42 protein-coding genes are annotated in these 47,473 nt (G+C 53.0%); 14 read left to right on the forward strand and 28 right to left on the reverse strand.

Annotation, left to right across the window (positions count from 1 at the left end; all coding sequences use genetic code 11):
- Nucleotides 1–693 (forward strand): hypothetical protein (locus OXH16_13590; protein MCY3682427.1); only part of this gene is annotated, 693 nt, incomplete at its 5' end.
- Nucleotides 694–717: 24 nt separating this feature from the next.
- On the opposite strand, the gene OXH16_13595 is transcribed toward OXH16_13590, so the two are convergent.
- The 6 genes from OXH16_13595 to OXH16_13620 form a co-directional block, all read right to left on the reverse strand.
- The gene (locus tag OXH16_13595) at nt 718–2,124 is read right to left on the reverse strand and encodes a lysine 2,3-aminomutase (GenBank protein MCY3682428.1); all 1,407 of its coding nucleotides are present in this window, start codon (nt 2,122–2,124) and stop codon (nt 718–720) included.
- A gap of 62 nt (nt 2,125–2,186) precedes the next feature.
- Nucleotides 2,187–2,477 carry a hypothetical protein gene (locus OXH16_13600; protein MCY3682429.1) on the reverse strand — a complete coding sequence of 97 codons (291 nt, stop codon included), beginning with the start codon at nt 2,475–2,477 and terminating at the stop codon, nt 2,187–2,189.
- Nucleotides 2,478–2,627, reverse strand: a complete 150-nt coding sequence (locus tag OXH16_13605; GenBank protein MCY3682430.1) for a hypothetical protein — start codon at nt 2,625–2,627, stop codon at nt 2,478–2,480.
- Nucleotides 2,581–3,684 carry a DUF3500 domain-containing protein gene (locus OXH16_13610; protein MCY3682431.1) on the reverse strand — a complete coding sequence of 368 codons (1,104 nt, stop codon included), beginning with the start codon at nt 3,682–3,684 and terminating at the stop codon, nt 2,581–2,583. The genes OXH16_13605 and OXH16_13610 overlap by 47 nt, the downstream gene beginning before the upstream one ends.
- Before the next feature lie 24 nt (nt 3,685–3,708).
- A complete protein-coding gene (locus OXH16_13615) occupies nt 3,709–4,434 on the reverse strand; it encodes an RraA family protein (GenBank protein ID MCY3682432.1) in 726 nt (241 codons plus the stop codon).
- 102 nt (nt 4,435–4,536) lie between these two features.
- Entirely contained in the window at nt 4,537–5,502 is a 966-nt protein-coding gene (locus tag OXH16_13620; GenBank protein ID MCY3682433.1) for an aldo/keto reductase, read from the reverse strand.
- Nucleotides 5,503–5,758: 256 nt separating this feature from the next.
- Between OXH16_13620 and OXH16_13625 the strand changes: the two genes are divergently transcribed.
- The 8 genes from OXH16_13625 (at nt 5,759) to OXH16_13660 (ending at nt 15,825) form a co-directional block, all read left to right on the forward strand.
- Nucleotides 5,759–7,588, forward strand: coding sequence for an N-6 DNA methylase (locus OXH16_13625; protein ID MCY3682434.1), 1,830 nt, complete (start codon nt 5,759–5,761; stop codon nt 7,586–7,588).
- A 25-nt stretch (nt 7,589–7,613) separates the two neighbouring features.
- Complete coding sequence (locus OXH16_13630; GenBank protein MCY3682435.1) at nt 7,614–7,991, forward strand: clan AA aspartic protease; 378 nt, start codon at nt 7,614–7,616, stop codon at nt 7,989–7,991.
- Between the two features lie 158 nt (nt 7,992–8,149).
- The gene (locus OXH16_13635) at nt 8,150–9,310 is read left to right on the forward strand and encodes a restriction endonuclease subunit S (GenBank protein MCY3682436.1); all 1,161 of its coding nucleotides are present in this window, start codon (nt 8,150–8,152) and stop codon (nt 9,308–9,310) included.
- 24 nt (nt 9,311–9,334) lie between these two features.
- Nucleotides 9,335–10,330 carry a hypothetical protein gene (locus tag OXH16_13640; protein MCY3682437.1) on the forward strand — a complete coding sequence of 332 codons (996 nt, stop codon included), beginning with the start codon at nt 9,335–9,337 and terminating at the stop codon, nt 10,328–10,330.
- Between the two features lie 165 nt (nt 10,331–10,495).
- Nucleotides 10,496–10,837, forward strand: a complete 342-nt coding sequence (locus OXH16_13645; protein MCY3682438.1) for a hypothetical protein — start codon at nt 10,496–10,498, stop codon at nt 10,835–10,837.
- Nucleotides 10,838–11,723: 886 nt separating this feature from the next.
- The gene (locus OXH16_13650; GenBank protein ID MCY3682439.1) at nt 11,724–12,386 is read left to right on the forward strand and encodes a DUF3800 domain-containing protein; all 663 of its coding nucleotides are present in this window, start codon (nt 11,724–11,726) and stop codon (nt 12,384–12,386) included.
- 207 nt (nt 12,387–12,593) lie between these two features.
- Nucleotides 12,594–15,539 carry an HsdR family type I site-specific deoxyribonuclease gene (locus tag OXH16_13655; GenBank protein MCY3682440.1) on the forward strand — a complete coding sequence of 982 codons (2,946 nt, stop codon included), beginning with the start codon at nt 12,594–12,596 and terminating at the stop codon, nt 15,537–15,539.
- Nucleotides 15,532–15,825 carry a M48 family metallopeptidase gene (locus OXH16_13660; GenBank protein MCY3682441.1) on the forward strand — a complete coding sequence of 98 codons (294 nt, stop codon included), beginning with the start codon at nt 15,532–15,534 and terminating at the stop codon, nt 15,823–15,825. The genes OXH16_13655 and OXH16_13660 overlap by 8 nt, the downstream gene beginning before the upstream one ends.
- A 181-nt stretch (nt 15,826–16,006) precedes the next feature.
- Here OXH16_13660 and OXH16_13665 read toward each other — a convergent pair whose 3' ends face one another.
- From OXH16_13665 to OXH16_13730, 14 genes are all read right to left on the reverse strand, one after another.
- Nucleotides 16,007–16,753: a phytanoyl-CoA dioxygenase family protein gene (locus OXH16_13665; GenBank protein ID MCY3682442.1), complete on the reverse strand. Its 747-nt coding sequence runs from the start codon at nt 16,751–16,753 to the stop codon at nt 16,007–16,009.
- 9 nt (nt 16,754–16,762) lie between these two features.
- Nucleotides 16,763–17,731 carry a zinc-binding dehydrogenase gene (locus OXH16_13670; GenBank protein ID MCY3682443.1) on the reverse strand — a complete coding sequence of 323 codons (969 nt, stop codon included), beginning with the start codon at nt 17,729–17,731 and terminating at the stop codon, nt 16,763–16,765.
- Between the two features lie 27 nt (nt 17,732–17,758).
- Complete coding sequence (locus OXH16_13675; GenBank protein MCY3682444.1) at nt 17,759–19,519, reverse strand: hypothetical protein; 1,761 nt, start codon at nt 19,517–19,519, stop codon at nt 17,759–17,761.
- Between the two features lie 96 nt (nt 19,520–19,615).
- Entirely contained in the window at nt 19,616–21,592 is a 1,977-nt protein-coding gene (locus OXH16_13680) for a hypothetical protein (protein MCY3682445.1), read from the reverse strand.
- Between the two features lie 133 nt (nt 21,593–21,725).
- Complete coding sequence (locus OXH16_13685; protein ID MCY3682446.1) at nt 21,726–22,688, reverse strand: PorV/PorQ family protein; 963 nt, start codon at nt 22,686–22,688, stop codon at nt 21,726–21,728.
- 10 nt (nt 22,689–22,698) lie between these two features.
- Nucleotides 22,699–25,074, reverse strand: coding sequence for a hypothetical protein (locus OXH16_13690; GenBank protein ID MCY3682447.1), 2,376 nt, complete (start codon nt 25,072–25,074; stop codon nt 22,699–22,701).
- A gap of 18 nt (nt 25,075–25,092) precedes the next feature.
- The gene (locus tag OXH16_13695) at nt 25,093–28,119 is read right to left on the reverse strand and encodes a TonB-dependent receptor (GenBank protein MCY3682448.1); all 3,027 of its coding nucleotides are present in this window, start codon (nt 28,117–28,119) and stop codon (nt 25,093–25,095) included.
- Between the two features lie 20 nt (nt 28,120–28,139).
- Nucleotides 28,140–28,832 carry an outer membrane beta-barrel protein gene (locus tag OXH16_13700; GenBank protein MCY3682449.1) on the reverse strand — a complete coding sequence of 231 codons (693 nt, stop codon included), beginning with the start codon at nt 28,830–28,832 and terminating at the stop codon, nt 28,140–28,142.
- Between the two features lie 321 nt (nt 28,833–29,153).
- Nucleotides 29,154–29,924, reverse strand: a complete 771-nt coding sequence (locus tag OXH16_13705) for a sugar phosphate isomerase/epimerase (GenBank protein ID MCY3682450.1) — start codon at nt 29,922–29,924, stop codon at nt 29,154–29,156.
- A gap of 50 nt (nt 29,925–29,974) precedes the next feature.
- Entirely contained in the window at nt 29,975–31,087 is a 1,113-nt protein-coding gene (locus tag OXH16_13710; protein MCY3682451.1) for a pyridoxal phosphate-dependent aminotransferase, read from the reverse strand.
- A gap of 6 nt (nt 31,088–31,093) precedes the next feature.
- The gene (locus OXH16_13715; protein MCY3682452.1) at nt 31,094–31,912 is read right to left on the reverse strand and encodes a hypothetical protein; all 819 of its coding nucleotides are present in this window, start codon (nt 31,910–31,912) and stop codon (nt 31,094–31,096) included.
- Between the two features lie 33 nt (nt 31,913–31,945).
- Entirely contained in the window at nt 31,946–33,319 is a 1,374-nt protein-coding gene (locus OXH16_13720; protein MCY3682453.1) for an alpha-glucosidase/alpha-galactosidase, read from the reverse strand.
- A gap of 90 nt (nt 33,320–33,409) precedes the next feature.
- Nucleotides 33,410–34,198 carry a phytanoyl-CoA dioxygenase family protein gene (locus OXH16_13725; GenBank protein MCY3682454.1) on the reverse strand — a complete coding sequence of 263 codons (789 nt, stop codon included), beginning with the start codon at nt 34,196–34,198 and terminating at the stop codon, nt 33,410–33,412.
- Between the two features lie 16 nt (nt 34,199–34,214).
- Complete coding sequence (locus tag OXH16_13730; GenBank protein ID MCY3682455.1) at nt 34,215–35,522, reverse strand: sulfatase; 1,308 nt, start codon at nt 35,520–35,522, stop codon at nt 34,215–34,217.
- 117 nt (nt 35,523–35,639) lie between these two features.
- On the opposite strand from OXH16_13730, the gene OXH16_13735 reads away from it, so the two are divergent.
- The gene (locus OXH16_13735) at nt 35,640–36,542 is read left to right on the forward strand and encodes a phytanoyl-CoA dioxygenase family protein (protein ID MCY3682456.1); all 903 of its coding nucleotides are present in this window, start codon (nt 35,640–35,642) and stop codon (nt 36,540–36,542) included.
- Between the two features lie 5 nt (nt 36,543–36,547).
- Here the strand turns inward: OXH16_13735 and OXH16_13740 are convergent, their stop codons facing one another.
- The 4 genes from OXH16_13740 to OXH16_13755 are packed head-to-tail and all read right to left on the reverse strand — an operon-like array spanning nt 36,548 to nt 41,349.
- Nucleotides 36,548–37,963, reverse strand: coding sequence for a sulfatase (locus OXH16_13740; protein ID MCY3682457.1), 1,416 nt, complete (start codon nt 37,961–37,963; stop codon nt 36,548–36,550).
- A 16-nt stretch (nt 37,964–37,979) separates the two neighbouring features.
- Nucleotides 37,980–38,963: a Gfo/Idh/MocA family oxidoreductase gene (locus OXH16_13745; GenBank protein MCY3682458.1), complete on the reverse strand. Its 984-nt coding sequence runs from the start codon at nt 38,961–38,963 to the stop codon at nt 37,980–37,982.
- Nucleotides 38,964–38,973: 10 nt separating this feature from the next.
- Entirely contained in the window at nt 38,974–39,810 is an 837-nt protein-coding gene (locus OXH16_13750; GenBank protein MCY3682459.1) for a Gfo/Idh/MocA family oxidoreductase, read from the reverse strand.
- Nucleotides 39,811–39,843: 33 nt separating this feature from the next.
- Nucleotides 39,844–41,349, reverse strand: a complete 1,506-nt coding sequence (locus OXH16_13755; protein MCY3682460.1) for a sulfatase — start codon at nt 41,347–41,349, stop codon at nt 39,844–39,846.
- A 148-nt stretch (nt 41,350–41,497) separates the two neighbouring features.
- Here OXH16_13755 and OXH16_13760 point away from each other — a divergent pair, with 148 nt between their 5' ends.
- Genes OXH16_13760 through ilvE form a run of 4 tightly spaced genes read left to right on the forward strand, consistent with a single transcriptional unit; the run spans nt 41,498 to nt 45,379 of the window.
- Nucleotides 41,498–42,550, forward strand: coding sequence for a homocysteine S-methyltransferase family protein (locus OXH16_13760; GenBank protein ID MCY3682461.1), 1,053 nt, complete (start codon nt 41,498–41,500; stop codon nt 42,548–42,550).
- A 9-nt stretch (nt 42,551–42,559) separates the two neighbouring features.
- Nucleotides 42,560–43,732 carry an N-methyl-L-tryptophan oxidase gene (gene solA, locus OXH16_13765; protein ID MCY3682462.1) on the forward strand — a complete coding sequence of 391 codons (1,173 nt, stop codon included), beginning with the start codon at nt 42,560–42,562 and terminating at the stop codon, nt 43,730–43,732.
- A 1-nt stretch (nt 43,733) separates the two neighbouring features.
- Entirely contained in the window at nt 43,734–44,465 is a 732-nt protein-coding gene (locus OXH16_13770) for a sulfotransferase family protein (protein ID MCY3682463.1), read from the forward strand.
- 11 nt (nt 44,466–44,476) lie between these two features.
- Nucleotides 44,477–45,379, forward strand: a complete 903-nt coding sequence (gene ilvE / locus OXH16_13775) for a branched-chain-amino-acid transaminase (GenBank protein ID MCY3682464.1) — start codon at nt 44,477–44,479, stop codon at nt 45,377–45,379.
- A 108-nt stretch (nt 45,380–45,487) separates the two neighbouring features.
- Here the strand turns inward: ilvE and OXH16_13780 are convergent, their stop codons facing one another.
- The 4 genes from OXH16_13780 to OXH16_13795 all read right to left on the reverse strand — a co-directional run.
- Complete coding sequence (locus tag OXH16_13780) at nt 45,488–45,850, reverse strand: helix-turn-helix transcriptional regulator (protein ID MCY3682465.1); 363 nt, start codon at nt 45,848–45,850, stop codon at nt 45,488–45,490.
- An 89-nt stretch (nt 45,851–45,939) separates the two neighbouring features.
- Nucleotides 45,940–46,311 carry a type II toxin-antitoxin system VapC family toxin gene (locus OXH16_13785; protein MCY3682466.1) on the reverse strand — a complete coding sequence of 124 codons (372 nt, stop codon included), beginning with the start codon at nt 46,309–46,311 and terminating at the stop codon, nt 45,940–45,942.
- A gap of 8 nt (nt 46,312–46,319) precedes the next feature.
- Nucleotides 46,320–46,544, reverse strand: coding sequence for a DUF104 domain-containing protein (locus OXH16_13790; protein MCY3682467.1), 225 nt, complete (start codon nt 46,542–46,544; stop codon nt 46,320–46,322).
- Between the two features lie 135 nt (nt 46,545–46,679).
- The coding region (locus tag OXH16_13795; GenBank protein MCY3682468.1) for a phytanoyl-CoA dioxygenase family protein at nt 46,680–47,473 on the reverse strand (794 nt) is incomplete at its 5' end.

Below are 47,473 nucleotides of genomic sequence, written 5' to 3' on the forward strand. Positions count from 1 at the left end.
CCCCTGGCTCGATACGCCACACCCTCAATGATCTGGGCCGGCGCGGCCAACGCCTGGGACCAGGGGGTGGACGGATTCGGAATCGGAGACCATCTCTGGGCTCCCAACGGATGGCCCTGGACGGCTCACGAGTATGAAACTCTGCGACCGCTGGGGCATCCGAAGCTGCTGGAAACCGCCGACAAGGTCTATTTGGCCCATTCCAACCGCCGGCCCGATGCCTCTCTGAACTGGCTACCTGGCCGTTCCAAGCCGCTCCCTCAGAAAATCGAGGTCGATCGCCCGGTCCAGGTATCCTTCTACGTAGCCGACCGATTGCACCACTGGCACAAGCTGGGGCGAGTCAAGTCGGTGGTGCTGCGGGTGCGCCTGCGCAACCTCATCCCGGACTACGATCGGGTAGAGGTCGCTTTCAATCGGCAGGTGCTTCCCGAATCGATTCTCAAAAAAGTCGACATGACCTATCGATTGATAGGTCCCCAGTCCAGTTCGCATTCCCTCGGCGCCTACGGCTACGCCTTCGACTACCACCTGGGTCCCGAACACTTTCCCAGGAATGGGCGCAATCTGGTGGAGGTCAAGCTGTTGAAGAGAGATCCCGACGTGGAATTCGATTCCTCGGTTCTGCGGGTGGACTGCAAGATCGAATATCGGCTTCACCGCCACTTCGAACAACGGCCCATCGAGTACTGAGATTCCCCAGGACTGCAATCCTGCTCATTCCCAGTCAACGTCCCCGAAGATCTTCAGGCGCTGCTGGGAGGGGCGCCGCTTGCGCCAGGTCTGGGATTCTCCCGTGTTCTTGATTTGCCGCAGGACCTGCTCAAAGAAAAACCGCTTCTGGCCAAAGGCGGGACTCAGGTCGTCAAGCCAGGTGGCTTCGGGATCGTATCGGGCAAAGAAGGGCCGGCCGACCCAGTCCGGGTCCCTTCCCTGGAGGAACCTGAGCACAAAGACTCTTTGTCCGTAGACCTCGGCCACTCCGTCCACGACCACCTTTCCGGGAGTGGCCGACATTGAGGGTCCGCGGACGGTGCGCGCCAGTCCGGAGACCCGCTTGTAGGCGGTGCGAAAGATCTCGGCGGCATCGGCCAGGGGCACCTCGAAGTAGTTCTTGGGGCCGGTATCCCTCTCCACGAACATGTAGTAGGGCACGGCCCCGAGTCGCACCTGGGATCGCCACAGGTCGGCCCAGACTTCGGGGTTGTCATTGACGTGCCGGATGAGGGGAGCCTGGCAGCGAATGGCCGCTCCGGTCGCCAGGATCCGGCGAGCGGCCGCCCGGGCCGCGCGGGGCTGCAGTTCTCTGGGGTGGCTGTAGTGCGACATGACCGCCAGGTGCTTGCCCGCCCTGCGTACCTCCTCGAAGAGCCGGAGCAGGTCGTCGGCGTCAGGGTCCGTGAGGAAACGATAGGGCCAGTAGGCGGTGGCTTTGGTCCCCAGCCTGATGCTGACCACGTGTTGAAGCTCGGGAGAGAGTAGCGGCTCCAGGTAACGTCGCAGCACAGCCGTCTTCATGACCAGGGGATCCCCGCCGGTGAAGAGCACGCTGCTCACCTCGCGATGCTGCTTCAGGTAGTCCACCAGTTTCTCGGATTCCCTGGAAGCGAACTTCAGCTCGTCCATGCCCACGAACTGGGGCCAGCGAAAGCAGTAGGTGCAGTAGGCGTGGCAGGTCTGGCCCTGGCTGGGAAAGAAGAGCACGGTCTCCCGATACTTGTGCTGCATTCCCTGAAGGGGTTCCTGACCCAATCGGGGGACGTTGAACTCCATCTGTCCGGCGGGATGGGGATTGAGTCCAGCCTGTATCTGGCGGGCCGCCGCCTCGACCTCCTTGGCCGGGGCCTTGCGCCAGACCAGCTCCATCATTCTGGAGAGATCCTTGCGATCCAGCATGCCCGGCTGCGGGAATGTCAGTTGGTAGATGGGGTCGTCGGGAACGTCCTGCCAGCGGATCAGCTTTTCTATGACATAGCGGTTGACGCGGAACGGCAACACCGCCGACACGGCCTTGATGGCGAGGATCTCGTTGGGAGGCAGAGCCTTCAGTTGCGGAATCTTGTCAATATCTTTTCGGGTGTAGGCCTTGTACTTGCGCCCTTTTATTTTCGCTTCAGCTGTCATTTGCTCTCCTGGGGGCTAACTCGATCGGGGCCATTCCCTATGCCTTCATTCCGCCGCAGCCACTACTGACCCCTGGCCGGACAGCTTCTTTCGTCCAGTGTTCTCGGTTGTTGAAGGGGCCAAAGCATACCACCTCGGGCGAAAAGTTCAAGTGCCGGCCGCGTTGGGGCCCTACCGAGAAAAGCATCGAGATCACCGGTCGCACGCAGGCCCTCGGCAACCGCCTCTTCCCGCCTGGATTCCGTAATATCGCACACCCCCACCACATCGTACAAACCCGTCTCGCGCATCGTTCTCAGATGACCGCCTGCCACCCGCCCAAATCCAATAATACCCGCCTTGATCTTTTCCATTTATTCTTCCTCATTATCTCCGTATTCTTCACCGCGATAAGCCGCGCGCAATTCGGCGATATTGGTCGCCTTCTCAACGCGCGCATGAACTGTCTCGTTGGATTCATTCGGCCCCGATCCACGCGGAACCGTAGTCGTTATCAAGCTCACGATACATGCTGTGAGCATGATCTATGGTGCCTTCGCCGTTTTGAACCGCGTATTCGATTACCATGGACGGGCTGGTCACGCGGAAATACGCGGCGCCCAGGACACCCTGCCGCCCCCACCATCCAAAGTATGTGTCCTCGATCTCGGCCACCACGGTTTTCATTTTCTCAGCATAGTCGTCATTGTTCATGAAACCCAAACGGGCCTCGATCACATCCAGGAGTAACGTTCTCTGCATAGCTGTAAGTTCGCTTCCCTTAATACCTTCCGGCGCAACTGTTGCACCATACTTTCCTGGCCCCAGCAAGAGGTCGATGGGCTGCTCTGCACGAACGGCTTGTCCTTTCTGTTCGTCCGTAAGGCTATTCATGAACGCTTGCGCTGCCGCAGTTTCCCTCTGCGTAATGAAGATTTCGTCACCGTCAAGGCGCAAGTGCAGCGGTTGGCCACCAGTCAGCATCGGTGAAAAGGAAACGTTCGGTCCGAATACTGTGGCGTTTAATGCGAGATGGTGCCCGCCGAACTGGAACATCCAGGGCTCTGTACTTGACGGTTCACCGAGAAATGCAGCGTAAAAGTACTCACTGCCGTATTTCATGACGCCGAACAGGTCTCCTGAGATCAGTAAGTCTGCTGCGGCCAGTTGATAAGTGATATTTTTCACACCGTCTTCACTCAAGAGTTCACCAAGGAGCTTATCGAGATTCGCCCGCTGTATTGCAGAGAGAACACCGAGCTTTACACCACCACGCGGAACCATACCCTCAGGAAAGTTGGACCAATTTGAACGCTGTGCGTTATCGGTAAACCGATATGTCGCCGCTTGTCTCTGATTGTCGTCCAGTGAGTCAAGAAAGAGCCTTGCAGCCGCCACGATCGCCACGGTCTTCTCGTCGGCAACAGGCAGGTCGTGAGCGTGCTTGAGATTGATCTCTACTGGTACGGGAACCGCTCCAAAAAAGACCCGAGCTACAATATCGGGGTGAGAAAACAGATAGACGAAAACTGCGGCAACGACAATCACTGCACCGAGAAGGTAGATCAACACACGTCTCATGGATCCCGCCTTGATCTTTTCCTTTTATTCTTCCTCATCATCTCCGTATTCTTCACCGCGATAAGCCGCGCGCAACTCGGCGATATTGGTCGCCTTTTTAACGCGCGCTTGAAGCGCCTCTTCCCCTGCGATCAGTTCCTTCACATTCGCCAGCACCTCCGCCATCCGATCTGCGGGAAACTTAACCGCGCCATTTTCATCCATGTGAATAATCTCGCCAGGTGCAACATCCATGCCACAAATCGACACCGGCACATTCACCGCCTGCACAGCCTGATCGCCATGCCCCGGCGATATACCCGTCAGCAAATACTGAAATTCCATCGGACGGATTTCATCGATATCTCTCGACGGTCCATTTGACACACACCCCACGCACCCCAACGCTTTCATCGTCGTCGTCATATTGCCGCCCGCAAGCCCCACCTTACCCGCAATTTCCGGCGGAAACTTCTGCTCCAGCGCCAGTATCGTCGGCTTTGGCGACGCATCCAGCGCCTCGGACACATCCATAAACGACAACCGACTAAACCCCGCATCCGGCAACCCAAAAGTACACGTCACAGCATACCCGCACCGCGGGCCGAGTTCTGGATACATACACTTAATCGTCTGATCCGTGTACCAGTTCTCAACCCACGGATTATAAAGCCCCAAACACAACGGATTACTCGGATACGTCGCCACCACATTTGTAATAGACGGCGTATCGAAATTCTCCAACTCCTTCAAAATCTCCTGCTCTGTCATGGTATTCTCCTTAAAAGGCGGTCAGCCCGCCCAGCTCATCGGGCGACCACAGGGGGTCGCCCCTACTGACCAATTCACTTCACACTTCATCCTTCACACTTCTCACTTCCCCACCTTCACCACATGTCCCTGATCCCAATCCTGGATCAACGGCTCCAGATCATCCCAAAACGCCTCGGGAATTTCAATACTGCCAGCTTCGGCATTTTGAATCGTCTCCGCTTTGTTTCGCCCCCCGCAAATCGCCGTTGCAATCAACGGATGTCTTGTACACCACTGCAGCGATGCCGCCACCAGTGGAATGCCATAATCGTCGCAAAGCGCTTTTATCCTTCCAACCCGATCCAAAACAGCCTGACTAAAATTGCGATTCACATAAGAATGCCCGGGCAAGGGTCCCGTCGCCAGCAAACCGCGCTCCAGAGGCGTAGCAAGCGCAATCCCCACATTGTGTTTTTCAGCACCGGGAAAAATGAGTGTATCCGCCGTGCGATTCAACAAACTCCACGCATCGGGAACCACCGAAGCATCAAACTCGCCCGTATCAATGTACGGACCATTTGAATCGGGATCATTCGCAGCAATACCGACAAAGCGCACCACACCCTCATCCTGCAATTTGCGCAACGCCCCAAGCGCACTATCTTTTGCCATCACCTGTTGCATTGGAAAATCCATCGGATCGTGAATGTACAACACGTCAAACGCATCCAACCCCAACCGCTCCTGACTGTCTTCCACCTGCTGCATCACCCCGTCGAAAGAGAAATCGTATTCATTTCCCGATCTTCCCACTTTTGTCGTCACCGTACACTTTTCAGCCAGATCGGGGCGTTCGCGCAACGCACGACCAATAATCTTCTCGCTCACGGTATTCCCGTAAAGCGGTGCCGTATCGACCAGCGTACACCCGGCCTCAATAGCAGCCACCACATTCTCTACGCCCACATCTTCATCGACACCCGGCAAAAAATGACCATCTGCCCCCATCACACGAGCGAGAAATGCCGTACCAAAACTGACGATTGGAACCTCCAACCCCGTTCTACCCAATATCTTACTCTGCATCGCAAATCTCCCCAAGCGAATCAACGAATCTACGAATAGACGAATCTACGAAGAGGTTACAACTGCGCCAGCAGTTCATCTACGATCAGATTCTCAGAGAACGCTCACGCATAATAGACGACAGAACCTCGCGTGTCAATGCGAAAAAATCCCCTGCTCTGTGTCGCATAAATAAAAACAACGATCCATGCCTGTTCGGTCGAATGGTAATGAAAAGAATATTGACAGCCTATTTGCAATCTGTTATACTGTAAATATGACAAACATAACAAAAATACACGACATTTCGGCTGTTTTACGTGCGATTCGCGCCCATCTTGACCTCACACAAGAGCAACTCGCGGAGAAACTCGGCGTTGCCTTCGCCACCGTCAACCGCTGGGAAGGTGGCGTAACTAAGCCTCAGAAGGCAGCGCGAGAGGCCATCGTCGCACTCGCAGACGAGGCGGGAATCGACATGGCGGAAGTTGCCGCAGAACCAGTCGAAGCCGCAGCGCAAGTGACAAGACGACGGCGCGTTTCCAAAGCTCCTTCCACGAAAACCATGGAACAGATGCTGTGGGACGCGGCCTGCTCCATCCGAGGTGAAAAGGACGCGGCCAGGTTCAAGGATTATCTACTCCCCCTTCTCTTTCTCAAACGCCTGTCCGATGTCTTCGACGACGAAATCGAGCGTCTCGCAGAGGAATACGGCGACCAGGAGACCGCCCTGGAAATAGCCGAAACTGACCATAACCTGCTGCGCTTCTACCTGCCACCCGAGGCGCGATGGGCTGTCATAAATGGGCGAGAGAGTTATGATTGGCCTGATGACCAGGGGCGAAGCACACGCCCGAAGGATATTGGCGAGCACCTGACAAAATCTGTCCGCGCCATCGTGCGATATAACCCCTCGCTCTCTGGCGTCATTGACCTTGTGGATTTCGCCGCCGAGCGCAATGGACAGCGCGACATTAACGCAGCAAAACTCACCGAAGTTGTCGAAACCTTCTCGGATCCACGCTACCGCCTGGGACTTGCCGACGTTCAGCCAGATTTCCTCGGACGTGCCTACGAGTTTCTCCTGCGAAAATTTGCCGAAGGCTCCGGCCAGAGCGCGGGCGAATTTTTTACCCCAACCGAAGTCGGTTTTCTAATGGCGCACATCATGCGTCCAAGACCCGGTGAGGAATGCCACGACTATGCCTGCGGTTCGGCTGGTCTGCTCGTCAAGCTCCAACTCGTCGCCCGCGAACTCGATCCCATCAGCCGCGTGCCGCTCAAACTCTATGGACAGGAGCTACAAGCCGAAAGCTACGCGGTCGCCAAAATGAACGCCATCATCCATGACATGGAAGCGGAGATCGAGCGAGGCGATACCATGATCAATCCGAAGTTCAAAACCGCAGACAGTAAAATCCGCACTTATGACATCGTCGTCGCCAATCCAATGTGGAATCAACCGTTCAACCCGGACATCTTTACCGACGATCCCTTCGACCGCTTCCGCACCCAGGGCGGCGTCACCACCGGCAAAGGCGACTGGGCCTGGCTTCAGCACACACTCACATGCTTGAGCGAGCGTGGACGTGCGGCAGTGGTACTCGACACCGGCGCAGTGACGCGCGGATCTGGTTCCAGAAATGAGGACAGAGAACGCAACATCCGCAAGTGGTTTGTTGAGAACGACCTGATTGACGGCGTGATCCTGCTGCCGGACAACCTCTTCTACAACACCAGCGCCGCTGGCGTGATCATCGTCCTCTCAAAGCGAAAGCCTGCCTCACGAAAGAACAAAATCGTGCTCCTCAACGCCAGCCAGCGCGTGCGTAAGGGCCGTCCGAAAAACTATATCCCGGAAGAAGACCTGCGCCCACTCGCAGCCGCCTATCTCAAAGGCGAACCAGTTGAAGGCGAGGTCGCAGTCATCACGCGGGAGCAAGTAGTGGAAGCAGACTACAACCTCAGCCCGAGCCGGTGGGCAGGGCAGACGGACGCCTTTGACCACCGGCCTATCTCAGAGATTATTGCAGACTTGAACAAACTGAATGAAGAAGCCCGTGAGATTGACGGGCATTTGGCAATGATGTTGGCAAAACTGAAATGAACCCTGCGATGCAAAGGAGGAACACATGGGCGCAACACACGTAACAGTCAGGATTACAAACCCCGCTGACCAGGACAAGTTCTGGGAAGGGCTTTTTCTGGTGGATACAGGCGCGACGGATTCCTTGGTGCCCAGGCCGCACCTCGAAGCCATCGGCCTCAAACCTGAGGGAAAACGCGTGTATGAACTGGCCGACGGCAGCGAGATCGCAGTGGATGTCGCCGTTGCCAAAATAGAGTTCATGGGCGAGTTCGTTGGCGGAACGATCATATTCGGCGAGGCCGACACGGAGCCACTGCTGGGCGTAACTGCGCTGGAATCCGTCGGCATCGAAGTAGATCCGTTGAATCAGCAATTGAAGAGGCTACCCGCCGTGCGACTAAAAAGAATGGCGAATTTATAATGAACGAAGCCTGGACCTGGCGTCCTCTTGGGGAACTGTTCGAGATCGGCGCAGGAAAAACCATGTCCGCCGCCGCTCGCAACGGCCCCGACAAGACACCATTCCTTACTGACCAATGATATTTTGAGAATATTTGCCTCACTCATAAAGGAAAAAAAATGATTGATTGGTCAACAGAAACCGTAGAAAGTTGTTTGGAGAGTCTTTCTTTCCGCAAGATACCGAAGGTTCTGGCACGGGACTACAAACCATCAGGTAGCTATCCAATTATCGATCAAGGACAGAATTTGATTGCAGGATGGACCGACGATGACAGCGTCTTGATTTCGATAGACCTTCCAATAGTGATCTTTGGGGATCATACCCGTGTGTTCAAATATATAGATTTTCCTTTCGTTAGAGGTGCCGACGGGACACAACTACTGAAGCCCAAAGCTGGGATTGAACCATTGTTCTTCTACTATGCTTGTAGAGCGATCAATCTACCAAGTCGGGGATATAATAGACACTTCAAAGCACTAAAAGAAAAAAATATTCCAATACCACCAATCGGCGAACAGCGCAATATTGCACGGATACTCCGGCGGATCGATGATGCTATTTCGCTCCAGGATGAACAGCTTCAAGTGGCTACAGATCTAAAACGATCCACAATGCATACGCTCTTCACGCGGGGCCTGCGAGGCGAGGCGCAAAAGGAAACTGAGATCGGGCTTATACCGGAAAGTTGGAAGGTTTCAACATTGGGAGAAGTCGCGCAGCTCAAACGCGGACGCTTTATGCACCGTCCGAGGAACGAACCGCGCTTTTATGGTGGCGCGATGCCGTTTGTCCAAACTGGAGATGTCGTCCGGTCCGGTGGCCGTATCCGCGAATTTGTCCAAACACTCAACGAAGATGGCGTTGCAATAAGTCGCGTTTTTCCTGCGGGAACAATTCTCATCACGATCGCCGCAAACATTGGATTTACAGGGGTTTTACAGTTCGACAGTGCTTGTCCTGATAGCCTCATTGCAATAACGCCAAATCATTCACTTAATGCCGAGTTTCTAGAATACTTTCTGCAAACTCAACAAAAAAAAATGGATGAACTCGCTCCAAAAGGAACGCAAAAGAATATCAACATTCAGTTTCTCACACCTTGGCCAGTTGTTATTCCCCCCAAAGACGAACAGCGGGAGATCATTACCATTCTCAACGTCATCAATAACAAGATTGATCTACATCGAAAGAAACGTGCGGTGCTTGACGATTTGTTTAAGGCACTGTTGCACAAGCTGATGACGGGGGAGATACGGGTGGGGAGCCTAGACTCATGACGGCTACTTCAGCGGAGGAATAGTATGCGAGAGTTCATAGAACAGCTCAATCAAGCGATGGAGCAGGCTCGGTTCGAAATGAGAAACTCACTTGAGGCCGTCCAGGCGGAACTGAACTCAAAGTTCCTTCCGTACGTGGACGTGCGCGAACTGCACCAGCGCATCTCCGACTTCAGGAAGCTCAACTTCGGCTTGCTTTCGTATAGAGACATGGTACAAGCCATTCAGCAGGTCGTCATGTTCGACACGCCGAACGGAACGATCAGTGTGCTGCAGCCTGTGAGCGGCCAGTATCCTGCGGGAGCCCGTTTCTACCGGGTCAGGGGCATTGCCAAGGACGATCACACGATTCCCTTGAGATCAATGTCGAAGATCGATGACTGCTGGGAGCCGCCTCGGGAGGTTGTACCAATCGGGAGGTTGAACAAGGAACACGAACCACTCCTCTATACCTCGCCAATCGACCCGCGCGTGGCTATTGACGAACTTAAGGTCCCCGACGGAGAATGGTTCAGTCTGATCGTGTACGAGGCAGTCGAGGACGTGAACGTGACGATTATCGGCAGGCAGCCCGACACAGAAGGTATCGACGACACCGACGCGCTGAAGGTTGAGATGCTCCAAGGGTTTCTGCGTGATGAGTTCACCCGTGATGTAGGTACGGGCACTGAGTATCTTTACCGGATTTCGGAGATCATTGCAAAGAACTACTTCGATCTCCCGCCCGCGATGCAGGACGCCTGGTGCTACCCGTCAATAGTGGACAAGAACAAATTCAACGTCGCATTCCGCCCTAATACACGCACGAAGCTGCGGCTGATCGGCGTGGAGATAGCCAAGGTCATCAGGATGGCGAACGGGGAACCCGCGCTTGAGGTGGTCCTAGTGGCCAAGGGGAACGAAGGCAGCGATGACCTCGACTACTTCCAAATCGGCTCTCCCGAACAGCGGGAGTTGTTCCCCTGGATCACCAAGAACAAGCCTGCCGGTGCCCCGGATGGCTCTGGGGTTCCGTCATGATCCCCAAGGAATGCAAGCGACTGGCCGCGCTGAACTTTCCCATCGCCGAGGTATTACGGCACATAGTGCGGGAGAACTCGTTTGATCATGACTGAATGAACCGCTGCGCCTACATCTTTCTCGACGAGTCTGGAAACTTCGACTTCAGCGTCAATGGAACCCGCCATGAATGCCCTTGGTCGTCTTCACATGCGTTCGCTCAGAGACAAGGTAAAGTATCGGGCTCAAGTCTTGACTGAAAAGATCGGAGATAAGATTCCGGATATCGACATAGTAATAGATGAGGCGGTCAAATACCGGAATTACCTTGTTCATGGGAGTGGAACTGATGTGGACCCTGATGTAGCGCGTTTTTTTGCAGACACGCTGGAGTTCGTATTTGCTGGCTCCGACTTAGTGGAATCGGGATGGGACATCAGGTATTGGTGCGATACTCGCCTGCCCTCATCGCATCCTTTTGCTGCCTATCTTGGGTCATACACCGAGCGTTTGGCGCGGATGAAGTAGGTGGAAGATTTCCGCGACAGCGTCGCGGATTTTGCCCAAACCGTCGAGAGAGAAGATTCAATAGATACTGTCTGTTAAATCTACTAAATACGCTGAGATTTCGCAGACACTGTCTGCAAAATTGGCGTACTTAGCATTTGTTGACGAAATTCCTGCAATTGGACCGACACCGTCGGACGAATCTATTTCTCTGCTATCAGTCGCATTGCATCTCATGGAAGACGCAATTATGGAGAAATGAACCTGTAGTATGACCCAGATTAGGATATGGCCATGACCCTTGATGAAATCTCAGCGTTAGCCCAAACCGGTGAATCCGAAACGCTGGAGTTCAAGCGCACGACAGGAACTCGGCGGGAAGCGCGCTGGAAACGCCTGTGAGACTGCGACTGGCTTATTCTGGCTTATTCGACTGCCTACTCACCTGGATTCGGAGAACAGGGTCGCAACTTATTGTCGAGCGGGCAGTTTGACCATTCAGGACTTTGAGCACCTTTGTTCTGACGTCTCCCAGCGTCAAGTGCGGAGAGTGCTGGAGGGATTGGTGAACAGCCGGCTCGTCGAGTCTACAGGACCTGGGGGCACGCGCGGAATCGGACTGATACATGTTCGGGGGCGCAATGGAGCGCAATAGGGGCGTAATAAGGGCGTAATAGGGGCGCAATAGAACTGAAACAAGTCCAACGGACCGCGGCAGAAGAATAGTGGACTGATGTATATTGGACTGACATGCAGATAGTCTGGAGACAGGAGCACTATTGGGGTCTCATTAGGGTCTTATTAGGGTCTTATTGGGGTCTTATTGGGGTCTTATTGGGGTCTTATTGGGGTCTTATTTCGCCTTAACGCTCCCAGATAGAGAAAGAAAATCCGTATAGGAGAGGACGTGGAGACCCGTTGCGCCTATATTTTTCTTGATGAAGCCGGAAATTTCGATTTCAGCGTTAATGGAACCCGCTATTTCGTCCTGACCAGCGTCAGCATGAGGAGACCCTTTGGGTGGTGTCAACTGATTGACGATTACAAGTACGACTGCATAGAATACGGTTTGAAGAACGAATACTTCCACTGCGCCGATGACAACAAACATGTGCGGGGCAAAGTATTTGATATCATCGGCAACCATCTCAATAGCTTATGTATTGACTGCCTGGTGGTCGAGAAGGCCAAAACCAGCCCAACGTTACGAGAAGACAGGCATTTCTATCCGGAAATGTTGGGCCATCTACTGGAGTTTGTGCTGCCCAAGGAGTTCGCGGTGAATACTCATGAAATCATTGTCATTACCGATACTATACCAGTGAACAAGCGGCGAAAGGCCATTGAGAAGGGTATTCAACTTGCGCTAACCGAAAAATTGTCCCCTGACATAAAGTACCGCATTCTCCATCATGACTCCCGTTCCCACTATGGGTTGCAGGTCGCCGACTACTGTTGCTGGGCTGTGTATCGGAAATTACAGACCGGAGAAACAACATGGTTCGACCAAATTCGGAAAGCAGTGCGTAGTCAGTTGGACATCTTTCGGGACGAGACGCGGTACTACTGATGTATTCGTTGGCCCAAAAAAATGACCCCCCCGACTACTCCGCTACAGGAGAGGGCCCCTTGGGCTCTTGTCATCGGGGGGGAACCTTTTGTCGTCGGGCTGAATGAATCATATCGAACTCATCCCGGGCACCCGACAAAACAAATATGAGCAGGCACATCGCCCGTGTCAACCCCAAAAATGCGTTCAAACTCTGGAAACCACAACATGACCGACCTAAAAATCACAGAGGCTGGCACTGTCCAGTTCCCCATGGTTCGCCACGCAGCCGAGATCGGTTGGACCGCGATCTCGCCCAGTGATGCCAGACAGAAGCGCGGCGATGAAGCGGAGATGCTATTTCGTGACGAACTCGAAGCAAAGCTCGCCGAGTTCAATCCGTGGATGTCTGCTGACACCATCCGTCAGATCATTGAGCGGATAGAGGCGATTCCACCGACGATTGAGGGAAATCGCGAGATGCTCAATTGGCTACGCGGTGAGCGGCAATGGTATGATGAGTCTGAAAACCGACAACGGCATGTCCAGTTCATCGATTTTGAGCATCCAGCCAACAATATTTTTCACGTCACATGGGAATGGAAGATCAAACCTCCATCCCGTAAGGGCAACCGGGCAGACGTAATGTTTGTCATCAACGGCATACCAGTGGCCATTGTCGAACACAAGAACCCGAAGACCGCCAATGCCATTGAACGGGGTATCACCCAACTGCGACGCTATGAAATGGAGACGCCTGAGTTGATGGGAATGGCGCAACTCTTCAACGTCACGCATCTCCTCGAATACTGGTACGGTGTCACCTGGAACACCTCGCGTCGCTTCATGGCTCGCTGGAAGGAACGCCCTGATGAGACCTATCGCTTCGCTGTACAGTCCTTCTTTGAGCCAACAGATTTTCTACGCACGCTACGCGACTGGATACTTTTCTATGTAGAAGATGGCGAGACTCGAAAGACTGTACTGCGCCAGCATCAACGCCGCGCAATCGACCGCATTCTCGAACGCTGTGCCGAACCATCCAGGCGTCGCGGGTTGATATGGCATACCCAGGGATCCGGCAAAACCTTTACACTACTCACCGCCGCACGCCTGATTCTGGAACACAAGGAACGGTTCCACACGCCAACCGTGGTGGTAGTCGTAGATCGCAGAGAACTCGAAGGACAACTCAAGGAATGGGTTGAACGCCTGCTCGGTGAAATGCAACAACAGGACATCGCGGTATGGCGTGCAAACTCCAGAGACGACCTCCGAAACCTGCTCAAAACCGACAAACGCGGCTTGATCCTGTCCATGATCCACAAATTTGAGGGCATTGAGCGGAATGCCAACACCCGCGACAACATCTATGTTTTCATAGACGAGGCACACCGCTCAGTCGCCAAAGACCTCGGCACGTATCTGATGGCGGCGGTACCAAATGCCACTATCATCGGTTTTACCGGTACACCGATAGCCAGGACAGAGTATGGGGCAGGTACCTTCATGATCTTCGGTGCCGATGACGAGCAAGGCTATCTCGATAAGTATTCGATCAGTGAGTCTATTGAAGACGAAACAACGCTACCGATCCGCCATACCATGGCACCAAGTGAAATGACTGTGCCAACTGAGCAACTCGACAAGGAATTCTTTGAACTTGCTCAAGCCGAAGGCGTTACCGATGTCGATGAACTCAATAAGGTCCTCGACCAGGCCGTGGGCTTACGCACCTTCCTGACCGCCGATGACCGCATCGAGAAGATCGCCAAATACGTAGCTGAGCACTTTGTGGAAAACGTAGTTCCACTCGGCTACAAAGCATTTCTCGTGGGCGTGAACCGCGAAGCCTGCGCCAAATACAAACGCGCACTCGACAAACTCCTGCCATCCGACTGGACGGCACCTGTTTATACAGAGAATACTTCCGATATCATCGACCGCCCACTCGTTGCGGAACTTCAACTCACTGAGGATCAAGAGGCGGACACGCGCCGCCTGTTCAAGAAGGCGGAAGAGAACCCAAAGATTCTCATTGTGACCGACAAGTTACTGACAGGCTACGACGCACCCCTTCTCTATTGCATGTATCTCGACAAGCCAATGCGCGATCACGTCCTCTTACAGGCTATCGCACGCGTGAACCGCCCGCATGTAGATGCAAACGGCACCCGCAAACCCAGTGGCCTCATTGTCGATTTCGTCGGCGTACTCCGCGAACTGAGAAAAGCATTGCGATTCGACTCATCCGACGTCAGCGGTGTGATTGAGGATCTCGGTATGCTGTTGGATAGCTTTCTGGACAAGATCGAAAAGGCGAAAACGGACTACCTCACTGTCCGGGAAAATGGCAGCGCAGACGAGCATCTCGAATGGATTATCTATGGACGTTTCTTAGACGTAGAGTCGCGCAAAGCATTCTGCGAAGCATACAAGGATATTGAGGCACTCTGGGAGATTTTGTCACCTTCGCCAGACCTGCGCGACCACATCGGCACCTATAAGCAACTCGCTAATCTTTATTCAGCCGTACGCAATGCCTATACTACCAGCACTACCCCCGTGATAGACTTAGCCAACAAGACACGCGCCCTGGTCCAGGACAGCGCTACCCAGGAAGGTCTCGGCTACCTGACAAAGACAGCGACATTCGACGTAAACACGCTCAAAACACTCCAAAACGAATCTGGCTTACACGAAGCCAAAGTGTTCAACCTCGTGCGCGGCTTGCGGCAAGAAGTCGAACAGGAATCGGAAATGGCGTCTGTTCTGCTACCTTTGAAAGAACGCGCTGAACGCATTTTGGATGATTTGGAAAATCGCAAAATAACCGCACTCGCGGCGATGGATCAGTTAGATGCCCTTGCAAAAGAAAAAGAGGAAGCTATCGAGGCCGCGCAGAACAGCGGACTTTCGCCGCGTGCATTCGGTATTCATTTGGCACTAAAGAACGATCCGAATATAGAGGCTGTCGGCATATCGACATTGAACGTGGCACAGGAAGTGGAAACGCTTCTCAACCGTTTTCCCAACGCGGCTGTCAACGCCGACGAACAACGGCGACTACGTGCGGCTCTCTATCTCCCGCTACTAAAACTGGACAAAGACGAGCGCAGCCGCGCTGTAGATCGCGTCCTTTCGATTCTTCTGGACACAGACACCGATGTTTAATGAACGGCGCAAGGTCATCCGCGACCGCGTCGAATACTGGGCGCGGCGATTAAACGTAAGTCCTCGACATGTTCGCGTTCAACACATGACCCGGAAGTGGGGTTCCTGCTCAACATCCGGGATCATCACACTCGCCATTGATCTGGCTGATCGAGAAGAGGGATTTCAGGACTTCGTCATCGCGCACGAGTTGTTGCACCTCCGTGTTCCCAACCACGGAAGATTATTTAAGGCATTGATGACCGTTCATGTACCTGATTGGAAGAAGTACAACATCACAAGATAGAGCACTGTCTTCAGTTCAATTGTATGCCCCTATAGATTGCGGCTCAAAACCATGCCGCAATGACGATTGTAAAATTAATGTGAAAAAATGACCCCCCCGACTACTCCATAATGGAGAGAACCCCTTGGGTTCTTGTCATCGGGGGGAACCTTTTATCCATCAGGCTGGATGAACCAAATCTCTAAACCGCCATAGCCTCTTCTTTGAGATCATTCAACCCTTCAAACTCGCGCCAGATATCGGCCATAGCATCCGTGCTATTTTCTCTCGAGTTGACGTGTCGGGGTCTGAAAATCACGGCATAACGGATATCGGGCGAATGATTTGGGCCCCCATTGTGATACATCTGGTGATGGCAGATCACGGCATCGCCCGCTTCGCCCATAAACTGAATCGGACCATGCGGCAAATCGATATCGGGAATCCGGCGATTGGCCTTTGCTGTCTCCACATAATTGGGATCTTTTTGAAACGCCGCCTCATAAGCGCGATGAGACCCCGGCCAAAAACAGAAATTGCCCATAAATGGTCGCGGAACATCGTGAACCAGAATCACAACCAGCAGCGTCATACCGCGACTCAGCAACCCATCCTTCAGCTTCCCACCCAAATCCAGATGCCCTCGCGTCAGCGGACGCTCCTCTGCATCGGGAAAATTGAGCTTCACATTGCCTCCCTGCGGCGGAATCAACTGCCCCTCTCCCACAACTGACTCGCACAGACCCCAAAGCGGCGATCTATTAAACAAATCTGTAATCACCGGCTCATTGCTCAACCCCGGATTTTGTCCCTGTTGCATCACGCGATAACGCATATGCCGATTAATAGCCTTGCGCGCTTGATCGGCCATCAACTTTGGCACAGCACCTCGCACAAGCACATATCCCTCTTCGAAAAACTGCTGCTTTTGAGCTTTGGTCATCTGCATGGCAACCTCCTATTCATAATCCAGCACAACCTTAATCGCCTCGTCGCGATGATCGATAAACAATTCAAACCCCTTTTGCACCTCTGTAAACGGCAAATGGTGTGTAATAATCGGCGAGACATCAATGCGTCCCTGTGTGATCATATCCATAGCCAGGGGATAATCATTCAGCGAATCTGGCCCCACAGAGCCGACCAACGTCACATTCTTACTGAAAAATTCGCGATAATTAAACGCATACACATCGTCATCGGGCACGCCAAACGCTAGGACCGTACCCAGACGTTTGGTTAAATTCAGACACAAATTGACCGTATCCTGATTGTGCCCCACAATCTCCACCACCAGATCGGCCATGCGCCCATCCGTAATATCTCTCACAACACCCACCACATCTTCCCTATCGGAATTCACCACATGGGTCGCCCGCATCTTTTTGGCTGCCTCGAGACGAAAATCGACCGTATCCACAGCCACAACAGTCTTCGCCCCCAAATTGCTCAGCAAGTGCGTCATCAACAAACCCATTGGCCCCTGCCCCACCACCACGGCATCCCAATTGAGAATATTACCCAATTTGCGACACGCCCAAATCACTGTCCCCAGAGGCTGTGACATCAACAATTCATCCAGCGGTTTATAATCCGCGAGATGCACCCCCACTCTTTCACTCGAAATATAATACTCAGCCAGCCCACCAATACCCGCCGTGGGCCGCGCCTGCACAAAATCCCCGGGTTGAAACCGATCCGACGACGACGCAACCACCGTGCCAATACACTCGTGAATCGAAGTCCCGATATTCATCGGATACACCGCGTCCGGATATTTCAATACAAACTTTGGCGAATCCGACCCACAAATCGCGGTCATATGCGCCTTAACCTTTATCGATCCCCCTGGAAAATCCTCAATATTCGGCTCATCGGCCTCAAACATCTCAATCTGCCGATGAGCGACAACGTGTGCTGCTTTCACCAATGCCTCCTTAAGAAACTGTTAAGATCAATCCGCCGCCTCAATCCGCGAGGTCTCCAACTCACTGCGCTTTCCCAACCATATAAACACACCGCCAACGCCCAGCACAAAACCGCCCACAAACAAAATCCCCAGACGTCCGATCAGAGGATTGGGCAACAAGACGAGCATACAAATCACCCCGCCAATAACCGCAGCAAAACTACCGATAATCTTGAGCTGGCGCAAATCATTTGGTATGCCGATCTCCTTCTCAAAATCAACCGGTGTCAGCATGCGATCAAAAAAGTCCTGCGCCTGCCTCTTATAAACTTCCGGCGTGCGATTCCAGAACGGCATCGTCAACAAATAAACCACTATCCCCACAGTGAGATTGACAAACACCTTCTGCTGAAATGACCAGGTCTCGCCAAAGAGCTCTGCACTGAAAAACCCGAATGCCGATGGAATCAGCGTCACACACACCGTCACAATCGCCGCCCAACTCGGCGACGTGCGAATAAACAGCCCCATCAACGCAGGCACAGCCATCGGCAGAGCCAGCAATGCGCCGATATTCAACATATGTTCAAACACCCCTCTGCCCTCTGTATTCGCAAAATACGTGGCAATACTCACAATACACACACCAAACACCGCTGAAAACACCTGCCCCAACCGCATCAGGCTCTTGCCCTGCATAGCCACTCTCCCAAACAACCGGCACAGCGTCGGATAAATATCATTCGTAAAAATAGCCGCATTGCGGTTCAACCCCGAATCCATCGAACTCATCGTCGCCGCAAACATCGCCACCACCATCAGCCCCGTCATACCCAGCGGCAACACATTCAAACTCGCAATAGCATACGCAGCTTCCGCAGCCTTGGGAATATCGACCGCCATCACCTCGGCGTGAAACAAAAGCCGCGCAGTCATCGGCGGAATAAACCAGATAAAAGCACCCGCCGTCATCAGCACAAAGCCCAGCCACGCCGCCTTTTGCGCCTCGTGCCCATCCTTCACCAGAAAATACCGCTGCGCCGACGTAAGCGTATTGTAGCCAATCACATTCTTCAGCAACATCGCGATGGCCCACGCATACGTATAAGCCCGCAGCGGAAACTGGTCAGGTGCGTTAAACACACCATAAGCCGACGACAACCCCATATTCTGAATGCCCTGAAACAAAGCACCCACACCGCCGAGCTTCACCAGACACAACACCCCCACCAGAATAGTAATGGGAATGAGGATAAGCGTCTGCAGAAAATCCGTAGCCGTCACCGCCCAGCTACCCCCAATTAGCGAATAGACCAACACCACCGCACCCACCACCACGATCACCTGCTCAATTTTATATCCAAACACCGCCGAACAGAAAATCGCCAACCCCAGAAGATGCAGCGACGAATACAGGGTTTGCATCACAAACGACATCCACGCGTAAAATTGTTGTGTCGAAATGCCAAAGCGCAGGCGAATAACCTCCGGCCCCGTAATCGCCCGGATCTGTCGAAACCATTTGGCTAAAAACAAACCGTTAATCGCAAAACCCACTGAATTTGCCAGATAAATCACCAGCACACTCCAGCCCGCTTCATACGCCGCACCCGCCGCGCCCGAAAAAGTCCACGCACTAAACGCCGTCATAAACGCACTCGACCCCACCAGCCACCAGGTGCCCTTACAACCGTTTCGAAAATAGTCACTCACATTTTCATTAAAACGGCGAAACACCATCCCCACCCCAACCAGCACGGCCAAATAACATCCAATCACAACGTATTCAACCGATGTTTCACTCATAGAGCGTTCTCCAATTAGCGGTCAGTTGTCAGTCCCAACCCTCAGCCCCTCTTTTTCATCTGCGTTCATCTGCGTCATCTGCGGATCACACTTCTCTCACCAATGATGCACAAGATGCCCTTGCCCAAAGAAAAACAACACATCCACAATAAAAATCAACCCAATGCCCAGAACATAACCGAGCATCAGCCCCATAAACAAAGGCAGAGATTGGCGATAAAGACCAATACCGCCAATTTTTAACAAGACGGACTTAACCATCCACGCCACAAAAACCGTAAACACCTGCCGCTGCAAAATACCCGTTGTAAACACCGTCAATCCAATGGGACTCAACGGCCACCTCAAAAACCGATAGCGCAAAAAACTACACAAAACAGTGAGACCCGCGCCAATACCAAAAAACATCAGCCTGTCCAGACTGATGCCAAAGGGATTTTGCAATTTCTTCACCACATTGCTAAAAATCACCACATTCCCGGAATTAAACGTATAAACATTAAAATTGTACGCCCCGTACATATACCCCAGATACAGCGTGAACACCGCCGAAATAACCATCGACACCACCAGGGCGCACATCGTTGTCCAGAACAGCGACCGGGTCTTGAGCTTGAGCCTCGCGCCCATCTGCGCGATATGTGCCAGCGTAGAAGCGCCAAAAGTATTGCCCAGACCAAACGTCGAATAAGACAGCGCCAGAGACGCGGCACTATTGGTATCCATCTGCCGAATACCAATCGTATAAAAAGTAAAACTCTGCGGCGTAATAGGCATCCGCGCATAAGCCAGACCCGACTCGGCCACAAACCGCGTCACCCCCACCGTCATCAAAATCAGCGCAAAAAGAAAAACACCTGCTACCAGCGTGGACATGCCCGAATGCCACAACCAGAAAAACAGAAAAGCCGCCCCCACAATAATACCCCACACCGCCGCCCGATAAGACAACAACTCATCCGAATCATCAACATCATCATCGCCGCGCATCGCCTTGCGCCACACATCTCGCAAATGCGCACGCGCCATCCACATACTCAACGCCGTAAACGCAAAAAAAGCCCCCATCGCCTGCCAGCCCAACGCAGCGCCACCGCGAGACCCCCAGATATCGGACGCCCCAATAGTATATCCCAATCGATCAAAAACGCCGGTTTGCACAATGCCCAGCGCGTAGAAAAACCACAAACTGAACAACACATCGAGATTGGTAAAAAACGCGAACCCCAGCACAAAAAAATTCAATTTGATCGTAACACTCGGAAATCCTCGCCCAAGTGGCAACGCCCATCTGTCCATCAACGGAATAGGCGGAAAAGTATGCCAAAAATAACCCACGATATTCCACACCACCACAACCACGGGAATGGTCAGCCCAACCCAGAACAAGCGAGAATGCAGGAGCCTGTATTTTCCAGCCTCGACCTCTTCCAACATCGTCAGCGGTGCTTCAGCCAGGGGAAAAGGCAGGCGTTCTCGATCCACCCACTGCCGACGCAACACAGCCATCAACGCCACGCTCACCAGCGCCAGTGCAATGAGAAAAACACCCCACCACACAAGCGGCGTCATCCACGCATCCCAGGGAATATCAACGCCAGGAGGCTTGCCCTCAAAAAAATACGTCATCTGATTGGCGTGATTGGGCGGCGCAGCCCACTGCGGCAACCCATCCAACAAATAATCGCCCCACTGATTCTCCGGCGACGCGTAATAATAAGGCGCGGCAATCCCCCCGATAAACAAACCCATAAAATTCGCCGCTGGCACAGCCCCGGCAATCCACCCCATCGAAAAAACCACCACCATCTCGCCCTGCGACAGCGCCCACTGCGGCTTTACCCGCGCCACCAGAACATTCAACGGCCACGCCAGCACCGTAAAAACCACCATAGTCGCCATCGGCAAATGGGCAAAAACCATACGCGACGAATGCACGATATACGCCGAATAAGCGGGCAACAAATTCACCAGCAACGTCACCGCAATCCCCACGCAAAAAGCGCGTGTGGTCACGCTCAGGTGTTTGCTCTCCGGGTGCAAGTCCCGATCCATCGCTTTCAACTCGGCCATCGCTATCTCTCAAAAATGCAGGAGGAATGTCCCGCGCAATGTACCTCAAAAAGAAAGTGTGTGCAAGGCATCCATCCCCTGCACACACCCGTTGTGGTTCAGGATCTCTCAGCGATCCACTCACAGACCGCTATCAAAACGACCCACTAACAGCCAGGCGCAACGGCGCATCGAAATACACGCCGCCATCGCTATACGACAGATCCACGCGGATATCTCGCCCACCAAAATCGTACTTCAGGCCAGCGCCCAAACTGTAATCCTCCACGTCGTAGTTAACCTTATATCCACCGCGCAATGCGAGCATATTGGAAATCCAAAGCTCACCGCCAAAATTCCATCGCTGGCCGTAATCAGTAGCCATAATGGTCTCGGCCGCAAGCGTCAAATACGTCGGATCGCCCTGTTCGCCATAGACCTCACCTGCCAGGCCAAAATTGAAATTGATCGGCGGTGAATACTGCTCGGTTTCCACAGTAATATCGGCACCCACATTGCGCGCGGCAGCGGCAATACGCAAACTGCGATAGCCCGTATATGCCGAAATGCCCAGATCAAACTGAAATGTACTCGTCGTCTTGAGCACCAGATCTTCCTGCACCCACCGCGCCTGCACACCCCAGGACACTTTATCGGTCATCTGACGCGCGAATATGAACCCGATGGCCGTATCGCCGCCCTGGATCATGCGCCCGGTACCTGTGGCCTGAAAGATCGTCGTTTCCTCCACCTCTTCGGGCACAAAGCTCACAATTGAAACGCCAAACGTATTGCCGCCCCATTTATAAGCCAACGCCCCCGAATACAATCCCGAATTGACCAGCCAGCGCGTGTAGGACAGCGCGTATTCACCGCCCGAAACAAATCCCAGCGCACCGGGATTGTAAAAAGACGCATCAATACCGCCGTTCATCGCGACAAAGGCTTCGCCCATAGCCACGGCACGGGGCGACGCACCGATTTTGAGAAATGCCAGCGACGACTGCCCCTTCACCGGCAAAATCGTACCGTATTCGCCAAAATCCGACTGGGCAAAGGCCGGTCCTGTCATCAGCCCGACCCCTATCATCAGCACCAACAATATTCGTTTATTCATGTCAGGCTCCCTATCTCAAAATGTAAAACGTCCCCGTCACCGTTTGCCCCATACTTTCGGGCGTCAGCGATTCAACGACGTAAAAATAAATCCCGCTGGCCACATCGGGCGAAGTCACATTGCGTTCAATTTGGAACCACGATGCTTCTCCTGAACTGGCATCGTCGTGCAGGATTTCACCCACAATATCGCCCGCCACATTGAAGATCAGCACGCGGCTTTTGGGAGGCAATCCCAGAAAGCGGATCTTTTTTGAACTCTGGTAATTATAACCCGATTCCGACAAACTGAACGGATTGGGCACCACGCGCACGCGCTTTTCCGGCCATGACGGCACCAGACCCGGCTGAAACGGACTGAGATCCAGATTCACGCGCTGCTCGGGGGCAGAATATCCACCTTCGAGTCCAGCCTGTAAATGACCCTGCACTTCTTCGGGCAAATCGCCCATGCTCGACATGCCATTGCTCCACGAGTCGCGAGACTTGGCAAAAGCCCGCACATTGTAAAAATATCGGAACCCGGCAACCGCCGTATTATCGCGCCATACGTATTGACCACCCGAATAGTCCCATGTCGATCCGGAGGTACCGGCAGTGACTGTACCGACCTGCTCCCACGGTCCAAATTCCTGATAAGCGGACCGGAACACGCGATATCCCACCACATCGGCATCGCCAAAATCGGGGTTTACCGACGATTCGGCATCGTCGTTCCACGTCAATGTAATCTCGGCATCCTGATTCACCCCAGGCGCAAACTTCACATCGGGTGGATAATCGGGCAAATCGTACATATTGTCGTACGCAAATTGCGCGGCCTTCAAATGCGCCACAAGAGCGGCTTCGCCCTTGCTCAACCGCGCCAATCGTTCTTCTACGGGCAGTGGAATATCTTTCAAACAAAATGTCTGCACATCCACAGCATACGCAGACTGGCCCTCGCGGGATATCGCCTGCGCGCCTGTCCCGGCGACATAAGCCACCACGATCTTGGCCTTCTCGCCCATAGCCAGATTATACGGCCCAAAAGTGAGTGCATTGGCCATCGCGTTGACGGTAGTTGGATTGGCATCCGTTGTTCCCGAAAAAGTTTCGTAAATGCCCTGCTCTGAATCGCTCTGCAAATTCGGCAAATCCGTATTCAAACCCCAGAAATCGCGCGTTTCCCACCACTTTGACGTTCTGGGTTGTTCGCCCACCGGATTCACGTATTTGCCCTGATCATTGGCATTGAACACATGCGACGGTCCACCATCGCGATAGGCCAATGGCGCAACGCCCACGTACTGCGGCGATCTCATTTGCCCGTCAAACACACCGCCCGGTAACCTCTTCGCATTGCCGTGTACGCTTTCAATATAAACGGGTTGCCCGGTGTCCTCTTCAGCACGCTGGATACTGTCGCCATCCCACTGGTAGTTCATCTTCAAATCGACGTATTCAGCAGGACCGTCGTAATTCGGCGCACCCGTATAGCGATATTGATCGTCTTGTGGCTGATACGATCCGGGCATGCCAGATCCGATGCTATTCCAATTGCCCTCGCCCGACATGCTCACCGTAAAGCCCTGAACAAATGAGAAATACGCCCCGGTCAGGTTATGTCCAGCACCGCCGTTCACATCGGCCACACCATCGCCATCGGAATCGCCCGTGTTCTCAAATTCCACTTCCAGAATAAAGAAATCGTCAAACCCCTGATAACTCCAGGCCATGGCTTTGCGCGTGATCGTAACACCGTGTTTGGTCGTCCACCTGCTAAAAACGATATCTTCTGCGCGGTCGTCCTTATCGGCATCCATGTACTGACCCCACCGATGGTTAAGGACCTCATAAGGCACACCAGTTCTCGGCGCGTCGGTTTGCAACGCAGCACCGGGATACCAGTTGGGCATAATTGCTCCCGCACCCAATCCATGGGGTGGCACTTCGACCTGATATCCCCAGTTGGCTTCGGGACTGTTGGCAATATCGTAATACATCGGTGCGATATCTGCCGAAGGCGTCCACGGTCCCGAATACGATACCCCGTATTCGCCGCCGACATTGGTCAACACCCATATACCTTCCCCTCCCGACAAATTCTGTGCCTCATTTTTTTGTTCAGCCCAGCTAAAACCGTTCTTTTTGCCGAAATACTCGATATAGTCCGCACCCGCCATATTGAGCATAAGGCCATTGCCCATGCCCGGATACGTCAAGCGGGGTGCGCCGCGAGAACTTCGGTCGTCCCAGACACCGCCCTGGGTTCCTTCATTGCGAAATCCGGTCCAGAGTTGCCCGCGGGTGAGTTGCCGCAGATTCTGCGTGTCCAGGGAATAGGCATTAAACGCCCACCCGACAACTATCAGGATCAGGACAGCAGCTTGAAATCTCCTGTTCATATCACTATCCTCCAATTTTTAAAACTGAATTTCCAGACCGATTTCCACTTCGCGCGGCTGATACCTGTAACGCGTGGCTTCATTCGGATCGCCATAAAGCAAATACTCGGTATCATCTGGCGGCGGCAGCCGCAGCCCGTACTGTATATACGTGAAATCAGAATTTCGGCTCTCCGTACTCTTTTCATTGAACAAATTGCTCACTTCCACAAATAACGTGGGGCGCAAATTGCCAATGGCGCGAAAATCTTTGGCCGCGTACAGATCTGTCTTCATCACCGGTGTCCCGGTGCGAAATTCCCGCGGACCAACCGGGGGAACATATTCAAACGGCGCGCCGCTGAAAATGCGGTAGATCATGCTCACGCGCAGCCCCCCAAATGGATTGACCGCACCCATTTTGGGACCATAAGCCATCGGCGTGGCATAATACAACTGAAGCGACAACTGATTCCTGCGCTGTCCACTGGTAGGCTCAGCAGAAAAAACCTGCCCATTTGAAGCTGTCCAGATACCGTTCTCATTGGTTTTAATAGGCGGCTGCCACGGACCAGCACCCGGTCCCTGTGCTCCGGCCTGCTCGGTCCACGACACGATATTTGCCTCGGCTTTCGCGCTGATGTCAGCCACTTGCTCAGACGTGAGTGGCACGGGTCTTTCCGAACCATCGGGTTGCACTTCCCAATCGGTCCAGTAGTGCCCGGCATTAATAAAATCAGCATCGGGAAGCACATACCAGTTCGCAGAGTGCTTGCCGTAGTGAATACCGCCCGGATCGCGCACCCATTCGGCATTGTAGGACAAATTAAACTGGAAATTATTGCTAAACGTCTTCTTCAGCGACAATTCGAGGCCGCGCGCTGTTTGCCAATAGGTATTGCGTATGGCATTGACCTGAGCAGACTGACCGCTGAGCGGATCTACCCAATAAGAAATATTGTTGCTGGCGTACAACCCCTCGTCGCGCCGATAGTGCGCCGTAATACTCGCCGTATAATCGGCCACAAAATTCCAGTCCACCCCCATTTCCATACTCGTCGTGCGCTGGGGTTTCATGCCATCGGATGGCTGCCGCGCCGTGGTATGCACTTCCATAGCATTCCACTTTTCGGTCTCATCGATCATGCCATTGCCGTTGAGATCATTGTCTGGAGCCTCACTCGAGAACTGCCTGCGATGGGTTTCGAGAAGCACGGGAAAGACATTCGATCGACCGATAAAATAGTGCGCTGCCAGGCGGTCTGTAATCGGATGTGACAGACCCACACGCGGACTCAATGCCGTCATCGTTGGCGTGGAACTATCGAGATGATCCATTTCATACCGCGCCCGCGTAAACGTGCTGTACATCGGCGATTTGCCCAGTGCCTCTCCCATCGAGCCATTGCGCCCAAAATTGTAATAATCCCAGCGCAAACCCAGGTTGGCCACCAGGCCCCCATACTCAATCTTGTCCTGAACATACAGGTTCAGCGTCCACGGCTTCACATTTTTGCCCAGTTCAAAACCATCGGCCACAAACTCGAGAAAGCGGCTCTTGGTATTGTCAAAATCTTCTCGCGTGCGGTGATACGACCGCTGCGTGAGCACCAATCCCGTCTGAATCAAGTGCGACCTGTTGACCTGGCTCACAAAATCGTACTTGATGCCGTATTTTATATCTTCCTCTTCGGTGTATTCGCGCAACAGCGTGGGCAAATTGAAAAAACCCGCCTTATCTTTGCGCACGGCTTCGGTGGCATCCGGCACATCGAACGCATCGCGATCGTATTTGTTGTAGAAAAATCTCAGATCGTAATACGTATTTTCGCCCAATGTATGCGTCAGCGTCAACACCTGGAGTTGCCGCGACAATGTATAAGTGCCCGAAGCTGAAAAATCTTCTGGAAAAAAAATATTTTGTGCATTATTACGCGTCGATCCCTGAAACTGATCCGAGCGTTGATACATCCCCAGAGCTTTAACCTTGATATTTGCGCTGGGCCGATACGTCAACGTTCCCTGCATGCGCGGCGGATCGTCCGACACCTGTTCAGCCGCCGGGAACCTGGCCGGGTTGCGGGCATAACTCACACTGGCAAAATACGAAAAATCGGGTGTGAGCGGCCCACCCAGCGTACCCTCTAAGCGGTGCCCGATCTTGTCCGTATAATCGATGCGCTCGTGCGCCATGCGCTCGACATCGTCAGATGTCCCCAGGACGCGGTCCGGTCCCGGATCCATATATGTTTCATTCACCCAATCGGGATTGTCCCACTGCACATTGTCTTCAAACCCGGGGCTTTCATAAACGTCTCTGCCCCAGTGTTTTTTCCCCGAAGGCGTGAACTTATACTCCACCCGACCCGAGAAATCGCCCCGGCCCTCTCTTGTCACCAGACTCACAATACCAGCACCCGCATTGCCAAATTCCGCATTCATACCACCGGTCAGCACACTCAACTCCTGAATAGCCGTGGTATTCACGCCTGTGAGCAAGCTCCGATCGACCTCAATCCCATCGATATAATAGCCCACCTGCGTACCCGTCTGCGACCGCGTCGTACTTCCGCGAATGCGGTTGGTGCCATCCAGTGCCATACCCGGTTGCAATGCAATTAATTGCGATGTTGATCTCACCTGCGGCACAGCCTGAATATCTGCCGAAGAAACCACGTATTTGCTCGTGGTTTTATCTGGCTCCACAGGCGGACGCTCCGCAACAACAACCAACTCGGCCAATTCGAGACTGGCTTCTTTCAGTGCAAAATTTACTGTAGATGTATAATCCACAATCACCTGCACCGCTTCTTTCTTCTCTGTGCCATAGCCCACCATCGTCGCCGTAAGGGTGTACATGCCGGGATCTACAGCCAGAATCAAATAGCGGCCTTCGGCATCGGTAGTAGCTCCTTTGCGGGTCCCTTCGAGCGCCACATTCGCGCCCGGCAAGGACTCACCTGTAGCGGCATCTGTGATGACACCCGTGATTTTACCCGCTGTTGTCGCCATGGCCGATGTATCCATCAGCAACAACAAAATAAATCCCAATATTAACCGCTTCATAATCCTCTCCTCTTTGAGATCTACCAGTACAATTTGAATGCCGTCCTGAAATCGAACATCGCAATGGGAAATACCCCGGGCAGATTCCACGCCTCCATCGGCCGCAAATCACCCAGAATCATGTGATAGCGCCCGCGGATATCCAGCCCGAATCGCCCCTGCACCACCGTCATGCCCAACCCAAAATTCGCCCCCAGAGCCGTATGTTCATCCTCTCGATCATCCAGCATCAGATCCGCATTCAAAGGCTCCTCTTTTTGTCCCGGATAAATCAGACCAGTAATCCGATCCTGATAATCGTAAAACCCCGCACCCACAGCGACATAAGGCAAAAGCTGCAAATCACTGCCGGACTTTCGGGTATTCAGATACGCCAGCGCATTGATCAAAAAGCTGTTGAGATTAAACCGAGAATCCGCATCTGGACTCAAATATTTTTGCTTGTCAATGGGCCACGTAAACGCCAGACCTTCGATCTTTCCGTCATCCATTGTCAGGTGATGGTATTCAAACTCCATCGTAGCGCGCGAACTGACCTGATAATCCAGCACCGCACCATATACCTGAGAAGCCGAATACCGATCGTGAAACCCCAGCACGGGCACACTGCGGTTAAAAAACACGCCAGCGCCGTATCGAGCCTCCTGGGCAGAAACCGGCACCGCAATCAACAATGCCAGCAGCCACACCTTCAACATCAAATATCTATTCATACGTATTCCTCCTTTTAACATGTTTCCTGCATCCAATATCTCGATGGTTCATATCATATTGCCTCCTTTCCAGGGAGCACAACGGGTTATTTCTATTGAAGCGATGTACAACTCCGTAGAAGTTTAATTGTCGATATTCTCCTCCTCTCCCAATATTGACAAAAACAGGTGAAATTGTTAAAGTCTATCCTTTTTGTCGTATAACGGGTTGCTAAATCCTTAATACGGCTATCTGGTCGTTAGCCCGATCTCGCCAAAGTTCGAAGGCTAACGGCCTTTTTTATTTGACCAAACAGAAATTCCGAATGTTCCAGCTTATACTCAAACCCCCAGCTTCTTGATAAACGCCAGATTCTTCGCGTGATCGGCATTTGGATCGTCGCCCGAAGGCGTCTCCAGAACAATGTACCCATCGTAACCGATCTCGCGCATCGCCGCATCTACCGAATCAAAATCCACGCGCCCGTCTCCCAGCGCCTGTCGGTCCGTATCCTTCGCGTGAATCATCCCCACACCCTCGCTACCCAGCTTCAAAATTTCCTCAGCCGGATCCTGTCCGCGCGTCATCGTATTGCCCGTATCGTGATACACCTTCACCGCAGGAGACCCCACGCGATCCAAAATCATCACCAGTTGATCTGCGCTAAACGTCGTCTCCAGGTCCAAAATCACGCCGTGTTCTTCCGCAACATCTCCCAGTGCTTTGAACCCATCCACCAGTTGATCCCATGTCGAATCCGGCCACGCATCCATATCTCGTGGAAACATCGGCACCAGAATATGTCGCGTATCAACCGCCGCACATGCCTCAATCACATGCGTCAAAATCTCAACGCCCTCGGCGCACTTTTCCGCTTCTGGCAACGCGGGATGAAATTGCGAAAACACCCCTGGCGACAGTGAAGAAATCTCAACACCCGCCGCATCTGCCAACCCCTTCAGCTTCTCTGCCCCACCATCCTCCCACAAAATATTTTCCCCATAGTCTCGCCCAACACAAAACTCCACCCCATCAAACCCAATATCCTTCGCCACTGAAAATACCGCTTCCAGCGGTGCTTTTAACATATTATCTCGAATACCGTATTTCACAACAGATCTCCTTTATCGTGAAAATGTGCGGAAGAACCCTTGAAATGCTGTCAACAGAAGATTTCGTCTCCAATATCTAATTGCGGCAACACCGCACCCAACACCTTCGCAAAGGCTTGCCGCTCGGCGGATGGCCCCACGGTCACGCGAATGCAGCGGTCGAGCGGAGCCACGCCCGGCATCCGCACGAAGACCCCGTGCTGCAAAAGCATCTGCATCAGCCGCCGCGCTCGCGCGCCACTACCCACGTCGAGGGCCACAAAATTAGTCGCCGAAGGCACCGTTTGCAGCCCCAATTCCGCCGCCAGCACCGCGTATTCCCGTCGGCCTTCCTCTACTTGCCGCACCACCGAACGCACGAACGCATCGTCGCCCAGCGAAGCAAGTGCCCCGGCCTGGGCGATGCGATTGACGCCAAAGTGATTGCGCACCTTGTCGAGCGCGGCCACCACATCGCGGTGTGCCAGCGCGTAGCCGACCCTGGCCCCAGCCATGCCGTGCGCCTTGGAAAACGTCCGCAACCGCACCACCTGTGCCCGTTCCACTTCCAGCGGCAACAGGGCATCCTCCGGCGCGAAGTCGATATACGCCTCGTCGAGCAGCAACACACAATCCGGCGGCAACCCCGCGATAAAATCCCGCAACTCGTCGGCTCGCTGATAGGTGCCCATGGGGTTGTCGGGATTGGCCACATAGATCAGCTTGGGGCGCACTTGCCGCACCTTGTCCAACAGGGCTTGCAAGTCCTCCCGATCCGCGCGATAGGGCACCTTGTGCAACACCGCCCCGTGCCCCTCGACGTGGTAGTTAAACGTGGGATAGGCCCCCAGCGACGTCACCACTGCGTCACCCGGCTCGGCAAAAAGGCGCACCAAAAGCCCCAACAGTTCGTCAATCCCCGCACCCAGGACGACCTCTTCCTGCGCCACCCCGTGCCGCACCGCCAACGCCGAGCGCAGCTCGTATCCCTCTGGATCGTTGTACCAATGCACTTGCTCCACCGCCTCTACCATGGCCTGCCGCGCACGCGGCGAGATACCAAAATTGCTCTCGTTAGCACCAACTCGCAGGGCGAGCGGCTGCTCTTGTTCCCGCTCCAATGCCTCGGGCGGCACAAAGGGAACGGTCGCTGGCAGGGCGCGGACGATGTGCGTAAACGGCAACACGGGTTAAGACCACACGTAGATTTCGTCGCCGTCTTCGGCATAGCCAATGAAGACGGCGAGCACCACCCGCGGATCGTCCCCCTGCACCGCAGGGACCTCGTGGATGCAGCGCGTATTGAAGAAATACAAATCGCCCGGGTCGAGCGCGACCTCGCAGTGCGCCACGCCATGCGCGGCCGCATATTCGTGAAAACGGCCCTCGGCGATATACGGCTGTATCTCCTCGGTCCACAGACAGCGATGCAAAACAGCCTGCACCCCAGGCCCTGCAGAATCCGCGTTCTGCACACACAGCACACCGGCAAATTGGTGGGTAAAGCGCGCCACCTCGTAGTTGAACCGCTTTTCGCGCAGAACGATGTGGTCGATGTGCGGACTATAGGCGTGGGTCTCGTAGTGGATGCGAAAGATGGCCGGGCCGTACAAGCGCCCGGCGCGTTCGCGCGCCGTCTTAACCTCCTTATTGGAAGCCAACGCCTGCAAGTGCCGATAGAGCAGTTGCACCGGGTCGAGCAAACCCGCAAAAAGGGTAGCAAAAAGCGCGTGCGTCTCCTCCGCATCTGCCAAGAACGCCTCTTGGTCGCCGCCCAAGTTGCCCAGGCTGGTGCCAATGTCGATGCGCGTGCGCTCGTCGCCCGCAGCGCGCAGCAACCCGCGCTCGGCAAAGCGTTCCATCAGCCGCTGGCAATCGGCTGGCGTACAGACCTGGGGCAACAGAATCGCCGGTATCTCCGCCCGAGCCAGGGCGCCGAGCGGATCGGCGCACGCGTCCGGCCCCACGGGCCGCCAAGCGGCTCTTGTGTGACCCTGTGGATACTTCAATGCGGATCCTTCCTTTTAGCCTTTGCAGATGCCCTACGCCCAATTTTTCGGCCAGTCAAAATGCGCGTTGATATCTTCCACGTATTTCATCGGCTCATTGGGTTCAATATTAAACAACGCGTCCAGCACCTCTAACCCGTGCTCGTAAGACTTTGTCTCCTTACTTTCGAGCACGCCAAATAGCATCATCGACTTATCGCCCGACAAAACCGCTTCGAGCGTGCGCTCCATACTGAGCCAATCGGGATAAATGCACTCCAGCATAATTTTCTTAGGCAATGGCGGCACGCGCAAAGGCTGAATGCCCTTTTTATTTACAATCGCGGGCACTTCCACTGCCACATCGTCGGGAATACCCGGCAAAACGCCGCAATTGGGCACATTCACCTGAAACTGACCTTCCACATTGTTCACCAGCCCATTCATAATCGGAATATGCTGCTCGTGCGTCATCTGATCGCCAAACAAATCAATCGGCCGAATTTTCTCATCATAAGCCGCCGCCTTCATCTGCTCGTATTTTTCTGCCTTGCCCGCCAGCACCGCATCGCGCCCAGCCGGCGTGTCTTTACCGCCATTGGGATCGTACCAGTATTGCCGCGCATCCAGATCCGTGTGATACCACCAGCCGCCCCGCCGGGGTGTATCGCCAATAGGCATCAAACCATACATCCTGTATTGATGAATCGATGCACGCGACATCTGCGTGGGAATCGCCTTGCCCTCTCGGGCCAACCGCTCCCAATACGCCTCGCTCTCCTCAGCAATCCATCGATCCAACTTCGGATACATATCCTCATTCTCAAAGATAAAATCCGTCATCCAGATATTGTGATTCAACCCCGGTGCCTGCCACGTCACCTCATCCGGGTCCAATCCCAATGTGCGCGCCACACCCGCGTACCCATAATGCCCGTGACACAATCCGCACACCTTAATCCCCGTCTCCCGCGTCATCAATGTCGTCCCGTCAAATACCGGATTACCCGCCAGTAAAATCCACGCATCGGGACACAGCTTTTCCATATCTCTCGCCACATCCAGCATCAGTTGCAAATTGTAATACTCGGGCATCCCGGTTTTATCGTAAAAATACCCGAGCTTCGCCGTCATCTTGCGCCGCCGCTGCATAAAATACTCATTGTGCGTCACCGTCGCCGTATTTATCACAAAATCGGCATCCTTCAACGCGGCCTCTCTATCAGTCGTCTTCTCAAACGTCATATCCGCGCTCAAATCTTCGGCATACCGCCGCCCGAGTTCGTAAATCACATCGAGCACATCCTCATTGATATCCATAAAACAAACGTGGCTGCCATTCAACTCCTTTGTCAGACATAAATCCTTCACCAGCCCGAGCGAAAACACCACGCTACCCGCACCAAAAATCGTCACCTTATTTGCCATTACGCACTCCCTATAAAAACATGAAAGACAACACTCTCGCACAATTTACAACAACCCATCCCGTCTCGCCAGTGCTTTCCCCGTATATACTCAACGATTCAGACGCCTTTTCCATTCATCGCCATCAAATTGCGGATGATACACCTCACTGAAAAACCGACGGTGTTCTGGCGAAAGTGAATTGAGCATCTCTTCTGTAAAACCGGGTTTGTGATGTCGCACATTGATGTGATTATAAGCGTAAAACAGAGCCATCCGCGGCACATCCTGCGTCCATACACAAGACGTATGGCGCACAGCCTCGGAAAAAACCAGCAGAGACCCCGGCGGACAGCCATACGTATCCCACACCCCCGAATCGGGATCGTCGAACAAAGGCAGCTTTTTCCGGTAATTGGACTTGTGGCTCCCCGGAATAAACGCCGTCCCCCCTTTGCCCTTCTCCACGCCATTTAATTCCCAAACCACCCTCGTCATCCCGGAATAAATCCGCCCATCGTGGTACTGATAGCTATAATTGGGATTCACGGACTTACCCCCGGCATGCGGCGTCCATCCCCTGTGATTATCTCCCTTAAAGCGATAAGACACAAATGCGCCCTCCAGGCGGATCTTCTCAGTCTCATCGTCAATAACCGTATGCAACACCCGCATAATCGCCGGATGATCGATCAATTTCGACGCTGGACCACCTGGCAAACAACGCGCCTCGGGCGGTAGAGACTCTTTATCGGTACGCAATTTCTCACACTGTTCCACAATCGGCGCCATCTCATCCTCGCTCAAAACAGCCGGAAAGAGAATATACCCTTTCAGATCAAACATCACGGTCTCTTTTTCCGTCAAAGTCGGCGTCCACTCTTTAGTCGAAATACCCATTGCAAAATCTCCCGTTTTAATTTCGCTCCACCCACCATTTGTCCCGATGCTTTTCAGCCAACACCTTGAGTTCTTGTGCCACCTCGGGATACTCATCAATCACATTCGTCGTCTCGTAGGGATCGTTTTCCATATCAAAAAGCGACAACTCAATATGCGCGATCTCGTAGCGCCCTGGCTCTCCGTCATTACCCGCTTCTACAAGCGTGCGATAATCGTGTGGCAAATGCAACTTCCACTTGCCATCCCCACTGACCACCCCATCGAAAGTTCGCCCGGTTGAAACTGGATAATAAACATGCGGATTGGTCGCATCCGGCTGGCACGTCACAATATCCCAAACATCGACCCCATCAATCGTATAATCCGGCAAATCCGCCCCCGCCAACTTTGCAAATGTCGGCAAAAAATCCACCGAACAAAATGCCTGATGCGATACCTCACCCGCGGGAATGCCATTGGGATAATGCATCACACACGCCGAACGCGTACCCCCGTCAAAACCCGTCCCCTTCGCCTCGCGATATGGCGTCTTCCCCGCGTGATTGCCATAAGAAATCCAGGGGCCATTATCCGACGTAAAAACCACAACCGTATCATCCGACACACCCGCTTCTTCGAGCGCGGTCATAATCTCACCCACCGACCAATCGATCTCCATCATCACATCGGCATACAAACCTTCCCCTGATTTTCCGTCGAACTTATCGCTACAAAACAGCGGTACATGCGGCATATTGTGGGGCACATACAGGAAAAACGGCTCATCGGCGTGACGCCCGATAAAATCGACCGCATGCTCCGTGTACCAGGTCGTCAGCATCTTCTGCTGCTCTGGCGACACATCGTCAATAACGATCTCACCATTTTTCCAGAACTGCAATTCCATAGTATCAAAATGCCTGCTCTGCGGATGGTACTTCCACATATCGTTGGAATACATCAAACCCGACGACTCATCAAACCCCCGAGCGGGTGGTCGCGTATCCTCGTGATCGCCAATATGCCACTTGCCAAACACCCCCGTTGCATATCCCACTGGTTTAAGAACCTCGGCAATCGTGGCAAAACTCGGATCCAAACCCCGTGCCCGGGGCGGAATTGCGCCATAAAGCTTATGCCTGCCAGGATAACACCCCGTCAACAATGACGCCCGCGACGCTGAACAAATTGCCTGAGGCACGTAAAACTGGTGATAACAACACCCGCCTGCAGCCAATTTTTCCACATTGGGCGTCGGATACGCCGTCTCTCCAAATGGCCGAAAATCCGCCCATCCGGAATCATCTAAAAAAATCACCACAAAATTTGGTCTTCTGTTCAAGATACAACCCTCCTTAAAAATTGTTTTACAGTATGCATTATTCTTGACGACAACGCCCTACTACCCGATTATTATAGAACGAACTTGCTTTATCAGTCAATCTCTATGGAGTTTTCAATGGCAACCATCTCCGAAGAAGCCACCTCTCGCGTCACCGAAGACGACATGGCTTTTTACCGCGAAAATGGATACCTCGTAATCCCCGATGCGCTCACCCCCGAAGAAGTCGAAATCCTGCGCGATGAAACCACAGCGCTGTGCCGAGGGGAGCGCGGCGACATAGGCAATTTACCCGCTATCTCGCCCGACGACACTGACGACGATGTAATCAAACGCATCCTGTGTATCCACCACGTACACAGAATCTCGCCCATCATGTACGACGCGCTATCCCATCCCGTAATGGTCGATGGCCTCACGAGCGTCATCGGACCCAATGTCAAATGCATGCAATCCATGCTCTTCATCAAAAGCGCGGGAAAACCCGGACAAGCCTGGCATCAGGATGAAATCTACATCCCCACCCGCGACCGGTCGCTCACGGGCGGCTGGTTTGCCCTTGACGATGCCACCACTGAAAACGGCTGCTTGTGGGTCATTCCCGGCTCGCACAAACGCGGCATATTGTGGCCTCAACACGTACAGCACGACAAGCGCTTTGACTGTGCCCATGAAACCTTCCGATTCCCCTACACAGATGACGACGCCATCCCCGTCGAAGTCAAAACAGGCGCGCTCGTCTTCTTTCACGGCTACCTGCTCCATCGCTCGTTTCCCAACCGCGCCAAATCCGGCTTCCGTCGCGTGCTCGTCAACCACTACATGAGCGCGGAATCCCTCCTCCCCTGGCGCAATTTGAAACCCGGCGAACGCATGGCAACCGCAGACATGCGAGAAATCATCATGATCGTAGGCGAAGACCCTTATGCGTACAAAGGCACCAAAATAACGGGAAAACCGCATGTGCGCACGGCCGGCGATGGCGGATGCGGCGACGGCAGACAAGACGTACGATCATAAAAAACTCACTGGTACTGATCGCCCGGCGCGGGCAAGTACGTTTTCGCAATCTCTGGATCGGTCTCTGTATCCTCAATCAGTTCCAAAAGCGCCCTGTGCAACCGCCCTGCTTCTTCGGGATGCTCGGCAATCATATTATTTTTTTGACCGGAATCTTCCGGCATATAAAACAACTCATCCACGCGGCGCTCTGGCATATTGCGGCAATCGTAGCGCTCAGTGCGAATCGGTTTGGGACCTTTGTATTTGAGATCTTTATTCGGCCAATACACCAGCGTCCACGTACCATCGGTTATCGTAGCAGGCACCGTGCCCCAGCTATCATTCAAATTGCGCCCGCTAATTGCAAATTCCCGGTGTTGCACCGTCTTGCCCGACAAAACATCGGCAAATGACTCCCCCTGCACGCCATCGGGCACATCCAATCCCGCCAGACTGCAAAGCGTCGGAAACACATCCACCGGCTGCACCAGACTATCCACCTGTTTGCCCGCCATCACGCCATCCGGATGATACACCACAAACGGAATATGAACCATCGGATCGTAAAGCTGCCCCCAATCTCCCCAGGGCTTGCCCTGCAAACCGTGGTCGCCAAAATAGTGCCCGTGATCTGCCATCAGCAAAAAAACCGTATTCTCCTTTAAGCCCAACACACCTATCGTATCCCACAACATCCCCAACCACCGATCCGTCATCGTCACCTCAGCCGCGTACAGTGCGCGCACGTGATTGAGTTCCTCATCCGTCATATAATTGCTGAACCCATAACACGGATAAATAAGCTCATCGCCTTCATAACCCGGATCGTACATATCCACATAATACTGCGGCGGATCCCACGGCTCGTGCGGATCCCAAGAATCAATCCACAGAAAAAAACCATCCTTCACATAATTCCGCTCCAGCCAGTGCATCGCCTCGGTAAACACGCGAGGTCCCAGATAATCCGATTCAAACAACCGTCCGCGCTGATTCGCCAGATAGCGCATCACCCCGGATTTTACTTTATCCTCACTGGCAGGCCATTTGATCTCCTCCAATGCATCGCTAATCCACGGCTCGCCCCCCTGTCCGCGAATCCACGAAATAGAACCAAATCCGCGATCCAGAAAATTGCCCTGAGTCATAAACATCGGCGTATCAAAAACCAGCCCTGTTGTGTACCCCTCGCGGCGAAAGCGCTCGGCCATCGTGGGCAAATTCTGCTCCATTTTATCCCATGTATTAAACGGATGCCCCCACCGTCCCGTAAACAAATCGCGCCGACACGGCAGGGTTGGAAACGACCCCGAATACGCCTTTGAAAACACCAGCGACTCACGCGCAATGCGATCCATATTCGGCGTCCGTGCCCGGTCGCCATAAGCACCCACGTGATCTGCCCGCAATGAATCCAGCATGACACAAATAACGTTCATATATTTCTCCTCACCTTTAAAGATGCCCAACGCCCCGCAACACAGCCTCTTGAACCAGCAACTCGTGTTCGTAAGATCTATCCGGCGCGCACTCACCTCGAATAGCCGGTAAAAACGCCTCCAATTCCAAATCGTACAAATCCTGCCGCGATTGTTGTGCCACATCGACAAATTGCACACCCTCGTCATACCCACCGCGCGCCTCGTCCAAGCACAGGCGGATTTTCTCCGCAGGCTCCATCGGCTCCATAATCGCACTCCCCTTTGTGCCGTACACCTCAAACCGACGCGCGTTGGGCCGCGGCTCCAGCGCCGCAATATCGACAATGGCAATCGCCCGCTCAAATTCAAAAATACCCACCCCATTATCGGTAAATCCCTCAACCTCGAACATATCTTCGCGCAAAAATGGCGTCACGCGCTCGGGCCTACCCAAAAGATGGACAATCTGATCGAGCTGATGCCCGCACAAATCGAAAAACACCCCACCCTGATGTACTGCGACAACTTTTTTCTGCGCTCTACCCAAAAACGTGGACATATGCGCCCGAACCGCAAACACATCGCCCAAAAACCCCGAATGCACCCACTCTGCGATCTTGCAATACCCATCGTGATACCGAAACATGTACCCCATCTGAATCAGCAAATCCCCCTCCCGTGCCCGTGCGATAATCCGCTGCCACTGATCCCAATTCTCGCCAGCGGGCTTGTCATACCACACATGCTTCCCCGCTTGAATAATGGCCTCAGTCTGATCCAGACTCTCGACATTTGCACCCTCTGATGCAACAGCCACAATTTCATCATCCTCCAGCATCTCTGCTTCCGACTCAAACCAATAAACGCCTTCATAACCGCCCGATTGCGCCACCTCCTCGCGGCGACTCTCATCGGATTCAAACACACCAACCACCTCCACCTCAGCATTGGTTTGCATCGACTGCAATTTGCCGGCTGCGTGACCGTGTTTTGTACCGTATTGCGCCATTTTAATCATTGTCACCCTCCTAAATATCAACAAACTCGCGTTGTGCCCGTTCTCGTTCCGCCACATCCAGAATGCGTCGAATCAGCAAACTTTCCAGACGCGGAATATTCGCCTTCCCACTTTCAAAAAGATCTATAATCGCCCCGGTAGAACGCGGAAAAATCACCTCCCGATCCACCTCCATATACCGCGTCTCTTCCGTCGTCGTCACAACAGCAGCTTGCGGCGTCCTGTGTTTTTCATTCATGTTGATCACCGCCGTTCTATTGCCCGTAAAATCGATCAGAATCTGATTGTATTTTCCCTTACTCCGGCGCATCAGTCGTTTTGCCCCCGTCCCCATACAACTCACCACAATTTCTGTCGGATGAATACCATACTCATCAAAAGACCGCCCACCTTGCCAGACAACCATGTGTTTCACCTTGCGAGGACCGACTTCCCGCACAAAATTCTGCACATTGCTATACCGCAGAGCAGACGAAGTCTGTATCGGAACGCGGTACTTATCTGCAAGCGCGAATATCTGTTGCGCCGTATCGAGATCGGGCGCAAAAGTCTTATCCACATAAGTCGCCTTGCCAAATGGAAAAATCGCCTCACACATAGCCAGATGGCGCTCCGGAGTCCTCGGCGCCAGAACGAGATAATAATCGACCGCATCGTTCAGAGCCTGCACGTCCGGAAAATAGGGCACCCCATTTTCCTCTGCCCATGCGAGACTCGATTTCTGGCGAATACCCGTACAACCCGTCACCTCAAATCCCCGGTCCTTCAATTCATTCCTGAACGCACTCAAATACACATTTGCGTGAAAATTATTCAGATCGAGATCGTAAAAGCCGACGCGTTTCAAACGGCGACCTCCTTTCAAAATAGGGTCAATAGATCACCTCAACCCCAGCCGTACATACTGTTCCAGGGGCGCATCACATGCTTCCATCCCCTGAATCAACAGATCTACCATTCGTTTTTCAACCTCCGGATCCTCCAGTGGCTTTTCCTGTTTTGGATCCTGTTCCAAATCGTATAACAAGGTCCCAAAATCATGGATTCTCAATAATCTGGGACTAAACCCCTTGCTATCTCGCCCGGTGTTAATCTTCAGCACCTCACACCCTTTGGTAAAACTGAGCGGTTCGGAAAGCGCCATCTTGCCCACCAATTCCTCTGGCGCAAAATGAGATCGGATATGGGTTGGCATCAACGTATATTCAAACAGAGGCTGATTTTCCCGATCTGCCGCTGCCCGCATATACACGTACCGCCCATCCGTCACATTGCCCTGATGTCCGTGCATCCCAAAAACCGCTGCCTCCCGCACCGCAGTATCATTATCCACCGCATCGCCAAGTGGTTTGCCGAGCATATCCACTGTCGGCTCCAAGCCAAAAAAATCCAGCAACGTCGGTCCCAGATCAATCGACGGCTGCACCAATGCCTCCCGCCGTTCACCTTTCTTACCACACCGAGGATCCCAGATAAAAAACGGTGTGTGGGCCACTTCCTCATAAAAAGGCATCCACATCTTTGCCCAGCAATCGTGCTCACTCAGCAAAAACCCGTGATCGGTCCACACCACCAGCAACGTATCTTCCCACATCTCCAACTCATCCATCAAATCCAGTACATCGCCCAGCTTGGCATCGCACATCGACAGCAGCGAAGCATATTCAAACCGCATATGCTCAACTTGCTCTCGCGTCTCTTTCACCGGTTCATAGCTCGGCCAATCGTGTAACGGACCGTCGTAATCGCGATAATGTTCGGCGTAGAGGTCCTTAAACTTGCGCTGGGAGAAAAACGGCTCGTGGGGATCAAATGTTTCAATCTGCAAAAACCAATTGTCTTCCGTGTAATTCCGCCGAATAAAATCAATCCCCGCCTCAAACGTCTTCGACTGGGGCTGATCTTCTTCCCGCCGCATAAATTGCCGATTGATCAAATCCTGCCGGGACAGGTCATCTTCACCCGAATTTCGCCCATACGTATTTTCCGTACAAGGATCTGCCACCTGTCCCTTCCACAGATCCCCTTCCTGCCCCCTGAAAAACTGCCAGGTACTATACTGGGTGTGATATGTACACCCGCCATCTTCCCAATAATGCTGATGATCGCTCACCAGATGGCTCGAAACACCATGCGCTTTTAACATGCGGGGCACCGAATCGTCAAACGGCTCCAGCGGTCCCCAGGAACGATGCAAAAAATTGGGCCGCCCCGTATGAAAATCCCGCCTGGCTGGCATACACGGCATCGAACACACATAAGATCTGTCAAACGTTACCGCGTGCTCTGCCAACCGTTTAAAATTTGGCGTATGCGTCCAGTCACACCCATAGGGCGACAACAGATGTCGATTTAGTGAATCAAACATCACCACAACTGCCTTCATATCTCCTCCTATTGGATCAAATCCCCACTTCCAATTCTAACGCCTTTAGAATATAACGCTATCCAACCGAAGTCAAACGCGATAACTCTGCCTTGACTTCCCAATTTCAAATCCCTACCATGCAATTGCTTTTAGTAAAGGACAAGCAATGGATAAACAAATTCCAAAACGCGGGCTGGTGGAACGCCTGAATGAGAGCGGTGTAATATGCGCCGAAGGGTATGTATTTGAACTCGAGCGCAGGGGATATCTCCAGGCGGGAGCTTATGTACCCGAAGTCGTCTTAGAACACCCCGAAGCAGTCGCCGCTTTACACCGCGAATTTTTGCGGGCTGGCTCAGATGTTATCGAAGCCCTCACGTATTACGCCCACCGCGAAAAACTGCGTCTAATCGGCAAAGAAGAACTGCTCGAACCTCTTCAAAAAAACGCCTTATCACTCGCCCACGACATAGCGCGAGAAGCCACTGGAGAGCCACCTCTGGTCGCGGGCAATATTTGCAACACAAATATCTGGCATCCCAATGACAAAGCATCTGACTCAGTTGTTCGCGGCATGTTCGAAGAACAAATCAACTGGGCAACCGAGGCAAATGTCGATTTTATCATCGCCGAAACCTTCTCTTTTTTTGGCGAAGCGCAAATCGCCCTCAAAGCCATCACAGAAACTGGCCTACCAGCCGTCGTCACCCTCACCCCGCACAGAGAAGACGACCTCAGAGACGAAATCCCCCTCGAAGTCGCTGCCAAAAAATTAGAGCAAGACGGCGCGACCGTCGTCGGTATAAATTGCGCGCGGGGTCCCCAGACCATGATGCCTGCTGTCGTGCGCATCCGACAAGCAGTCTCATGCCATGTTGCGGCATTACCTGTCCCCTACCGCACTACCCCTGAACACCCCACTATGCAGTCTCTCCGCGACCCGCGCTTGCCCGAAGATCGCCCCTTTCCCACCGCGCTTGATCCCTTTACCTGCAATCGGTATGAAATGGCAAAATTTGCTAGAGAAGCATACAGCGCGGATATCCGCTACCTCGGCGTCTGCTGCGGTGGCGCGCCTCATCATGTTCGCGCTATTGCAGAAGCACTCGGACGTACGCCAGAAGCCAGTCGCTATTCGCCAGACATGTCCAGGCACTATGCCTTTGGCACCCACAAAAGCCTGAAAAAATACAATCTGGACAACGCAAAAAATCTCTAATACAAGACCATGAAAACAGATTACGAATACATCGTCCTCGGTTGTGGAGGCATCGGCAGTGCAACAGCGTATTGGCTCGCGCGCCGAAAAAGCAAAGACATCCTGGGCATAGAACAATTTGAACACGGCCATCACCACGGCGGCTCCCAGGATCACTCGCGCATCATCCGCCTGACCTATTACTACCCCCAATATATCCGCCTGGCACCAGCCTCGTACACCGCCTGGCATACGCTCGAAGAAGAATCCGGCGTCCAGATGGTCTTCAAAACGGGCAGCATCCAATTTTCACCCGTCGATCACCCCTACCGATATGAAATTGACAAATACACGGGCGCGATGGATGAAACAGGTGTTCCCTACGATCGCGTTGACGCCGATGAAATCGCGAAACGCTTTCCCCAATTCCGTCTAAAATATGAAGTCGATGGTATCTATCAGGCCGATACCGGATTGGTAGATGCAAGTCGGGGAAATGCCACCCATGTAGCCATGGCGCGTTATCGCGGTGCCACCATGCTGGACAACTGTGAAGCCACGCGCATTCGCCCAACGGACACTGGCGTCGCAATCGAAACCAAACAGGGCAACTTCTCATGCCGCAAACTCATCGTCACAGCCGGTGCCTGGACAGATCGCCTGCTCGCCAGCGTGAACATCAATCTTTCTCTCACCGTAACCCAGGAACAGGTTACATACTACGCCACGCCAAACCTGCCGGACTTTGCCATTGGGAAATTCCCCATATTCATCTCTCATGCCGACGAATCCATCTACGGATTCCCCATCTATGGCGAAGTCGCCACCAAAGTCGGCATTGACGCATCCGGTCCAGCAGTGACAACCGATACGCGCACCTATGACCCCGATGCCGAGCGCGAACGTTACCAGGAAGCCTGGCTCAAAGAAAACATCCCCGGATTCCTCGGCCCAAAGCTCTACACCAAAACCTGTCTCTACACAATGCCAAAAGACCGACACTTCGTAATCGATACACTCCCCGAGCATCCCCAGATCATCGTCTGTGTAGGCGCCGGGCACGCGTACAAATTCTCTGGTATCCTGGGCAAAATCCTCAGCGAACTCGCCATTGATGGGCACACGGATTATCCGATAGAACCTTTCGCACTACAACGCGATGCCATCACCGATCCCAATTTTAAACCCGTCTTCCGAATGTGATATGCCTGCCGATATCCTGCGTCTAAACATGTGGAGTGGTCCCCGCAATGTCTCAACCGCCCTCATGTACGCATTCGCACAGCGGTCAGACACCCGCGTAATTGACGAACCTCTCTACGGTCATTATTTACGGGTGTCTGCTGCCAGACACCCGGGTGCAAACGAAGTCATGGCCGCCATGGAATGCAATGGCGAAAAAGTCATTCGCAATATCATCCTCGGCCCGTGTGATCGGCCCGTGCTCTTTATGAAACAGATGGCCCATCATCTCGTCGAAATCAGCCGCGACTTTTTCGTACACACCCATAATGTCCTGCTCACGCGCGACCCCGTTGACATGCTACCCTCGCTCGTCAACCAGCTCAAAATCCCTACCCTGCGCGACACGGGCTACAAAATGCAAGCCCAGCTACTGAGCGAGTTTCACGCCATAGGTCAAAAATTTCCCGTACTCGATTCTCGAGAACTCCTCAAAAATCCACGGCATGTCCTCACAAAACTCTGCGACGCCCTGAACATACCCTTTGACCCCGCAATGCTCACGTGGAAAGCCGGCCCCCGCCCCGAAGACGGAATATGGGCGCAACACTGGTACCACAACGTCCACAAATCCACCGGATTTCAGCCTTATCGCCCTAAAACCGAACCCTTTCCCCATCATCTGCGACCACTCCTCAAAGAATGCCAACCCTATTACGACCAGCTTTATGCCCATGCCATCAAAGCTGAGTAAACGGAGTCCCCGTGTCTATCCAATTACCCGACCCGCGAAACGAAAACATCCTCATCCACGTCGGCGGTGAACTGCTCCCGCGCGAAGACGCCAAAATATCCGTTTTTGATAGCTCGGTCCAGGGCGGCGATGCCGTGTGGGAGGGCCTGCGCGTGTACAACGGCAAAATCTTCCAACTCGACGCGCACCTCGACCGCCTCTTCGACTCTGCCAAAGCCATGGCTTTTGCGGATATCCCCTCTCGTGAAGCAATCAAAACCGCGATCTTTGAAACCCTCAAAGCCAATAACATGCGCGATGAAGTACATATCCGGCTCACGCTCACGCGGGGGAAAAAAACCTCATCGGGCATGAGTCCGCACTTTAATCAATACGGCTCCTGTCTCATTGTGCTACCAGAATGGAAACCCCCTGTTTATTCCTCAGAAGGCATCCGCCTGATCACCGCCTCTGTTCGCCGCAATCCGCCCATGTGCATCGACTCCAAAATCCATCACAACAATTTGATCAACAACATCCTCGCCAAAATCGAAGCCAATGTCGCAGGCGTTGATGACGCGATCATGCTCGACATCTTCGGCTATGTATCCGAAACCAATGCCACCAATATCTTCATCATAAAAAAAGAGGCACTTATCACGCCCCACACGGATTCCTGCTTGCCCGGCATAACAAGAGGTGTCGTAATCGACCTCGCACGCGACCTGGACATCGAAGTTACCGAACGCAACCTATCACTTACCGAAGTCTATACAGCAGATGAAAGCTTCACCACGGGCACCATGGGCGAACTCTCGCCCATCCTCGAAGTAGATGGCCGCACCATCGGCAACGGCGAACCCGGTCCCGTCACCAACCGCCTGCGCGAACAATACGCCCAACACACCGCCGAACACGGTGACCCCATTCCTTAGCCATCAAGAACAAAAAAAGCCAACGCACAAACGTCGGCTTTTTAAGTAATCTTTTTTTACTTCATCCACACTTTATACCTCTCGACGAATCGCAACGCTCGCTGTGTCCTACTTATAGACCAAGCGATCAGAAGTACGATCATGGTCTATTTGTACATGAAGCCTTCCTGGTCGGTGAGATACCGGTTCCCGAATAACGATTTCCACATCGCGCTCAAGTGCTGTCAACAGACGCAAGAGACGCTCCATGGAATACTCACGAAAGTCCCCTCTTAGGAGACGCGAAACATCAGGTTGGGACAGACCGAGCAATTTCGCCGCCTCGACCTGCTTGAGTTCTCGCTGACGAATAATTTTGTCAATGCGGGTGACAAGCTCTGCCTTTAGTAAGTGAGCTTCGGCGTCAGGTCGCCCCAGGTCGGCGAACACATTACCACTTCCACGTTCGATTTCGATCTCTTTTGTCTTCATTGCTCTACCTTTCACCATAGACGTCCTTGTAGTGTTGTTCCGCTGTCCTTAGTCTATGTCTGATCAGATTAATCTCCTGCTTTGGTATTTCAATACCTCGCTCTGAGAAATTCTAAATGTTGAATCTGCCGAAAATGTTTTTCATTTTTGCTAACAAGAGTCAGGTCCTGCTCAATAGCTGTAGCCGCGATCAGTGCATCCATAATCGTCAATCCCTGAGACAAAGTATATTGTGTTAAAAGGTTGTAGGCACTGATGCCAATGCTCAAGTCTAACTCTCTGATTGTATAGTGAGCAATGAAGTTTTCAATCGCAAGCTGATCTGGTTTATCTCTTGCCCCAACGATAAGTTCCATCGTAGAAATTCGACTGATGAAAATTGTTCCCATGATACCGGCAAGAAAATTAACGGCATTGATATTCCCTTTGGAAACATCAATCAGGACATCTGTATCAACCAAAAACGCACTCATTTCCCATACCTTTGCTGATCGCGCAGGTTGCGAACATACGAGAGGCCATCAGAAATATCTTCTCGGTCTTTCCAAAGGCCAAAAAAAGGAAATGATTTAATTGCCTCCACTTCGTCCACTTCTTTAATATAAACCTCTCCTATCACACCTTCGTCAATTTCCTGAAGTGTTTCAAGCGGAATGAAGACACCTTTTTCATATTTCACAGGAATCGATTGCATAATAAACGCTCCTTTTATTTTGTTTTATCGTGTACTATGTGCATGAAATATAATCAACGTGTCTCAGATAGACCATAACCATTTTTCTTTGTATCCTCAAACGTCGGCTTTTTGTATGAGTCTTTGACAGCGACCTCACCCATGAAAAACTTGCACCAGATTAGACGCTTTTCCCGACACAGTCACAGGATCGAGTGCTCCCTCCCCAAAGAGGCGCGGAAACGTCTGACCAGTCTTCAAAGAACGCGTTCTCGCATCCATATAAGTTGCGCTAAAAGCCCTCCGGGGCGACGGAGTCGAATTGAGAGCCGAACGGTGGAGCAAAAAATTGTGCAACAGAATAGCCTCTCCCGCCTCGGTCTCCAGATCGATCACGTCCTCTGGCCCGGCGTACCTGGCCTGATCCTCTTCAGAAGTATAGTGCCGCTCATTGAGAATACCCAGATTATTGCTCCCCGGCACAATCTGCATACAGCCACTGGCAACAGTGGCAGCATCCAGCCCTGTCCACACCGTGATAATCGGATTGGTATCAATCCCCCAACCCACGCCGATATCCTGATGCCAGGGTAAAATCGTGCCACTCTCAGCGGGTTTATTCATAAACATAGAGCGAAAAACCGAAACATTTTCGCCGATATAGCGACGGGTAATCTGACGGAAGAGAGGGTGCTGCATATAGGTAAGGAAGAGCGGATCTTGTTCCAGATCATCGATACGCCGATAATGGAGCGTCTGCTCTTGATTCCCCAGCGTGCGATCCATTCTGACATCCGGCGTTTTGGGATTGAGTTGAAAGCGCATATTTTCGTAGCGAACGTGCCCCAGCATAATATCGTCAATGCGCTGCTGTAGGGCGGCCAGTTCCCCAGGCGACAAAAGATGCCCCAGGCGCAGATATCCCTCTGCCATAAACTGTTCGTGATGCG

This window comes from Gemmatimonadota bacterium, assembly GCA_026705765.1.
GTDB lineage: Bacteria > Latescibacterota > UBA2968 > UBA2968 > UBA2968 > VXRD01.

Bases quoted from the DNA above. Each gene is read 5' to 3' on its own strand.
- OXH16_13780 (MCY3682465.1), bottom strand. From the start codon at position 45,850: ATGAAGACAAAAGAGATCGAAATCGAACGTGGAAGTGGTAATGTGTTC.
- OXH16_13680 (MCY3682445.1), bottom strand. From the start codon at position 21,592: ATGGCCGAGTTGAAAGCGATGGATCGGGACTTGCACCCGGAGAGCAAA.
- OXH16_13640 (MCY3682437.1), top strand. From the start codon at position 9,335: ATGCGAGAGTTCATAGAACAGCTCAATCAAGCGATGGAGCAGGCTCGG.
- OXH16_13790 (MCY3682467.1), bottom strand. From the start codon at position 46,544: ATGCAATCGATTCCTGTGAAATATGAAAAAGGTGTCTTCATTCCGCTT.
- OXH16_13725 (MCY3682454.1), bottom strand. From the start codon at position 34,198: ATGGGTATTTCGACTAAAGAGTGGACGCCGACTTTGACGGAAAAAGAG.
- OXH16_13595 (MCY3682428.1), bottom strand. From the start codon at position 2,124: ATGACAGCTGAAGCGAAAATAAAAGGGCGCAAGTACAAGGCCTACACC.
- OXH16_13770 (MCY3682463.1), top strand. From the start codon at position 43,734: ATGCCTGCCGATATCCTGCGTCTAAACATGTGGAGTGGTCCCCGCAAT.
- OXH16_13755 (MCY3682460.1), bottom strand. From the start codon at position 41,349: ATGAAGGCAGTTGTGGTGATGTTTGATTCACTAAATCGACATCTGTTG.
- OXH16_13655 (MCY3682440.1), top strand. From the start codon at position 12,594: ATGACCGACCTAAAAATCACAGAGGCTGGCACTGTCCAGTTCCCCATG.
- OXH16_13695 (MCY3682448.1), bottom strand. From the start codon at position 28,119: ATGAAGCGGTTAATATTGGGATTTATTTTGTTGTTGCTGATGGATACA.
- OXH16_13630 (MCY3682435.1), top strand. From the start codon at position 7,614: ATGGGCGCAACACACGTAACAGTCAGGATTACAAACCCCGCTGACCAG.
- OXH16_13700 (MCY3682449.1), bottom strand. From the start codon at position 28,832: ATGAATAGATATTTGATGTTGAAGGTGTGGCTGCTGGCATTGTTGATT.
- OXH16_13745 (MCY3682458.1), bottom strand. From the start codon at position 38,963: ATGATTAAAATGGCGCAATACGGTACAAAACACGGTCACGCAGCCGGC.
- OXH16_13635 (MCY3682436.1), top strand. From the start codon at position 8,150: ATGATTGATTGGTCAACAGAAACCGTAGAAAGTTGTTTGGAGAGTCTT.
- solA (MCY3682462.1), top strand. From the start codon at position 42,560: ATGAAAACAGATTACGAATACATCGTCCTCGGTTGTGGAGGCATCGGC.
- OXH16_13620 (MCY3682433.1), bottom strand. From the start codon at position 5,502: ATGCAGAGTAAGATATTGGGTAGAACGGGGTTGGAGGTTCCAATCGTC.
- OXH16_13600 (MCY3682429.1), bottom strand. From the start codon at position 2,477: ATGGAAAAGATCAAGGCGGGTATTATTGGATTTGGGCGGGTGGCAGGC.
- OXH16_13645 (MCY3682438.1), top strand. From the start codon at position 10,496: ATGAATGCCCTTGGTCGTCTTCACATGCGTTCGCTCAGAGACAAGGTA.
- OXH16_13690 (MCY3682447.1), bottom strand. From the start codon at position 25,074: ATGAACAGGAGATTTCAAGCTGCTGTCCTGATCCTGATAGTTGTCGGG.
- OXH16_13625 (MCY3682434.1), top strand. From the start codon at position 5,759: ATGACAAACATAACAAAAATACACGACATTTCGGCTGTTTTACGTGCG.
- OXH16_13675 (MCY3682444.1), bottom strand. From the start codon at position 19,519: ATGAGTGAAACATCGGTTGAATACGTTGTGATTGGATGTTATTTGGCC.
- OXH16_13615 (MCY3682432.1), bottom strand. From the start codon at position 4,434: ATGACAGAGCAGGAGATTTTGAAGGAGTTGGAGAATTTCGATACGCCG.
- OXH16_13665 (MCY3682442.1), bottom strand. From the start codon at position 16,753: ATGCAGATGACCAAAGCTCAAAAGCAGCAGTTTTTCGAAGAGGGATAT.
- OXH16_13610 (MCY3682431.1), bottom strand. From the start codon at position 3,684: ATGAGACGTGTGTTGATCTACCTTCTCGGTGCAGTGATTGTCGTTGCC.
- OXH16_13760 (MCY3682461.1), top strand. From the start codon at position 41,498: ATGGATAAACAAATTCCAAAACGCGGGCTGGTGGAACGCCTGAATGAG.
- OXH16_13660 (MCY3682441.1), top strand. From the start codon at position 15,532: ATGTTTAATGAACGGCGCAAGGTCATCCGCGACCGCGTCGAATACTGG.
- OXH16_13740 (MCY3682457.1), bottom strand. From the start codon at position 37,963: ATGAACGTTATTTGTGTCATGCTGGATTCATTGCGGGCAGATCACGTG.
- OXH16_13685 (MCY3682446.1), bottom strand. From the start codon at position 22,688: ATGAATAAACGAATATTGTTGGTGCTGATGATAGGGGTCGGGCTGATG.
- OXH16_13735 (MCY3682456.1), top strand. From the start codon at position 35,640: ATGGCAACCATCTCCGAAGAAGCCACCTCTCGCGTCACCGAAGACGAC.
- OXH16_13720 (MCY3682453.1), bottom strand. From the start codon at position 33,319: ATGGCAAATAAGGTGACGATTTTTGGTGCGGGTAGCGTGGTGTTTTCG.